General features: G+C 59.3%; 54 protein-coding genes (1 of these 54 running past the window's edge). 7 read left to right on the forward strand and 47 right to left on the reverse strand.

All coding sequences use genetic code 11. The annotated features are described in order from the left end of the window. From GXB78_RS25110 to GXB78_RS25180, 15 genes are all read right to left on the reverse strand, one after another. A protein-coding gene (locus GXB78_RS25110) for a phage tail tape measure protein (RefSeq protein ID WP_329517442.1) crosses the window boundary here: on the reverse strand, positions 1–271 show its beginning. It extends 1,700 nt beyond the left edge of the window; only the first 271 of its 1,971 coding nucleotides appear in the window; it begins with the start codon at positions 269–271; its stop codon lies beyond the left edge, outside the window. A gap of 128 nt (positions 272–399) precedes the next feature. Further along, positions 400–981, reverse strand: a complete 582-nt coding sequence (locus tag GXB78_RS25115) for a phage tail assembly protein (RefSeq protein ID WP_329517443.1) — start codon at positions 979–981, stop codon at positions 400–402. A 152-nt stretch (positions 982–1,133) separates the two neighbouring features. Beyond that, the gene (locus GXB78_RS25120; protein WP_039762530.1) at positions 1,134–1,640 is read right to left on the reverse strand and encodes a phage major tail tube protein; all 507 of its coding nucleotides are present in this window, start codon (positions 1,638–1,640) and stop codon (positions 1,134–1,136) included. Then, positions 1,640–2,806, reverse strand: a complete 1,167-nt coding sequence (locus GXB78_RS25125; protein WP_329517444.1) for a phage tail sheath protein — start codon at positions 2,804–2,806, stop codon at positions 1,640–1,642. The genes GXB78_RS25120 and GXB78_RS25125 overlap by 1 nt, the downstream gene beginning before the upstream one ends. A 2-nt stretch (positions 2,807–2,808) precedes the next feature. Further along, positions 2,809–2,994 carry a hypothetical protein gene (locus tag GXB78_RS25130; protein ID WP_039762525.1) on the reverse strand — a complete coding sequence of 62 codons (186 nt, stop codon included), beginning with the start codon at positions 2,992–2,994 and terminating at the stop codon, positions 2,809–2,811. Between the two features lie 98 nt (positions 2,995–3,092). After that, positions 3,093–3,638, reverse strand: coding sequence for a DUF4376 domain-containing protein (locus tag GXB78_RS25135; RefSeq protein WP_329517445.1), 546 nt, complete (start codon positions 3,636–3,638; stop codon positions 3,093–3,095). 9 nt (positions 3,639–3,647) lie between these two features. Next, positions 3,648–6,074, reverse strand: a complete 2,427-nt coding sequence (locus GXB78_RS25140; RefSeq protein ID WP_329517446.1) for a phage tail-collar fiber domain-containing protein — start codon at positions 6,072–6,074, stop codon at positions 3,648–3,650. Then, a complete protein-coding gene (locus GXB78_RS25145) occupies positions 6,075–6,710 on the reverse strand; it encodes a phage tail protein I (RefSeq protein WP_329517447.1) in 636 nt (211 codons plus the stop codon). Further along, positions 6,707–7,702: a baseplate J/gp47 family protein gene (locus GXB78_RS25150; protein WP_329517448.1), complete on the reverse strand. Its 996-nt coding sequence runs from the start codon at positions 7,700–7,702 to the stop codon at positions 6,707–6,709. Before GXB78_RS25150 ends, GXB78_RS25145 begins: the two co-directional genes overlap by 4 nt. Next, complete coding sequence (locus tag GXB78_RS25155; RefSeq protein ID WP_329517449.1) at positions 7,699–8,031, reverse strand: phage baseplate protein; 333 nt, start codon at positions 8,029–8,031, stop codon at positions 7,699–7,701. The genes GXB78_RS25150 and GXB78_RS25155 overlap by 4 nt, the downstream gene beginning before the upstream one ends. Positions 8,032–8,046: 15 nt before the next feature. Beyond that, entirely contained in the window at positions 8,047–8,655 is a 609-nt protein-coding gene (locus GXB78_RS25160) for a phage baseplate assembly protein V (RefSeq protein WP_329517450.1), read from the reverse strand. 3 nt (positions 8,656–8,658) lie between these two features. Then, a complete protein-coding gene (locus tag GXB78_RS25165) occupies positions 8,659–9,180 on the reverse strand; it encodes a hypothetical protein (protein WP_329517451.1) in 522 nt (173 codons plus the stop codon). A 71-nt stretch (positions 9,181–9,251) separates the two neighbouring features. Further along, positions 9,252–9,590 (reverse strand): phage holin family protein, encoded by a 339-nt coding sequence (locus tag GXB78_RS25170; RefSeq protein WP_056783240.1) that lies wholly within the window; start codon positions 9,588–9,590, stop codon positions 9,252–9,254. A 138-nt stretch (positions 9,591–9,728) separates the two neighbouring features. Continuing rightward, on the reverse strand, positions 9,729–10,151 hold the full coding sequence (locus tag GXB78_RS25175; RefSeq protein ID WP_329517452.1) for a tail fiber assembly protein: 423 nt from the start codon (positions 10,149–10,151) through the stop codon (positions 9,729–9,731). Between the two features lie 608 nt (positions 10,152–10,759). After that, the gene (locus GXB78_RS25180) at positions 10,760–11,494 is read right to left on the reverse strand and encodes a LexA family transcriptional regulator (protein ID WP_329517504.1); all 735 of its coding nucleotides are present in this window, start codon (positions 11,492–11,494) and stop codon (positions 10,760–10,762) included. Between the two features lie 211 nt (positions 11,495–11,705). Between GXB78_RS25180 and mutS the strand changes: the two genes are divergently transcribed. Together mutS and fdxA are read left to right on the forward strand one after the other, a co-directional pair. After that, the gene (mutS, locus tag GXB78_RS25185; RefSeq protein ID WP_329517453.1) at positions 11,706–14,288 is read left to right on the forward strand and encodes a DNA mismatch repair protein MutS; all 2,583 of its coding nucleotides are present in this window, start codon (positions 11,706–11,708) and stop codon (positions 14,286–14,288) included. A gap of 163 nt (positions 14,289–14,451) precedes the next feature. After that, positions 14,452–14,775, forward strand: a complete 324-nt coding sequence (fdxA, locus tag GXB78_RS25190; RefSeq protein ID WP_329517454.1) for a ferredoxin FdxA — start codon at positions 14,452–14,454, stop codon at positions 14,773–14,775. Between the two features lie 527 nt (positions 14,776–15,302). Here the strand turns inward: fdxA and rpoS are convergent. The 8 genes from rpoS to GXB78_RS25230 all read right to left on the reverse strand — a co-directional run bounded on the left by rpoS (position 15,303) and on the right by GXB78_RS25230 (position 22,548). After that, a complete protein-coding gene (rpoS, locus tag GXB78_RS25195) occupies positions 15,303–16,313 on the reverse strand; it encodes an RNA polymerase sigma factor RpoS (protein WP_329517455.1) in 1,011 nt (336 codons plus the stop codon). A gap of 106 nt (positions 16,314–16,419) precedes the next feature. Further along, positions 16,420–17,289 (reverse strand): peptidoglycan DD-metalloendopeptidase family protein, encoded by an 870-nt coding sequence (locus tag GXB78_RS25200; RefSeq protein WP_329517456.1) that lies wholly within the window; start codon positions 17,287–17,289, stop codon positions 16,420–16,422. 211 nt (positions 17,290–17,500) lie between these two features. After that, positions 17,501–18,136, reverse strand: coding sequence for a protein-L-isoaspartate(D-aspartate) O-methyltransferase (locus GXB78_RS25205; protein ID WP_174823965.1), 636 nt, complete (start codon positions 18,134–18,136; stop codon positions 17,501–17,503). Positions 18,137–18,174: 38 nt separating this feature from the next. Then, on the reverse strand, positions 18,175–18,924 hold the full coding sequence (gene surE, locus GXB78_RS25210; protein WP_329517457.1) for a 5'/3'-nucleotidase SurE: 750 nt from the start codon (positions 18,922–18,924) through the stop codon (positions 18,175–18,177). After that, positions 18,912–19,970, reverse strand: a complete 1,059-nt coding sequence (truD, locus tag GXB78_RS25215) for a tRNA pseudouridine(13) synthase TruD (RefSeq protein WP_329517458.1) — start codon at positions 19,968–19,970, stop codon at positions 18,912–18,914. The genes surE and truD overlap by 13 nt, the downstream gene beginning before the upstream one ends. Further along, entirely contained in the window at positions 19,967–20,440 is a 474-nt protein-coding gene (ispF, locus tag GXB78_RS25220) for a 2-C-methyl-D-erythritol 2,4-cyclodiphosphate synthase (protein ID WP_253499599.1), read from the reverse strand. The genes truD and ispF overlap by 4 nt, the downstream gene beginning before the upstream one ends. A gap of 53 nt (positions 20,441–20,493) precedes the next feature. Next, positions 20,494–21,339: an S-formylglutathione hydrolase gene (fghA, locus tag GXB78_RS25225; protein ID WP_329517459.1), complete on the reverse strand. Its 846-nt coding sequence runs from the start codon at positions 21,337–21,339 to the stop codon at positions 20,494–20,496. A gap of 96 nt (positions 21,340–21,435) precedes the next feature. Then, positions 21,436–22,548, reverse strand: coding sequence for an S-(hydroxymethyl)glutathione dehydrogenase/class III alcohol dehydrogenase (locus GXB78_RS25230; RefSeq protein ID WP_329517460.1), 1,113 nt, complete (start codon positions 22,546–22,548; stop codon positions 21,436–21,438). Between the two features lie 116 nt (positions 22,549–22,664). On the opposite strand from GXB78_RS25230, the gene GXB78_RS25235 reads away from it, so the two are divergent. Beyond that, positions 22,665–23,561, forward strand: a complete 897-nt coding sequence (locus GXB78_RS25235) for a LysR substrate-binding domain-containing protein (RefSeq protein WP_056783227.1) — start codon at positions 22,665–22,667, stop codon at positions 23,559–23,561. 132 nt (positions 23,562–23,693) lie between these two features. Here GXB78_RS25235 and ispD read toward each other — a convergent pair whose 3' ends face one another. From ispD to rpsB, 23 genes are all read right to left on the reverse strand, one after another. Next, positions 23,694–24,401: a 2-C-methyl-D-erythritol 4-phosphate cytidylyltransferase gene (gene ispD, locus GXB78_RS25240; protein ID WP_329517461.1), complete on the reverse strand. Its 708-nt coding sequence runs from the start codon at positions 24,399–24,401 to the stop codon at positions 23,694–23,696. Beyond that, entirely contained in the window at positions 24,398–24,676 is a 279-nt protein-coding gene (gene ftsB / locus GXB78_RS25245; protein WP_007964293.1) for a cell division protein FtsB, read from the reverse strand. Before ftsB ends, ispD begins: the two co-directional genes overlap by 4 nt. Positions 24,677–24,845: 169 nt before the next feature. Beyond that, positions 24,846–26,135, reverse strand: coding sequence for a phosphopyruvate hydratase (eno, locus tag GXB78_RS25250; RefSeq protein ID WP_041478121.1), 1,290 nt, complete (start codon positions 26,133–26,135; stop codon positions 24,846–24,848). A 155-nt stretch (positions 26,136–26,290) separates the two neighbouring features. Then, positions 26,291–27,136 (reverse strand): 3-deoxy-8-phosphooctulonate synthase, encoded by an 846-nt coding sequence (kdsA, locus tag GXB78_RS25255; protein WP_016985082.1) that lies wholly within the window; start codon positions 27,134–27,136, stop codon positions 26,291–26,293. A gap of 4 nt (positions 27,137–27,140) precedes the next feature. Then, positions 27,141–28,772 carry a CTP synthase gene (locus GXB78_RS25260; protein ID WP_016771462.1) on the reverse strand — a complete coding sequence of 544 codons (1,632 nt, stop codon included), beginning with the start codon at positions 28,770–28,772 and terminating at the stop codon, positions 27,141–27,143. A gap of 274 nt (positions 28,773–29,046) precedes the next feature. Continuing rightward, positions 29,047–30,375: a tRNA lysidine(34) synthetase TilS gene (gene tilS, locus GXB78_RS25265; protein WP_329517462.1), complete on the reverse strand. Its 1,329-nt coding sequence runs from the start codon at positions 30,373–30,375 to the stop codon at positions 29,047–29,049. Positions 30,376–30,507: 132 nt separating this feature from the next. After that, positions 30,508–31,455: an acetyl-CoA carboxylase carboxyltransferase subunit alpha gene (locus tag GXB78_RS25270; protein ID WP_016771465.1), complete on the reverse strand. Its 948-nt coding sequence runs from the start codon at positions 31,453–31,455 to the stop codon at positions 30,508–30,510. A 139-nt stretch (positions 31,456–31,594) separates the two neighbouring features. Continuing rightward, entirely contained in the window at positions 31,595–35,116 is a 3,522-nt protein-coding gene (gene dnaE / locus GXB78_RS25275; protein ID WP_329517463.1) for a DNA polymerase III subunit alpha, read from the reverse strand. 76 nt (positions 35,117–35,192) lie between these two features. Then, on the reverse strand, positions 35,193–35,819 hold the full coding sequence (gene rnhB / locus GXB78_RS25280) for a ribonuclease HII (protein WP_329517505.1): 627 nt from the start codon (positions 35,817–35,819) through the stop codon (positions 35,193–35,195). A gap of 11 nt (positions 35,820–35,830) precedes the next feature. After that, on the reverse strand, positions 35,831–36,961 hold the full coding sequence (gene lpxB, locus GXB78_RS25285) for a lipid-A-disaccharide synthase (protein ID WP_408005156.1): 1,131 nt from the start codon (positions 36,959–36,961) through the stop codon (positions 35,831–35,833). Positions 36,962–36,963: 2 nt separating this feature from the next. Beyond that, on the reverse strand, positions 36,964–37,740 hold the full coding sequence (lpxA, locus tag GXB78_RS25290; RefSeq protein WP_016771468.1) for an acyl-ACP--UDP-N-acetylglucosamine O-acyltransferase: 777 nt from the start codon (positions 37,738–37,740) through the stop codon (positions 36,964–36,966). Next, the gene (fabZ, locus tag GXB78_RS25295) at positions 37,737–38,177 is read right to left on the reverse strand and encodes a 3-hydroxyacyl-ACP dehydratase FabZ (RefSeq protein WP_016771469.1); all 441 of its coding nucleotides are present in this window, start codon (positions 38,175–38,177) and stop codon (positions 37,737–37,739) included. The genes lpxA and fabZ overlap by 4 nt, the downstream gene beginning before the upstream one ends. 106 nt (positions 38,178–38,283) lie before the next feature. Beyond that, on the reverse strand, positions 38,284–39,339 hold the full coding sequence (gene lpxD / locus GXB78_RS25300; protein ID WP_329517464.1) for a UDP-3-O-(3-hydroxymyristoyl)glucosamine N-acyltransferase: 1,056 nt from the start codon (positions 39,337–39,339) through the stop codon (positions 38,284–38,286). Between the two features lie 3 nt (positions 39,340–39,342). Then, a complete protein-coding gene (locus GXB78_RS25305; protein WP_003222140.1) occupies positions 39,343–39,846 on the reverse strand; it encodes an OmpH family outer membrane protein in 504 nt (167 codons plus the stop codon). A gap of 45 nt (positions 39,847–39,891) precedes the next feature. Beyond that, a complete protein-coding gene (gene bamA, locus GXB78_RS25310) occupies positions 39,892–42,267 on the reverse strand; it encodes an outer membrane protein assembly factor BamA (protein WP_329517465.1) in 2,376 nt (791 codons plus the stop codon). A gap of 74 nt (positions 42,268–42,341) precedes the next feature. Continuing rightward, positions 42,342–43,694, reverse strand: coding sequence for a sigma E protease regulator RseP (rseP, locus tag GXB78_RS25315; RefSeq protein WP_329517466.1), 1,353 nt, complete (start codon positions 43,692–43,694; stop codon positions 42,342–42,344). Positions 43,695–43,748: 54 nt separating this feature from the next. Further along, positions 43,749–44,939, reverse strand: coding sequence for a 1-deoxy-D-xylulose-5-phosphate reductoisomerase (ispC, locus tag GXB78_RS25320; RefSeq protein WP_329517467.1), 1,191 nt, complete (start codon positions 44,937–44,939; stop codon positions 43,749–43,751). Beyond that, positions 44,936–45,742 carry a phosphatidate cytidylyltransferase gene (locus GXB78_RS25325; protein ID WP_329517468.1) on the reverse strand — a complete coding sequence of 269 codons (807 nt, stop codon included), beginning with the start codon at positions 45,740–45,742 and terminating at the stop codon, positions 44,936–44,938. The genes ispC and GXB78_RS25325 overlap by 4 nt, the downstream gene beginning before the upstream one ends. Continuing rightward, a complete protein-coding gene (gene uppS, locus GXB78_RS25330; protein ID WP_016771475.1) occupies positions 45,742–46,497 on the reverse strand; it encodes a polyprenyl diphosphate synthase in 756 nt (251 codons plus the stop codon). Before uppS ends, GXB78_RS25325 begins: the two co-directional genes overlap by 1 nt. Positions 46,498–46,511: 14 nt before the next feature. Beyond that, entirely contained in the window at positions 46,512–47,069 is a 558-nt protein-coding gene (gene frr, locus GXB78_RS25335) for a ribosome recycling factor (RefSeq protein WP_007954771.1), read from the reverse strand. After that, positions 47,066–47,809 carry a UMP kinase gene (gene pyrH, locus GXB78_RS25340; protein WP_003222124.1) on the reverse strand — a complete coding sequence of 248 codons (744 nt, stop codon included), beginning with the start codon at positions 47,807–47,809 and terminating at the stop codon, positions 47,066–47,068. Before pyrH ends, frr begins: the two co-directional genes overlap by 4 nt. Before the next feature lie 208 nt (positions 47,810–48,017). After that, positions 48,018–48,881: a translation elongation factor Ts gene (gene tsf / locus GXB78_RS25345; RefSeq protein WP_041478130.1), complete on the reverse strand. Its 864-nt coding sequence runs from the start codon at positions 48,879–48,881 to the stop codon at positions 48,018–48,020. A 191-nt stretch (positions 48,882–49,072) separates the two neighbouring features. Further along, positions 49,073–49,810, reverse strand: a complete 738-nt coding sequence (gene rpsB, locus GXB78_RS25350) for a 30S ribosomal protein S2 (protein ID WP_003222119.1) — start codon at positions 49,808–49,810, stop codon at positions 49,073–49,075. 372 nt (positions 49,811–50,182) lie between these two features. Between rpsB and map the strand changes: the two genes are divergently transcribed. The 4 genes from map (at position 50,183) to GXB78_RS25370 (ending at position 56,004) form a co-directional block, all read left to right on the forward strand. Beyond that, complete coding sequence (map, locus tag GXB78_RS25355; RefSeq protein ID WP_329517469.1) at positions 50,183–50,965, forward strand: type I methionyl aminopeptidase; 783 nt, start codon at positions 50,183–50,185, stop codon at positions 50,963–50,965. Between the two features lie 40 nt (positions 50,966–51,005). Next, positions 51,006–53,708 (forward strand): [protein-PII] uridylyltransferase, encoded by a 2,703-nt coding sequence (locus GXB78_RS25360; protein ID WP_329517470.1) that lies wholly within the window; start codon positions 51,006–51,008, stop codon positions 53,706–53,708. Between the two features lie 199 nt (positions 53,709–53,907). After that, the gene (gene dapC, locus GXB78_RS25365) at positions 53,908–55,107 is read left to right on the forward strand and encodes a succinyldiaminopimelate transaminase (RefSeq protein WP_329517471.1); all 1,200 of its coding nucleotides are present in this window, start codon (positions 53,908–53,910) and stop codon (positions 55,105–55,107) included. Between the two features lie 204 nt (positions 55,108–55,311). Next, a complete protein-coding gene (locus tag GXB78_RS25370) occupies positions 55,312–56,004 on the forward strand; it encodes a M12 family metallopeptidase (protein ID WP_329517472.1) in 693 nt (230 codons plus the stop codon). Here the strand turns inward: GXB78_RS25370 and GXB78_RS25375 are convergent. Continuing rightward, the gene (locus GXB78_RS25375; RefSeq protein ID WP_329517473.1) at positions 55,997–57,628 is read right to left on the reverse strand and encodes a Na+/H+ antiporter; all 1,632 of its coding nucleotides are present in this window, start codon (positions 57,626–57,628) and stop codon (positions 55,997–55,999) included. The genes GXB78_RS25370 and GXB78_RS25375 overlap by 8 nt on opposite strands. Positions 57,629–57,671: the final 43 nt, after the last annotated feature.

Here is a 57,671-nt window from a genome sequence, read left to right on the forward strand (position 1 = left end):
CCGGCGCTGCCGGCGCGCTGGTGGCTTCACCCTTCGCAGTGGAACTCAACGAGAGCACCCGCAAGTTGGACAATGCCAACCGCAATGAATCGATCGCTGTCGTCAACGCATCGATCCTGATACTTGCGGTAACGAGTGCCTGACTCAGGCGAGAATATTGATCGCCGATGATGGGGCCGGGGTTGGCCGCAGCCATGTTCAAGCGGATATCACCGGTTGCTGCGCCCCCCCTCTCACCGGCATTCATCGGCGCAAATTTGCTTTCTGCCATGCCGCTCTACTCCTGTTTCACGCCAAGGCGAGTGATCGCTATGTCGTAGCGGCGCAACGCCTTTTCGGCGTCCCATTCCAGAATCTCCGCCTCACTTACCGGGTAAATGAGCGGGACGATATCGAGGATTACTTCGATGTCGCGTTCCGAAAGTAGGCCGCCGGCTGGTTTAAAAAATCGTCGATGCGCACCTGCAATTGCGTCCAGTCCGGGACGGTCAGATGGGCCAGATCGGGAATCATCAGGCCGGTGCAGTGGGCGGTGATGAATTCGGCGCGTTCCTTGGCCGTTTTCAGTTTCTTCATCACTTTGGTGGCACGCAGCACGGGCATTTCCAGACTCAGCGAAGTCACGGTGCGACCGGTGACTGCGAGTGGCTGCAGCAATTGCACTTGATCGGGATCGTCGGATTTCTCCGCATCCTCGATCTGGTCGAGAAAGTACGCACTCGGTCGAGTCGACATCTCATGGACGTATTGGGCGATGCTCACGTAATCCGGGCGTTTGAGTTGATCGAGTTCCTTGATCGACAGGCCGGTGGCGAGCAGCGCCAGTTCGAAAAACTGATCGTCTTCGTCATCGCCGGCGCGCTCCAGCACTTCTTTCTGTGCGGCGTAGAACAGCGGTTTGAGCTGGATCTTTTCGATTTGCGAACCGTCATCGCCGGTGATCGGCGACAGCAGTTCGTGTTGGGGTGGCATCCACGGCATGTATGAATTCCTTGGTGATTCGTTTAGATCCACTGTGGGAGCGAGCCTGCTCGCGAAGGCTTTGGCACATTCGACATTGATGTAACTGAACGACCGCTTTCGCGAGCAGGCTCGCTCCCACAGGGTTTTGTGATTTGCCGGTAAACCGAGGCTTACGGCATCAACACCGCACGTCGTGCATCACCGAGGATGTCGACGCCGTTGAGCACGAATTTCTGCGTGCGCACGTCGATGTCGATCACCGGCACGCCGTTTTCCAGGCGGTTGTAGGTGCGGCAGGACAGTTCCAGATTGGTCTTGGGTTTCTCGCCCATTTTCACCGCGGTTTCCTCTAGGGATTTAAGCTGGCCGCCGACGGTGTGGTAGGTGAACCAGGTGTTGCCGTCCTGATCCTGACCGGCCTCACGCACGTTCAGCAGGATGTCATCGCCGAGCTTCACGCCCAGCGCCAGCAGCACCTCGGCGCCGAGACCTTGCAGGGTCAGCTTGGCGCCGAGCGCTTTGCCGCCCTTGGCCATTTCCTCGACGATGAAGCGCCCGCCGCGCATCTCTTCCATGTCGAATTCGATTTTCGGCGGGGTGAATTCCTCAACGGTCGCCGACAACGGCAAGCCTTGCAGGGTGGCCGCGATGGCCTGTCTTACGCGGTTGGTAAACATTAGAGAACGTCCTCCAGGAACTGCTCGATGATTTCATCGCGGGCGTTGAGTTGATAAACCATGTGTTCGTTCGGCGCGTAGCGGCCGTAATCGATAACCACGTACCAGGTGCCGTTCTTGTACTTCTCGACGCTGTTGAGTTCCGGGTGCAGGTACACGCTGCCGCCGGGAATGGTTTCGTCGGCGACCAGGGTCTGCAGCCAGTCGTTGATGCGCTTGACCTCCTGATCCATGAAGGATTTGGTGAGGTTCTTGGCCATGGCTTTCTGGCCGGCCTTGACCAGCTTGCGGCTGATCGCATCTTCGAGGCCGACGTAGCTGATGAACTTGCCGGTGATCGAGCGGTTGCCCAGCAGCGAGAAGCCGCCAAGCACGGTACGGGCGTAGTAGCTGATGCCGTAACGGTTGAGCAGATCGCCTTCGGTGGAGGTGTCGAGAATGTTGTACTCGACGACCCGCGAAACGTCTTCGGCGAAAGTCACCTGGTTGCCCGGGCTCTCCCACTGCTTGACCTTGGCCAGCGCGGCAATCGCCAGACTGGACGGCGACAGGAAGACATTTTTCTTCGCTGCTTTCGAATACACGGCGGGCATGTTGTGCACCACCAGGCAACGGTCGAAACCGAGTTCGGCGCCGCCGAGTTCCTGGCTGTACAGCACCTGATCGGCCACCGACACATCCTTGCCGTCCAGCACCACACGGGCCTTGATGCGCTTGCCGAACGCGGCGAACTCACCGGCGACCGCTTTGCTGCCGGTGAAGCCCGGCGCGCCGATGATGGTCAGGTCTTCCGGAACACTGCCCAGCGCCGCCAGACCCAGCTTGCGACCGGTCGCCGGCTCGACACCGCCAATCACATTGTTGACCGTGTCGGCCGGAGTCGCGCCGGCCTCGACGATGACCACGTACACCGGCACCTTGACCACTTTGAGGATCTGGTAGACCGCGTGATACAGCGTGCCCTCTTCCGACCCGGTCGGGTCGAGCAACGCATGGGTGGTGAAGCTGTTGATGCGAAACGGTGCGTTACGCGGAATCAGCGGATCGGCTTTCGGCGCGGTGCCGACCAGACCAATGACGTTGTCGCCCAGGCCACCCATGGCCTCGGGGGATTCGCTGGCATTGACGGTAATGCCGTTGTGCTCGAAGTTCAGAACCTCAGCCATATTCAGTCAGCCTTCTTGGCAGCGGCCTTTTTGGCCTGGGTGATAGGGGTTTTCGGTTCAAGTCGACCGGCAAAGTGCAAGGCACTGGCCTCGACGTCGAGCAGATCGAGTTCTTGACCAACGCTCGACCAGTGCCCACCGCCGGTGGGGAATGGGACGAGCACGGTGTAGGTTTGGCGAGTTGCCATTTTTCGTTTCTCCATAAACGGGAAAGCCCCTCGGAGGGAGGGGCTTTGGCGGGTGTTGAGTGTTTTGACGGGGGTAAAAAAAACCAGGGACGGGTCGGCTAGTAAGTAACAGGACTTTGTGTCTCCGGCCTGAAATGCGGCCAACTTTCCTTGAGCATATCTTCCGAGTAAGTCCCAGCTTCAATGAATTGAAGCAGTTTGAGTTCTCGATCGAAACAAGCTTGGACGTGAGCCCTGACGGCTTTGGCAATCGCTAGAATCTTCAGGGCATCAATTTCCACGAATCCATCGAGCGTTTTGAAGTTGCAACGATACTCAGGATCAAGGATCGCCGAGAGAGCAGCGCCATAGATCAGAGCCGCGCTTTCGCGGGAGGTCGAGACGCCAAGACCCTCCACTGACACGACGGAGTTTTCTCGCTTGTAGCGCTCGGCGGCGACCGACTTGGCATAGTCCGCAGCCGCTTCCGGGAACGCCTCTTTCACTATCTCTTCGCCCACTCGACGCCAGATACCATCGGTTTCTTGCGTCAACCTGATAAACAGCTCCTGGTCAATTTTTACTGCTGACGTGGGGATCTTATGAACTCCCTCGATCAGACAGGTTTGCAAGTTCGCATTTTCGTCAAACAGTGCGTATTTCATGATCTCTCCTTAACTACCCAGCGCGATCCAATGGAATACAGTGACCCCGGGAAACGTATGTTTTCCATAAAATGCATTCAGATTTGAAACACCCACGTCCACATACCCATTCACCGCAGAACCCGGCGTGTAGTTCAACGTAGCGTTCAGGCTGTACATGGCATTTGGGAAAGCGATAGGGAAGGCCGTTGCGATATCCGTACCGCCATTTCCTGAAACTCTTCCCCACTGGATGATCAAACCTCCCAGCCATGAGGGGAAGATGATGTAGCCATTAATGGCTTTGAGGATTTGAAAGCCCCAGCGAAGTTTTTTGGGCGTGACGGTTGTTGTGTCGTTGGCTCCGGTATCCGTCAGTTCTTGGGTGGCAATTTGAGCGGTGCCACGCTTGATTTCAGTCGCTTGTTGAGCCAAAGCGGCTAAATCGGCGATATCAATACTTCCCTGATTGATCGGCGCGTTCCAGGCTTTGATGCACCACATAACGGCAAGGTTGCGGGGACGGGTTTCCGTTCCACCTGCGTTCACTGTCGTGACAACAGTCACCGTCTGCATGGTAGTTCCGGCATCTACAGCGGAAAGAAAAGCACCTGTAGATATCGCTGCAACAGCACCATTGACCTTACCGCCCTGCCATTCGCCTGCCGGATCCAATGTAGCGCCGGTTTCGTCAAAATAACGGTGATTGTGCGCCTTAAAGGATTCTGCCTGGATACTTCCCAAAGCTCGACCAGCATCCACTCCGCGGCCATGATCCCAGCCACGCAGGAACTCCCCACGTGACTCTGGCAAGCGGAAGTTCCCCGCACCCTCGTTACCCTTGTTGTAGGTGGTACCGAGAAGAGCCGCTAGATCAGGATAAGCCGCAATACTCTGCACACTGCCATCCAGCTCCAGATAACCGGGAGCGACGATGCCGGTCGGGAACGCCAGAACAGCCCCCACCGGAACGGCGGATTTCAGCCGTTCGACCTCCTTCGCCAGCGCGGAGACATCAATCGTTCCCTGATTGACCGGGGCGTTCCAAGCTTTGATGCACCACATGACGGCGATGTTGCGGGGGCGTGCCTCTGCGCCACCAGAACTATTGAAGCCTGCCGCGAAATTGGTCATTACGGCCGTATTGCCGTTGTCTACCACTACGGCACTTGGATTGCTGCCGGAAGCATTAGCGAACGCCTGCATGCGGGTGACCGTATGAGCGTGCGATTTGTTGTCGTCGGCCTGCCAGCTGCCAAGGCCACGTCCGGCATCTACCCCCCGCCCATGATCCCAACCCCGCAAAAACTCCCCACGCGCTTCAGGCAGTCGGAAATTACCAACCCCCTCATCCCCCTTGTTGAACTTGCCACCCAAATAAGCGCTCAAGTCCGGGTAGGTCGCGCTGCTCTTGACGCTGTTATCCAGCTCCAGAAAACCCGGCGGTGGCGCATCAACCGGAAACGCCACAATCGATCCCACCGGCAACGCGGAGGCCTTGGCGATCAGTGCTTCAACTTCAGCCTTGGTGTACGAATCCTTGATACCAAAACCGGCCAACGTTTCAGGGTTGGACCCAGCGGTAGCGCGGCCATATTCATCAACCGTCACGCTCTTGTAAGTCCCCGCAGCAATCCCGGTTCGCCCGGCCAGCATCTTGAATGTCAGCGCGGTCGTGCCGAGGGCGATCGGCGCATTTGTGGTCAGGTGCCAGAGCGAATCTCCATTCGCTACGCCCTCCTCCACCATCACAGTCAGGCCTGGGGTGACCTTGGCGCTGCTGTTGGCATCGGTCGCCCGCACCCAGTCACCATTGGCAACAACCCACAAGCCGTTGTCCTTGGCCAGCGTCTGATTCGCAACAAGCACGCGGTCGCCAGCAATCACTGCGACACCGTCAATTTGCTGCGCACCGTTCAACACGATGTTGCTGGATGCAGCAACACGCACCGACTGCTTGCCATCGAGCTTGCCGAGTTCTTCGGCGAGGTAACTCATGACCCAGGCACGCGTGGCCTTAACAACGGTGTCATCAATCAACAACGTCACCAAGGACGCATTACTCGTCTCGAAAATCGAACGAATGTAGAACTCTTTTCCCGAACCCGACGTCGCCAGCACCGGTTTGAACGACTCCGGATATTTAGCGATGGCGTAGAGAATGCCTGTGTCAGTCCACAGTCCCGCTTCACGCACATACCAACCACCAACATCCGGCGGAATGGTCACTTCAGCAAGCAGCCAACTTGGATTTTTCTCGTCCTGGAACAGCGCGTTGAGCGGCCCGCGCCAGACTTCGCGTTTGAGCGCGGTGGCGGTTGCGGCCGGGTTGTAGACCCCGCCCTCACCGCCGTCACCGACGGAAATCTGCGTCAACTTGATCGGCACGCCCGCAGCCTTGCACGCCGTTTCGTAGGCAATCCCTGCGTTGGTGAGCAGGGTGTAATAGTCAGCCATTCAGGCCCCCTGAGGATAAATAGTGGATGTTTCGACGGTGTACAACGCAGCGGCCAGGAACGCCTCGCCAGAGGTTTCAAGGCCTTCGATGAACACCGGATAAACCGTGGTCAGCTCGCCGCAAAATGTCGCGGCGCCGATGACGTGACTGCCGAAGGCGCTCAAGCCAACGGAGACCGTCAGCACATCGCGTTCGCTCTTGGCATCCGCCAGGCGCCGGTCGAGACGGGCGTCGATTTCTTCGCTGTAGGGCTGTTCGCTGAAAGCGCGTACGGAAAAACTGTACGGCGCGCCGGGCGGTGTCTGTTCGTACCAAGCACGGATTTCCGGGCGCAGTTGCAATCCTTTCGCAGCGTTTTCCAGCGCCTTGCGAGTGCCGGCCTGGCGCGCGGTGGGCCAGGCCAGTTCGACGGTCAGGCGCTTCTCCGATTCCGGGGCTTCGGTGCTCCATTCGGCGACGCCGCGATCGGCTGCCAGATACGGCAGGAAAGCCACCGGCGTTTCGCTGGGGTTCATCAGTTCGGGAAACGGTGGTGCGATGCGATCGAGCAAGGCGCCGAAGCCCAGATCCAGTCCGCGTTCGAGGGCCGAGCTGTTGGCGGGGAGCAAGGTCGGCCGCTGAGTTGCTTCACTCATAGCGTCAGCACCTCGACTTCGACCGCGGTGCAATAAGGTGCCTGAAACGCAGTCGTGACGATCGGCGCCAGCGGTTCGAGAATCTGCAGTTGTACTGCCCCGGCGCTGTGCAGCGTGTAGTCGATCCAGCTCGGATCGACCCGACCTTCCAGGCGATGACAACTGTCGGCGTAAGCCTGCAATTGCGCTTGCGCGGCGACCTTGGTCAGGCCCGAATCGGGACCGGAATTGATCTTCGCGACAACGCGGATCTTGTAGCGCTGGATCTCGGCAGCCTTGACGGTGACGAGGTCGGTTTCCGGGCGCACATCCGGTCGGGCAAAATGCTGACGGACGCCTGCGAGCAATGCTTCGGAAGGTGTGCCATCGCCCTCTCGAGAGAGTACGGTGACCTGCACTTGCCCAGGCGCGGTGCGTCGCCCGTTGCCATCCTTGACCTGGGCGGCGAGACCGTCCGGGTTGAAGGTGTAGGTGACGTTTACCACGCCGGAATCAGTAGATTCGACCTGCACCGTTGGCCGCTCGCCGAGGGTGAACACTTCGCGGCGATACTGCATCCGCGATCCCGCCGCCGGCGCATGCGGCGCGAGGTAATAGCGCAGGCGCGCATCGTCATCGCTCTCGTAAATCGCCGGCACCGGTGGGAATGCCGCCGGATCACCGGGATCGAGCAACTGCCGCTCCAGCCCCATGTCCGCCAGCCGCGCATCCAGATTGCTGCCGGTCGCCCACCACGCCAGCATCTGCTTGATGCGTGCGTTGTATTTGCGCTCGTGGGTTTGCAGGCGCACACAGAACGCTTCCAGCGCCAGGGTCAGCAACTCGCTTTGGTTTTCCAGACTGGCCTTGAGTTTCGCGGCACTGGCCGGTGAGCGTGCACCGACGTATTCGATGACGAAAGCCTTGAACTCGGCGAGTAATTCTTCGAACGCTTCGACCGTGATCAGCGCGGGTTCGGCCAATTGGTTCTGGCCGGGGATCAACATGCTCATGTCAGCACCTCGAAGGTTTGTCGACGGTTTTTCCAGGTGCCGGCAAAGCGCAGCAGCAGGCCATCGCCGTGACGGCTGGCGACAATCACTTGCGGCTGAAAATCGTCGATGCCGTTGTGCTGGTTGTAGAACGCCTGCGCAGCGTGGCTCTGTGCCAGAAGCAGAACGTCGTCACCAAGGTTCTGGCCCAGCAGCGTGGGAATCAGCGATCCATATAAGGGTCGCTTTTGCCGGGTGCCGAGCGGCGTGGTCAGGGCTCGGGTCGCGCGCTGCACAAATTGCAGCCAGTCGTCGACCGTGGCCCCGCTGTCTCTATCGATTCCGATCATGGGAGGCTTCTTGAATCAGGGGCTGATGATGCGGCCCTGGTGGTCAACCAAGGGGCCGCTGAAGTGCACGCCCGAGGCGTCGATGCTCAGGCCGACGGCGCCCAGTTGCAGGGTGATCAGTTGTGCAGTCATGGCCAGTCGCGCCGGGCCGATGCTCAGTTCCAGTGCGTCACGAGATCCGTTGAATTGCACCGGGCCGTTTAGCCAATGCAAGCTGTGGCTGGCGTCGTCGTAACCGCTCTCGCTGCCATCCTGATGCACTCGACGGGTCAGCGTCGGCACAGTCGAGGCCGGAGCAAAACGGTCACTGTTCAGGCCGAACAACGCCACACTCTGCGCGCCGCTTTCACCGCTGCCGTAGTTGAATAGCAGGCACTGTTCGCCCACTGTCGGGATGCGCGTTTCACTTTGCGCACCAGCGCTAGGGTTGAAGAACTTGATCGCCGGGGTGAGCAATCCGCCGTGGCTGACCTGGCAAGTGTTGCTCGCGGCGTCAACTGACTGGCAGATACCGATGCGACAGAAACTCTCGGCACGGCGATGCAAGTCTTCGATTTCCGCTTCCATTTCCGCCAGGCGCTCAATGATCGGGCCCAATTGCATGCGCAGTAATGCGTCGAACATCGGTCAGCCCTCCAGCGCGGTGTACTGCTCGGGATCGTCGATATTGCTGACTTCCCAGGTGCGGGCAAATTTGGGCATGCCCAGCGGATCGTCGAGCAGGGTCGGACCGAGGTAGAGGGTCTGCTCGAAGGTCAGGGTCCAGGTTTTGTATTGCTGGTCACCGCGAATGAGTAACGAGGGCAAGCCATCGATATTCGTGGGCAGATCGCATTGGTCGCCGGGCAATCCCCAGCGGTTGTCGGTGATCAGGTTTTTCAGCACAGCGATCAGGTCGCACGCTGCAAAAGCGCTGGCAGAAAGCGCCGGGACGACGTGCAGTGACAACGTCATTACATGAGCGATACGCCCATCAGCGGCGCGCACGCCGGACGCATTTCGGGCAAAGTCAATCAGTACCCATGCCTGAGCGCCGGCCGCTGTGAAATCAGCGTGACTACCGACATTGAGGTTGAGACCGGCGGTGTTGCGCAGTGTCGTCGCGATGGCTGTAAACAGTTGCGACGGCTGCTGGATCGGTGTGGGCATACATGACCTCCTTTTCAATCGTCCACGCGCAGCCCTGCCGACAACATGGCGGCACGGAGAAATATTCAGGGTTAAGGGTGGTCGCGCGGCGGCACTTCGCAGACGCCGATGCGCTTGGCCGCCCAGCGTTCGTAAAGGCCGATGGCGACGTCAGCGCCGGCCATGGCGGTCAGGCAGCCAAACGCCCCAGCGGCCCATATCGACATGCCGGCGGCGTACAGCAGCATGATCGCCGACACGCCGCAGATCATGCAGGCGCCGGAGCGCAGGGCCAGGCGTCGTACCAGCGACCAGCCGCGGGCGCCCTCCTTGTCGGCGCGCCACATCTCGCCGGATACCCCGCCAACGACGGCCAGGAGGATGACCAGCCAGATCGGCATGTCCGCCAACGCTTGTTGCTCGTTTGTCATGTCACGCCTCCGTGGGTGATTGATGAGTGATGGGTTGGGTTCAAACGGTTTCTCTTGAGGCAGGCATTCCAAAAAGCCCGGCGCGGGGGCCGGGCTTTTCAGTAATGCGCTCCAGACTCGGTTACGGCGGGTGCCGAATCAGAACGGCGCGACTGGCCAATTGATCGTGGGGAATGTGTTTTGCTCGGTGACTTGGCTGACCGCAACGAAGTACTGCTTATAGGCGATCAACGCCGACTCGTCCGCTGGAGTGGCGATGCCGAGGTCCGACTTGTATTGCAAAGGGTTAAACATCAACCAGCGCTCGGCTGCATCAAAACGCTGTTGCATGCGACCGGTGGTGATCAGTTGTTGCTCCAGGGGAGTAGCAGCAACATATTCATCTCCAGCGGGGCCCCAGGTGATTTTCATTCCCGACTGAGCAATGTCGTTACCGGTGATGTCCCGCCATGCGGCATAGGGTTCATTTGCCGGCACAGCCGGAGCGGCTCCCTCAGTGTCGACGATTTGAAGAATCACGGTGTAACCCATTACGGTGGTTGTAAGTGCGTAACGATTCATTCCAATTCCCTTTTTTGATGAGTTCTGAGCGAACGCTGTGGTGTATGTCTGTCAGTACGGAGCGACAGGCCAGACCAGTTGATAAAGATTCATTTCGTCTTGCCGGGTTTGTTGTTAGCGATAAACATCGCGATGAAACAGGCAGGCATTCCAAAAAGCCCGGCGCTTGCACGCCGGGCTTTTCAGTAATGCGCTCCTTCGCCTTCCTTCAAATCCTGTTGTCATGAAGGAAGCTGACTTTTCGGCGCTACTGGCGCGGTACGAGTCCATTCAGATTGTTTTTCCGACCGCGGTCCCTGCCCGCCGGATAACTGTTTCTGGTGCTTTACGCTGCACACCCGGGTCAGTTGCCAACCCTCTGAACCGTTGAGGCCGGTTCATCGCTGCCTGTTCTTGTGGAACTAAAGAGCTTGTCTTGCCAGCCGCTTTGTCGAGCGGCTTGGTGGCAAGAATATGCATGGATGCATATACAGTCAATGCGTAAATGCATTTATTTATGCATTAAATTTGCGCATGTGCATGAAAGCCATGCAGGACAAGGGATGGAGGATTTTGTGCGGGCGAAAAAAAACCTGCCGAGCGGCAGGTTTCAGTTGGATCGAAAGGAGTTAGCGGGCGTACATGCCCCACCAGAAGACGTGACCGAGGATGACGATCTGCTCTTCCTGGATTTCCTGGAAGCTGTAGTCCTCATCCGGATGCTCATCGCGATTGAAGCTGCGCAGACGGATGCCGGTGGGCAGGCGATAGAGTTGCTTCACGCGCAACTGGCCGTTGTGATTGATCGCATACAGGTCGCCATCAATGATGTCGCCGATGCCGCACTTGCCAGCGTTGACGCCGACGGTGGCGCCATCACGCAGGACCGGCAACATGCTGTTGCCGCGTACTGTCACGCACTTGGCCTGATCGAACTGCACGCCGTTATGGCGCAGGCTGCGCTTGCCGAAGCGCAGGCTGGAGCGTTCGCTCTCTTCGATGACGAATCTTCCTGATCCAGCAGCCAATTCAACCTCGCGTAGAAAGGGCACGGACACTTCGTCATCCTCGACGGGAGTGTCATCGTCCCACAGCATGATGTCCTTGAGTTCCGCGTGCACATCTTCACGGGCGCCGCTCGCCGTCGATGCGACGTCCGCACGCCCGCGCAACTGATCGGTACTCACATTGAAGTAATCGGCGATCTTCGAGATGTGTTTATCCGAAGGATCGACAATTTTCCCGCTGAGAATCCGCGAGAGCGTTGATTGAGGCACGCCGGTGCGACGGTGGAGCTCCGTGGGGGAGATCCCGTGCTGGTCGAGCAGTGCTCTTAAGACGGAGGAAACGTTGCGTTTTTGCATAACGCGCATAGTGCTTGAAGTTTTTCCCGAAGACAAATGCTGATTTGCATAAATCGTGCATAGATGCACTTTTCTCTGCAAGTAAACGCTCACCCGACCACAGTGCCTGCGTCGGGCAGACCGCCCATGGTAACCTTGCGCCCATCGCGGAAAAGCCCGGCCACTGCCCGCGCTTTGCCCTACATCTTTTAACGAGTTGCCCGACAATCCGATGAATAAAGCCGTCTCCGACCTGTCCTCCCACACTCCAATGATGCAGCAATACTGGCGCCTGAAGAATCAGCATCCGGACCAGCTGATGTTCTATCGCATGGGCGATTTCTACGAGATCTTCTATGAAGATGCGAAGAAAGCCGCCAAGTTGCTGGACATCACCCTGACCGCGCGCGGGCAGTCGGCGGGGCAGGCGATTCCGATGTGTGGGATTCCTTACCACGCGGCGGAAGGTTATCTGGCGAAACTGGTCAAGCTTGGCGAATCGGTAGTGATCTGCGAGCAGGTCGGTGATCCGGCCACCAGCAAAGGCCCGGTCGAACGCCAGGTCGTGCGGATCATTACGCCGGGGACGGTCAGTGACGAGGCGCTGCTGGATGAACGCCGCGATAACCTGATTGCCGCGGTATTGGGCGATGAGCGCCTGTTCGGTCTGGCAGTGCTGGACATCACCAGCGGCAACTTCACTGTGCTTGAGATCAAAGGCTGGGAAAACCTGCTCGCGGAACTGGAGCGGGTCAATCCGGTTGAACTGCTGATCCCGGATGACTGGCCGAAAGACCTGCCGGCGGAAAAACGCCGTGGCGTGCGCCGTCGTGCACCTTGGGATTTCGAGCGGGACTCGGCGCTGAAAAGCCTCTGCCAGCAGTTTTCCACTCAGGATCTGAAAGGCTTCGGCTGCGAGAACCTGACCCTGGCCATTGGCGCTGCCGGTTGCCTGTTGGCCTACGCCAAGGAAACCCAGCGCACTGCCCTGCCCCATTTGCGTAGCCTGCGTCACGAGCGTCTCGACGACACCGTGGTGCTCGACGGCGCCAGCCGGCGCAATCTGGAGCTGGACACTAACCTGGCCGGCGGCCGCGATAACACCCTGCAATCGGTGGTCGATCGCTGCCAGACCGCCATGGGCAGCCGCTTGCTCACTCGCTGGCTGAACCGGCCGTTGCGCGACCTAACCGTCCTGCTGGCCCGCCAGACTTCTATCCGTTGCCTGCTCGACGGCTACCGCTTCGAAAAGCTGCAACCGCAGCTCAAGGAAATCGGCGACATCGAGCGCATTCTGGCGCGGATCGGTTTGCGCAATGCGCGGCCGCGTGACCTTGCGCGCCTGCGTGATGCCCTCGGCGCGCTGCCCGAACTGCAAGTGGCGATGACCGATCTGGAGGCGCCGCACTTGCAGCATCTGGCAGCCACCACCAGCACCTATCCGGAACTGGCGGCGCTGCTGGCCAAAGCCATTATCGACAACCCGCCAGCGGTGATCCGCGACGGCGGCGTGCTGAAAACCGGTTACGACAGCGAACTCGACGAGCTGCAATCGCTGAGCGAAAACGCCGGACAGTTCCTCATCGATCTTGAAGCCCGGGAGAAAGCCCGCACCGGTCTGGCCAATCTGAAAGTCGGCTACAACCGTATCCACGGCTACTTCATCGAACTGCCGAGCAAGCAGGCCGAATCGGCGCCGGCTGACTATATCCGCCGCCAGACGCTCAAAGGTGCCGAACGCTTCATCACCCCGGAGCTGAAAGAGTTCGAAGACAAGGCGCTGTCGGCCAAGAGTCGTGCGCTGGCCCGGGAGAAGATGCTTTACGAAGCGCTGCTCGAAGACTTGATCAGCCAGTTGCCACCGTTGCAGGATACCGCAGGGGCTTTGGCCGAACTGGACGTGCTGAGCAACCTCGCCGAACGTGCGCTGAACCTCGATCTGAACTGCCCGCAGTTCGTCAGCGAGCCGTGCATGCGCATCACCCAGGGTCGTCATCCGGTGGTCGAGCAAGTGCTGACCACGCCGTTCGTGGCCAACGATCTGAGCCTCGACGACAACACGCGCATGCTGGTCATCACCGGCCCGAACATGGGCGGTAAATCCACTTATATGCGGCAGACCGCTTTAATCGTGCTGCTTGCGCATATAGGCAGCTTTGTTCCGGCCGCCAGTTGCGAGTTGTCGCTGGTGGACCGGATCTTCACCCGAATTGGCTCCAGCGATGACCTGGCCGGTGGCCGTTCGACTTTCATGGTGGAAATGAGCGAAACCGCCAACATCCTGCATAACGCCACCGAGCGCAGCCTCGTCCTGATGGACGAAGTCGGCCGCGGCACCAGCACCTTCGACGGTCTGTCGCTGGCGTGGGCAGCCGCCGAACGCTTGGCCCATCTACGCGCCTATACCCTGTTCGCCACGCACTATTTTGAACTGACCGTGCTGCCGGAAGCCGAACCTCTTGTAGCCAATGTGCATCTCAATGCCACTGAGCACAACGAGCGCATCGTGTTCCTGCACCATGTGCTGCCTGGGCCTGCCAGCCAGAGCTATGGCCTGGCGGTGGCGCAATTGGCGGGTGTGCCGAGCGAAGTGATCCTGCGTGCGCGTGAGCATCTGAGTCGTCTGGAAGACACCGCCCTGCCCCACGAGGCGCCGAAACCGGCAGCCAAGGGCAAGCCTTCGACGCCGCAGCAAAGCGACATGTTCGCCTCGCTGCCGCATCCGGTGCTGGACGAATTATCCAAAGTCGACCTCGACGACATGACGCCACGGCGTGCGCTCGAAATGCTCTATGCACTGAAGAACCGGATATAAGCACTGAAGAAGCGGATATAACGCAAATCGCTTCAAGCTGTTAGAATCTCGCGCGGTTCGGGATGCTGCTGGCTCATAGCCTGGTCAGCAGGTATCGCTCCCGAACCTGGCGACCCCAACCGTGAAGGGGCAACGCTGCCGCCGCCTGAGGAGAAAATTAGAAATGACCTTCGTCGTCACCGACAACTGCATCAAGTGCAAGTACACCGACTGCGTAGAAGTCTGTCCGGTGGACTGCTTTTACGAAGGCCCGAACTTCCTGGTGATTCACCCGGACGAGTGCATCGATTGCGCGCTGTGTGAACCAGAATGCCCGGCTGTGGCGATCTTCTCTGAGGATGAAATCCCGGCCGGCATGGAGAACTTCATCGAACTCAATGCCGAGCTGGCGGATGTCTGGCCGAACATCACCGAGAAGAAAGAGTCGCTGCCGGATGCCGAAGAGTGGGATGGCGTGAAAGGCAAGATCAAAGACCTCGAACGCTGATCTACCCTCGCTCGACTTAAAGGCCCCTTGCGGGCCTTTTTGCTTTTTGCAGATTTTACTTTTCTACAGGCGAAAAAAGGGGCGGTATGACCCGCCCACATTTTTTCCCTATTCCCTGTATTCCTTTTCATCTTCCTGATGAATCGCCTCCTGCGATGTCCGTTCCCCTCTTCCGTGAAGGGCGTGTCTGTCCGTCGACACAGTTGAGATATTAGAGAGTTTCCCGAGACGAGCAATTGGCCTCAGGCACGCGCCCGCGTTGTCATAAGCGCATAACATTTACATGAAACCCAATAAAAACAGACGGTTGCGTAATGGAAGCGAACGCAATCGCCTTCCACCGAAGTGTAAAAATAACGAACACTTACGGCACAGTAAGCAAAGGCTTACAGCGCGAGACTACAAATTCAGAAATTGCCAGCCGCTTGTCTGGTGGCTGCCGAAAGCCCGATTAGCCTTGCTCAAAAAACAAAAAGCCCCGGCTGATCAAATCAGCCGGGGCTTTTTGCGGGCGGTCAGGCAAGCGCTTATTGAAACAGCGACTCGCTCGACAGGCCATTTTTCTCAAGGATCTCGCGAAGGCGCTTGAGGCCCTCCACCTGGATCTGCCGTACCCGTTCGCGGGTCAGACCGATCTCCAGACCAACGTCCTCCAGCGTGCTGCTTTCGTGACCGCGCAGGCCGAAGCGGCGAATCACCACCTCGCGCTGCTTGTCGGTCAGTTCCGACAGCCATTGATCGATGCTTTGCGACAGGTCGTCATCCTGCAGCAGTTCGCACGGATCGGTTGGACGATCGTCAGTGAGGGTGTCCAGCAGGGTTTTATCCGAATCCGGACCCAGCGAGACGTCGACCGAAGAAACCCGTTCATTCAGGCCAAGCATGCGCTTGACCTCGCCCACCGGTTTTTCCAGCAGGTTGGCGATTTCTTCGGGTGAAGGTTCGTGATCGAGTTTTTGCGTCAGCTCCCGTGCAGCCCGCAGGTACACGTTGAGCTCCTTGACCACATGAATCGGCAACCGGATGGTCCGGGTCTGATTCATGATCGCGCGTTCGATGGTCTGACGGATCCACCACGTGGCGTAGGTCGAGAAGCGGAAGCCGCGCTCGGGATCGAATTTCTCAACCGCGCGGATCAATCCGAGGTTGCCCTCTTCGATCAGATCCAGCAGCGACAGCCCCCGATTGACGTAACGCCGGGCGATCTTGACGACCAGCCGCAGGTTACTTTCGATCATGCGCTTGCGTCCGGCCGGGTCTCCACTTTGCGACAAGCGCGCAAAATGAACTTCTTCTTCCGGGGAGAGCAGAGGGGAAAAGCCGATTTCGTTGAGATACAGCTGCGTGGCATCAAGTGCCCGAGTGTAGTCGATGTACTTGTGTTGTTTAAGTGAAGCGGAGTGTCTGGATTTGGAACGAACGGAAGGTGGAGCAGCCCCTTCATCATTCGACATCGAAGATTCCGAATCGATGCCGGTCTCCATAAGGAGAACCTCATCGTCGATGTCAAACTCCGGCACTTCTTTACTGAGAGCCATTGTTATAGTCCTTTGGTGAGTTCGACCCCAAGCTCAAGCGACGCCTTTATCCTTGGCAACGCTGGAGCCTGTCCCCTCTACGCGACGGAACAGGCTGGCCTTCAAATCAACGTCTTGGCAGGAACTGCAGCGGATCCACAGGTTTACCTTGGCGGCGAATCTCAAAATGCAGTTTCACCCGGTCTGTACCCGTTGACCCCATTTCGGCAATTGTCTGTCCGACCTTGACCTGCTGCCCCTCCCGAACCAACAGCCTGCGGTTGTGACCGTAGGCACTGACGTAGGTTTCGCTGTGTTTGATGATGACCAATTCGCCGTAGCCCCTTAAGCCACTCCCGGCGTATACGACAGTCCCATCAGACGCAGCTAAAACAGGCTGTCCCAAATCTCCGGCGATATCAATTCCTTTATTCAAACTACCGTTTGAAGAGAATTTTCCAATCAGAACGCCATTAGATGGCCATCCCCAGCCGGTCGGGGCCGGGCCTGCCGGAGGCAGTGGAGCCGGTGCAGGTTTGCTCGCGACGGACGGTACAACCCCTTTGGAACCGGTGGTTGTAGTGGTCGTGGTGCCATTCGCCTGGCGCCGGATTACCGTGGTTTTACTCGACGAGGAAGGCGAAGAACTGGAGTTGCTCACCACCGCCGTTGGTGTTGAACCGCTACGGCCGTCAAAGCGAATTGTCTGACCTGGATGGATCGTATACGGCGTAGGAATATTGTTCCGAGCGGCGAGAGCTTTGTAGTCCCAGCCGTAACGAAAGGCGATCGAAAACAACGTATCGCCGGGACGGACTACGTACTGTCCGGTGGTGACGGTAGGACGTTGCGCCACATTATTGTTGCGGTCAACAACCCGCACGTTGCTCGATTTGGTGCTGGAGCAACCGACCAGCAAGGTGCTCAAGACAAGGCCAGTCACCAGGCGCTGAAAGCTCGTGTTACCCATACGCTGCGCAATGACTGTGAGACTCACCCGCCGCTCCCTTTGTGGTGGCTGAAAATTCTGAATGCCGCACCGCGGCATGAGATGTCGCAAGTATAACGGGCCGAAACGGCTTTACCTTTAATGAAGCGAAATCACCGTGCGCACACGTTTGCCAGTGGCAAGTACGCTGCGTTTAAACTCTGGCTGCCGGTGTAAGACCGGCGCCGTTGAAAGGAATTCAGCGCCTGTTTGCAAATGCTCAGGCCAGTGGCCCGTTAAGCAAAGGCACGAAACGCACAGCGCCCAAAACGTGTCGGGAGAAGCCATGTTCCTCGCGTACGATCAGCATCAGTTGTTGCACTTCACCGGCGCCGACCGGAATCACCATGCGTCCGCCGGGTGCCAGTTGATCGAGCAAGGCCTGCGGGACATCGGTGGCCACGGCGGTGACGATGATGCCGTTGTACGGCGCCAGCGCCGGCCAACCCTCCCAGCCATCGCCCCAGCGAAACACCACGTTACGCAGGTTCAACTCGACCAGACGCTCCTTGGCGCGATCCTGCAGCACCTTGATGCGCTCGACCGAAAACACCCGTTCAACCAGTTGCGACAACACCGCCGTCTGGTAGCCGGAGCCGGTGCCGATCTCCAGCACTTTATCCAGCGGGCCGGCCTCCAGCAGCAGCTCGCTCATGCGCGCCACCATGTAAGGCTGGGAGATGGTCTGGTTGTTGCCGATCGGCAGCGCGGTATCTTCATAAGCGCGATGCGCCAGCGCTTCGTCGACAAACAGGTGACGCGGCGTGCGCCGGATCACTTCCAGCACCTTGGCGTTCGACACGCCTTCTTCGTATAGACGCTGGATCAGTCGCTCACGTGTGCGCTGGGAGGTCATGCCTATGCCGCTGCGCAGGCGGTCGTCATGTTCACGCATCAGCTCAGCCCTCCCAGCCAGCCATCGAGATTTCTGAACGCATCATTGAAGGTGCGATCGAGCTGCAACGGCGTGATGGACACATAGCCCTGCATCACGGCATGAAAATCGGTGCCCGGGCCGCCGTCTTCAGCGTCGCCAGCGGCGGCAATCCAGTAACCGGCCTTGCCCCGCGGATCGACCACTTTCATCGGCGCCGCCGCCCGGGCGCGGTGACCTAGCCGGGTCAACTGGATGCCACGGATATGATCGATGGGCAGGTTGGGAATGTTCACATTGAGTACTGTGCGCGGTGGCAGATCCAGCCCGGCATGGGCCTCGACCAGTTTGCGCGCGAAGTACGCCGCCGTCGGCAGGTTATCCACCTGACGCGAGACCAGTGAAAACGCAAAGGATGGACGCTCAAGGAAACGTCCTTCGAGCGCCGCTGCCACAGTTCCGGAATACAGCACGTCGTCACCGAGGTTGGCGCCCAGGTTGATACCGGAAACCACCATATCGGCCTCGCGTTCCAACAAGCCATTGAGCCCCAGGTGAATGCAATCGGTCGGTGTGCCGTTGAGGCTGATAAAGCCGTTGGCCAGGTATTGCGGGTGCAGCGGACGGTCGAGCGTCAGCGAACTGCTGGCGCCGCTTTTGTCCTGTTCCGGGGCGATAACCACGCATTCGGTGTAATCCGCCAGCGCAGCATAAAGCGCGGCGAGACCGGGCGCGGTTACCCCATCGTCGTTAGAAATCAGAATACGCATGGGCTGTCCGTCTGCCCCACCGGCACCAGATCAACGAGCTCGCGCACCAATACGGTGGCAAAGCATCCGGCCGGGAGGACGAATTCCAGTTGCAGAATGTCAGGTTGGGGATAATGCCACGTCAACCCGCCAATGGGCAGACGCAGGATGCGACGTTCATGGCTCATGCCGGCGTGAATCAACCAGTCGCGCAGATCCGCTTCACGGACGGCGATCCCCTGCTCCAGAGCATGGACAGCACCAGCGGCCGGCGAGTCACCTTCGCCCCACTGCGGACCGGTCGGGTGCAGGTCGAGAATCGCCAGACGCGGGTCGCTGCATTCGGCTTCACCGGCGGGGAAAAAACTGCGGCTGTCGGTGAATGCCAGCAGATCGCCGACCAATGCGGTGTTCCAGCTGCCATCGGCGACGCGCGCCGCCAGCACCTGATTGAAGAGATAACTGCGGGCCGTCGACAGCAAGCGCGAACGCACATTGCGCTGCTCCGGCAAAGCCTTGCGCGCCGCCCACGCCCGCGCATCGACAACGTTGCCGCCGTCATGGCCAAAGCGCTGGGCGCCGAAATAATTGGGGATGCCTTGTTTGGCGATCAGTTGCAGCCGCTGCTCAATGGCGTCTTTGTCGCCATTGAATTGAGTCAGGCGCAAGGTGAAGCCATTGGCCGAATGCGCACCGCGTTGCAGCTTGCGTTTATGGCGCGTGGTCCTGAGGATCTTCAGCGTGTCGTTTTCCGCTGCCGACAGATCCGGATCAGCCTTGCCCGGCAATTGCACGCTGAACCACTGTCGGGTCAGGGCCTGACGATCCTTGAGACCGGCATAGCTGACGGTGCGCAACGGCACGCCCGCGGCCTTGGCAATCCGCCGCGCCGCTTCTTCGGTATTCAAGCCGCGCTTTTCCACCCAGATCCACAGATGTTCGCCGTCACCGCTGAACGGGATATCCAGCACTTCATCGACCTGAAAATCTTCGGCGATGGCTTTCAGTACCGCTGTGCCGAGCGGTGCGCCATAGGCCCGCGGGCCGAGCAATTGCAGGTCATTCATGCGCGCAGCAACAAGGCAACGGAGTGCACGGCGATGCCTTCTTCGCGACCGACAAAGCCAAGCTTTTCGGTGGTGGTAGCTTTGACGTTCACTTGATCCAACTCAACTTGAAGATCCGCCGCGATCAGCGCGCGCATCGATTCTATATGCGGCGCCATTTTCGGCGCCTGGGCAACGATGGTGTTGTCGACGTTGCCGATTTTCCAGCCCTTGGCGTGGATCAGACTGACCACGTGACGCAACAGCACGCGGCTGTCGGCGCCCTTGAATTGCGGGTCGGTGTCCGGGAAGTGTTTGCCGATATCACCCAGCGCCGCCGCGCCGAGCAAGGCGTCGCTCAAGGCGTGCAGCAGGACGTCACCGTCGGAATGAGCGAGCAGCCCGAAGCCGTGTGCAATCTGCACGCCGCCCAGAGTAATGAAATCGCCTTCAGCGAAACGGTGCACATCGTAGCCGTGGCCAATACGCATAAAAAAACGCCCCGATTTTTGTCAGGGCGTGATTCTACCTGCTTTGTCAGACATTAGGCGCCTAGAGCGCGCGCGTGATGCTGCAAGTGGTCGTCAATGAAGCTTGAGATGAAGAAATAGCTGTGGTCGTAGCCCGGTTGCAGGCGCAACTCCAATGGATGCCCCGCTTGTTTTGCGGCGTGTTGCAGGGCTTCGGGTTTGAGCTGGGTGGCGAGGAAATCATCGCGATCGCCTTGGTCGACCAGCAATGGCAACTTCTCTGTAGCATCGGCGATCAGCACACAGGCGTCCCACTCCTTCCACTTCGAACGGTCTTCGCCCAAATAGTTGGAAAAGGCTTTCTGGCCCCACGGGCAATCGATCGGATGGGTGATCGGCGAAAAGGCCGACACCGATTTATAGCGCCCGGGGTTGCGCAGCGCGCAGACCAACGCGCCATGGCCGCCCATGGAGTGGCCGCTGATACTGCGTTTGTCGGAAGCAGGGAAATGCGCTTCAACCAATGCTGGCAATTCCTCCACGACGTAGTCATGCATCCGATAGTGCCGCGCCCACGGTTCTTGCGTGGCGTTCAGATAAAACCCCGCGCCGAGGCCAAAGTCCCAGGCCTTGTCGGCATCGTCCGGGACATCCGCGCCACGTGGGCTGGTGTCCGGGGCGACGATGATCAAACCGAGCTCCGCCGCCATACGCATCGCACCGGCCTTCTGCATGAAATTTTCATCGGTGCAGGTCAGGCCCGACAACCAGTACAACACCGGCAGCTTGCCGCCCTGCTCCGCCTGCGGTGGCAGGTACACGGCAAAGACCATGTCGCAATCAAGCACTTCGGAGCGATGGCGATAGCGCTTGTGCCAGCCACCGAAACTCTTCTGACAGGAAATATTTTCCAGATTCACGGGATTCTCCCTGGCTGTAAGCTGGAAGCCGCAAGCTTCAAGACAAAGCACGAACGCCTTTACTTGCAGCTTTAGACTTGCAGCTCGGAGCTGCTGTTAGAAATGTATGACGGTGCGGATGCTCTTGCCTTCATGCATCAGGTCGAATGCCTTGTTGATATCTTCCAGGCCCATGGTGTGGGTGATGAAGGTATCCAGCGGGATCTCGCCACTCTGGGCCATGTCGACGTAGCTTGGCAATTCGCTGCGGCCACGCACGCCGCCGAACGCCGAACCGCGCCAGACGCGGCCGGTGACCAGCTGGAACGGGCGGGTGGCGATTTCCTGGCCGGCACCGGCAACACCGATGATGACCGACTCGCCCCAGCCTTTGTGGCAGCACTCAAGCGCGGCGCGCATCAGTTGCACATTGCCGATGCACTCGAAGGAAAAGTCGACGCCGCCGTCGGTCATGTCGACGATCACTTCCTGGATCGGACGATCGTAGTCTTTCGGGTTCACGCAATCGGTGGCACCCAATTGCTTGGCGATTTCGAATTTGGCCGGATTGATATCGATGGCGATGATTCGCGCAGCCTTGGCTTTCACCGCGCCAATTACGGCCGACAAGCCGATGCCACCGAGACCGAAGATAGCCACGGTGTCACCCGGTTTGACCTTGGCGGTGTTGAGCACGGCGCCGATGCCGGTGGTGACGCCACAACCCAGCAGGCAGACCTTTTCCAGCGGCGCATCTTTGGAGATCTTGGCCACGGAGATTTCCGGAAGCACCGTGTACTCGGAGAAGGTCGAGGTGCCCATATAGTGGAAAATCGTTTCGCCCTTGTAGGAAAAACGCGAAGTGCCGTCGGGCATCAGGCCTTCGCCCTGAGTCGCACGAATCGCTTGGCAGAGGTTGGTCTTGCCCGATTTGCAGAATTTGCACTGGCCGCATTCCGGGGTGTACAGCGGGATGACGTGATCGCCGACGGCGACCGAGGTCACGCCCTCGCCAATCGCTTCAACAATAGCGCCGCCTTCGTGACCGAGGATCGACGGGAAGATGCCTTCCGGATCTGCGCCGGACAAAGTGTAGGCGTCCGTATGGCAGACGCCGGAAGCGACGACGCGCAGCAGCACTTCACCGGCCTTGGGCATGGCGACATCGACTTCTACGATTTCCAGCGGCTTCTTGGCCTCGAAGGCAACGGCGGCGCGCGACTTGATCATGCTGACTCTCCAGTAAATCCAGTAAATAAAAAAGCAGACAGACAGTGTAGTTCAGCGCGTCCTGAGGAATAATCCGGACGAAAGCAAAACATTATTGCCATGCAGGGATAATCGGAGTGTCGGAAAACCGCTGGGAAGGCATCGACGAGTTCGTCGCCGTCGCCGAATGCAACCAATTCACCGCCGCAGCCGAGCGTCTTGGAGTTTCTTCCTCACACATCAGTCGACAAATCGTCCGGCTCGAAGAGCGTTTGCAGACGCGTCTGCTCTACCGCAGTACCCGTCGGGTAACGCTGACCGAAGCCGGGCAGACTTTCCTGCAACATTGCCAGCGCCTGCAGGACGGCCGCGAGGAAGCCTTGCGCGCGGTGGGCGATCTGACCAGCGAACCGAAAGGCATGCTGCGCATGACTTGCGCGGTGGCCTATGGTGAACGCTTCATCGTGCCGCTGGTGACGCGCTTCATGGGGCTGTATCCGCAGCTGCGCATCGATATCGAATTGAGCAATCGGCAGCTGGATCTGGTGCACGAAGGGCTGGACCTGGCGATTCGTCTGGGTCGGCTACAGGATTCACGCTTGGTCGCGACACGTCTGGCGCCACGACGAATGTACCTGTGCGCGTCGCCGTCCTACCTTGAACGGTACGGGCGCCCACACAGTTTGTCGGAGTTGAGTCGGCACAATTGCCTGATTGGCAGTTCGGATATCTGGCAACTGGAACAGAACGGACGGGAATTTTCCCAGCGGGTGCAGGGCAACTGGCGCTGCAACAGTGGGCAGGCGGTGCTGGATGCGGCACTGCAGGGGGTCGGGTTGTGTCAGTTGCCGGATTATTACGTGCTCGAGCATTTGCACAGCGGCGCGCTGATTTCCTTGCTGGAGGCGCATCAGCCGCCGAATACCGCGGTGTGGGCGTTGTATCCACAGCAGCGGCATCTGTCGCCGAAGGTGCGCAAGTTGGTGGATTATTTGAAGGTGGGGCTGGCTGAAAGGCCGGAGTACAAGCTTTGAGTTATTGGTTGCCTGTGCCATTGCCTTCGCGAGCAGGCTCGCTCCCACAATTGACCGAGTTCGGCAGCTGAATGTATTCCCACTGTGGGAGCGAGCCTGCTCGCGAAGGCAATGGCACAGCGACCACAAACCTCAGCGGCGATTAGCCCAACGCTGGCGCAACCACTCCAGATCTTCCGGCCGGGTCACCTTGAGATTATCCGCCCGCCCTTCGACCAGACGCGGCGCCAGACCGGCCCACTCCATCGCCGAAGCCTCGTCGGTAATCACCGCATCAGCGACCAGACTGTCCGCCAATGCTCGATGCAACGCGCCGAGGCGAAACATCTGCGGCGTATACGCCTGCCAGATCACGCTGCGATCCACGGTTTCGACCACACGCCCGTTTTTATCAACGCGTTTGAGCGTGTCGCGAGCCGGCACCGCCAGCAAACCACCCACCGGGTCATCCGCCAGTTCAGCCAGCAACTTGTCGAGATCGTCGCGACTCAGATTCGGACGCGCAGCATCGTGCACCAACACCCAATCGTCATCGTCGGCACCTAGAGCATGCACATGCAGCAAAGCGTTGAGCACCGAAGCGGAACGCTCCGCCCCACCATCGACCCGCTGAATGCGCGGATCATTGACGCACGCCAGGTTCGGCCAGTAAGGATCATCGACAGCAAGACTGACCACCAGGCCTCTGAGGCTCGGGTGATCGAGGAAACAGCCGAGGCTGTGTTCGAGAATTGTGCGCCCGCCCAGTTGCAGATATTGCTTGGGACGGTCCGCGGCCATTCGGGCACCGACGCCCGCGGCAGGAATCACGGCCCAGAAGGCCGGCAGGGAATCGATCATTGGGCCAACTGGTAAAGGGTTTCGCCGTCCTTGACCATGCCCAGTTCGTGACGAGCCCGCTCTTCAACGGTCTCCATGCCTTTCTTCAACTCGCTGACTTCAGCGTCCATCACCCGGTTGCGCTCCAGCAGGCCTTCGTTCTCGGCATGTTGATCGGCGATCTGCTGTTTCAGCTCGGCGACCTGCGCCAGACTGCCATTGCCCACCCACAGGCGGTACTGCAGACCGGCCAGCAGCAAGAGCAAAACAAGAAACAACCAGTAAGGACTGCGCATCGAATATCAGGTATCCAGTGAAAAAAGACAGCCACGCATCATGTTGCTGCATCTGATAGCACGAAGCCTGGAAAGATCCAGGCTTGTGCTTGAGACATCAGATTAGTGGCAAATCCATCGCTGTCACGACTTTTCCGACACAATCCGGTGTCCTTTGATCAGGTTGCGCTTAACCGCGGAACTCGGCGCGGCCGTTGTACTTGGCCTTGCCGTTCAACTGCTCTTCGATACGCAGCAGTTGGTTGTACTTGGAAACGCGGTCGGAGCGGCACAGCGAACCGGTCTTGATCTGGCCAGCCGAGGTGCCCACGGCCAGGTCGGCAATGGTCGAATCTTCGGTTTCACCGGAGCGGTGCGAGATCACTGCGGTATAACCGGCAGCCTTGGCCATCTGGATGGCTTCCAGGGTTTCGGTCAGGGTGCCGATCTGGTTGAACTTGATCAGGATCGAGTTGGCGATCTTTTTATCGATGCCTTCTTTGAGGATCTTGGTGTTGGTCACGAACAGGTCGTCGCCCACCAGCTGGGTTTTCTCGCCGATCTTGTCGGTGAGGATTTTCCAGCCAGCCCAGTCGGACTCGTCCAGACCGTCTTCGATGGAGATGATCGGATAACGCTCGGTCAGGCCTTTGAGGTAGTCGGCGAAACCTTCAGCAGTGAACACCTGGCCTTCGCCGGACAGGTTGTACTTGCCGTCTTCGTAGAACTCGCTCGCGGCGCAGTCCAGCGCCAGGGTCACGTCGGTGCCCAGCTTGTAACCGGCGTTGGCCACGGCTTCGGAGATCACTTTCAAAGCGTCTTCGTTGGACGCCAGGTTCGGTGCGAAACCGCCTTCGTCGCCAACGGCAGTGCTCAGGCCACGGGCCTTCAGCACAGCTTTCAAGTGATGGAAAATCTCGGTCCCCATGCGCAGACCTTCCGAGAACGACTTGGCGCCTACTGGCTGCACCATGAATTCCTGGATGTCGACGTTGTTATCGGCGTGCTCGCCACCGTTGATGATGTTCATCATCGGGACCGGCATCGAGTACACACCCGGGGTGCCGTTGAGGTTGGCGATGTGCGCGTACAGCGGCAGGTCCTGGTCCTGCGCAGCCGCCTTGGCCGCAGCCAGGGACACGGCGAGGATGGCGTTGGCGCCCAGGGTCGCTTTGTTTTCGGTACCGTCGAGCTTGATCATCGCCTGGTCGAGGGCTTTCTGGTCGCTCGGGTCGGTGCCCAGCAGCAGATCGCGGATCGGACCGTTGATGTTGGCTACCGCCTTGAGCACGCCCTTGCCCAGGTAACGGCTCTTGTCGCCATCACGCAGCTCGAGTGCTTCACGCGAGCCAGTGGATGCACCGGACGGCGCGCAGGCGCTGCCGATGATGCCGTTGTCGAGAAGCACGTCCGCTTCCACGGTGGGATTGCCACGGGAGTCGAGAACTTCACGACCTTTGATGTCGACGATTTTTGCCATTGTTGTAAACACTCCAAAGTTGACGAAAACGACGCAGCTAGAGGAAATCTTGATCGTCGGCAAGCGAAGTACAGCGGGCAGACTTGCAGACGACAACGCTCACGCCCGAGGGCATGAGCGACAAATCGTGCGGTACTTTACCGGAGAATCGAGCGTTACGCGGTTTCTACCGTCGGAAAACTCTTCACCAGTTCGTCCAGAGCTTTGAGCTGGGCCAGGAAAGGCTCCAGTTTGTCCAGACGCAAGGCGCAAGGGCCGTCGCATTTGGCGTTGTCCGGATCCGGGTGCGCTTCAAGGAACAGACCCGCCAGCGACTGGCTCATGCCGGCCTTGGCCAGATCCAGAACCTGGGCACGACGACCACCGGCGGAGTCCGCACGACCACCAGGCATTTGCAGCGCGTGGGTCACGTCGAAGAACACCGGGTATTCGAACTGCTTCATGATGCCGAAGCCGAGCATGTCGACCACGAGGTTGTTGTAGCCGAAGCTCGAACCGCGCTCGCAGAGGATCAACTGATCGTTACCGGCTTCCACGCACTTGTTCAGGATGTGCTTCATTTCCTGAGGCGCGAGGAACTGGGCTTTCTTGATGTTGATCACAGCATTGGTTTTGGCCATCGCGACGACCAGATCGGTCTGGCGCGACAGGAAGGCCGGCAGCTGGATGATGTCGCAGACTTCAGCGACGACCGCGGCCTGATCCGGCTCGTGGACGTCGGTGATGATCGGCACGCCGAAGGCCTGTTTGATGTCCTGGAAGATGCGCATGCCCTCTTCCAGGCCAGGACCGCGATACGAGGTCACAGAAGACCGGTTGGCCTTGTCGAAGCTGGCCTTGAACACGTACGGGATGCCGAGTTTTTCGGTGACCTTTACGTACTCTTCACAGACCTGCATGGCCATGTCACGGCTTTCCAGCACGTTCATGCCACCGAACAGCACCATGGGTTTGTCGTTGGCAATCTCGATGTCGCCGACGCGGATGATCTTCTGTGCCATCGGGTTACGCCTTCTTCTGGTGTTGAGCCAACGCGGCTTTGACGAAACCGCTGAACAGCGGGTGGCCGTCGCGTGGGGTCGAGGTGAACTCAGGGTGGAACTGGCAGGCGACGAACCATGGATGATCCGGCGCTTCAACCACTTCGACCAGCGCAGCATCGGCGGAGCGACCGGAGATTTTCAGGCCGGCTTCGATGATCTGCGGCAGCAGGTTGTTGTTCACTTCGTAACGGTGACGGTGACGCTCAACGATCACGTCCTTGCCGTAGCAGTCGTGCACTTTGGAGCCCGGCTCGAGCAGGCAATCCTGTGCGCCGAGGCGCATGGTGCCGCCCAGATCGGACGCTTCGGTACGCACTTCGACAGCGCCGGTGGCGTCTTCCCACTCAGTGATCAGGCCGACAACCGGGTGGCCGCTGGCACGATCGAACTCAGTGGAGTTGGCATCTTTCCAGCCCAGCACGTTACGAGCGAATTCAATGACCGCCACTTGCATGCCGAGGCAGATACCCAGGTACGGAACCTTGTTTTCGCGAGCGTACTGAACGGCAGTGATCTTGCCTTCCACGCCACGCAGACCGAAGCCGCCCGGTACCAGAATCGCATCGACACCTTCGAGCAGCGCAGTGCCCTGGTTCTCGATGTCTTCGGAATCGATGTAGCGCAGGTTGACCTTGGTGCGGTTGCTGATACCGGCGTGACTCATCGCTTCGATCAGCGACTTGTAGGCATCGAGCAATTCCATGTACTTGCCGACCATGGCGATGGTCACTTCGTGTTCCGGGTTCAGCTTGGCGTCGACTACTGCGTCCCATTCGGACAGGTCAGCGCTGCCGCATTGCAGACCGAAACGCTCGACGACGAAATCGTCCAGACCCTGCGAGTGCAGGATGCCCGGGATCTTGTAGATGGTGTCGGCGTCTTCCAGGGCGATCACCGCACGTTCTTCAACGTTGGTGAACTGCGCGATCTTGCGACGCGAGGAGACGTCGATCGGGTGATCGGAACGGCATACCAGCACGTCTGGCTGCAGGCCGATCGAACGCAGTTCCTTGACGGAGTGCTGGGTCGGTTTGGTCTTGGTTTCGCCGGCGGTGGCAATGTACGGCACCAGCGTCAGGTGCATCAGCATCGCGCGCTTGGCGCCGACTTCGAAACGCAGCTGGCGGATGGCTTCGAGGAACGGTTGCGACTCGATGTCACCGACGGTGCCACCGATTTCGACCATCGCCACGTCAGCGTCACCGGCACCCTTGATGATGCGGCGCTTGATTTCGTCGGTGATGTGCGGGATCACCTGGATGGTTGCACCCAGGTAGTCGCCACGGCGCTCTTTGCGCAGCACGTGCTCGTAGACGCGGCCGGTGGTGAAGTTGTTGTTCTGGGTCATGGTTGTGCGGATGAACCGCTCGTAGTGCCCCAGATCCAGGTCGGTCTCGGCGCCGTCGTGGGTGACGAACACTTCACCGTGCTGGAACGGACTCATGGTGCCTGGATCGACGTTGATGTACGGATCCAGCTTCAGCATGGTGACCTTAAGCCCCCGCGCCTCCAGGATAGCCGCCAATGAAGCCGAGGCAATGCCTTTCCCCAATGAAGAAACAACACCGCCCGTGACGAATATGTAGCGCGTCATGAAAAACCCTAGAAGTCTGCGTTAAAGCGGAACGAGCCGCCGGGGAAAGCGAAGGAAGGCCGAAGCCCCCGATCACCTGCATTAATCACAGTGCACCTTTCGAAAAAACCGCCGCGTTGTGACAGACCGGCAGATGAAACACCGGTACGTTGCTCGCTACACATTTTTTGGAATCGCCCAGCAAAGACTGCTTGGTAATCGGCAACTCCTGCAATTCAGGCGAATCCACAGAAGTTGTATCAAGAAGGGAGCGTAGTCTACCGGAATGCTCCTTTCAGCTCAAACCTTGATCTTCGTCTCTTGGCTGCCAGTGCAATGTCCAGCCTTCGTGCACCTGACCATCAAGACCCGACAGGTTCGCCACCGCGAGCAATTCTTCACCGCGAAACAGCAGCGGCAATCTGCCACGTGCGAATGCGGGCACCGCCCGCTCGTTGAGCAGACGCTTGAGATCACGGTTGCCGCGCTCGGCCAGTTGCATGATTTCACCGCCATGCCGATAGGCAATGCGCAAAGGCCCGAATGGAGCGTGACCGTTGAACATGACGCGTCCGTTATCGGCCAAGCGTAGCGCTGACGTCGGGGTCTGCCAGTCGGCGCCGATCACCGGCGTCTGCAGCCACTTACCGCTGAGCCACCAGACGCGACCGGCGCTGCGATGTAGTTCGCCGTCGGCCAGGCGCCATTTCGGTGAGGCGTCGGCGATCGCATCGCGCAGGTCGATCCAACCCGACCAATGGTCAGTGTCTGGCAGCCCGGTCAACGGTCCCAGCCAGTGGCTGAGGGCATTACGCTGACGTGCTTCAGATAAAGCCGCCAAAGGCGCCAGCGCCAGCGAAGGCACGCCGAGCCAAGCGTATTCATGGGGCGTTTCGGCTTGTGCCAGATCGATCTGCGCCAGTTCATCGAGCAAGCCTTGCGCCTCACGCAGATGCGCAGCCGTGCGCGCCATGCTCGCCTGCGCTTGCGGCCAGCGCTCGGTCAGCACCGGCATGACTTGATGGCGCAGGTAGTTGCGCGAAAACTGCCGATCCTGGTTTGACGGATCTTCGATCCAGCGCAACTGATGTGCCTGTGCATAACTTTCCAGCTCAGCGCGGCTGACATCCAGCAACGGGCGAACCAGTGTGCCCTGCCCCACCGGGCGCTGCTGCGGCATTGCGCAAAGCCCACGCACTCCAGCTCCGCGCAACAGCCGAAACAGCAGCGTTTCCGCTTGGTCGTCTCGGTGCTGGCCGGTCAGCAGTACGTCATTGGGCTGTGTCAGCGAACTGAAAACGGCATAACGCGCATCCCGTGCCGCCCGCTCCAGGCTCGCCCCGGCCTTCACGTTTACCCGCTCCACTCGCAACGGCACGCCCAGCGCATCGCAAACGGCCTGGCAGTGTTGCGGCCACGCATCGGCCGCAGCCTGAAGGCCGTGGTGGATATGGACAGCGCTGAGCGCAGGGAGGGACTGGGTTTTCGCCAGAGTGGCGAGAAGGTGCAGGAGGACCGTGGAATCGAGGCCGCCGGAGAAGGCGATACGCCAGTGAGCGGCATTGCGCCAGGGCTCAAGGTTTAACAGAAGCCGCGACGGCAAATCAATCATGGACTGACTCATAGCTTTCTCTTTGCCCCAAACAAATGTGGGAGCGAGCCTGCTCGCGAAGACGGTTTAACATTCAACACATTCGTCGAGTGTTATACCGCTTTCGCGAGCAGGCTCGCTCCCACATGGGTATCGCGCTTCGCTTTAGAGACCGTAGCTCATCAGGCGATCGTAACGGCGCTTGAGCAGCGCTTCGTTATCGAACTGCTTGAGCATCGCCAGTTGCGAGCTCAGTTCGGCGCGGATCGAAGCGGCGGCAGCAGCCGGATCACGGTGCGCGCCGCCCAGTGGTTCGCTGATTACCTTGTCGACGATGCCCAGGCCTTTCAGACGCTCGGCAGTGATACCCATCGCTTCAGCGGCATCCGGTGCTTTCTCGGCGGTTTTCCACAGGATCGATGCGCAACCTTCCGGCGAGATCACCGCGTAGGTCGAATATTGCAGCATGTTCAGCTGATCGCAGACGCCGATGGCCAATGCGCCGCCGGAACCACCTTCACCGATTACAGTGGCGATGATCGGGGTCTTCAGGCGCGCCATCACGCGCAGGTTCCAGGCAATCGCTTCGCTCTGGTTGCGCTCTTCAGCGTCGATGCCAGGGTAAGCACCCGGGGTGTCGATGAAGGTCAGGATCGGCATCTTGAAGCGTTCGGCCATTTCCATCAGACGGCAGGCCTTGCGGTAGCCTTCCGGACGCGGCATGCCGAAGTTGCGGCGAACTTTCTCGCGCACTTCACGGCCCTTCTGGTGGCCGATGATCATCACCGGCTGGTCTTCCAGACGGGCGATACCGCCAACGATGGCAGCGTCGTCGGAGAAGTGACGGTCGCCGTGCAGTTCGTCGAACTCGGTGAAGATGTGCTCGATGTAGTCGAGGGTGTAAGGGCGTTTCGGGTGACGCGCCAAGCGTGCGATCTGCCAGCTGGTCAGCTTGCCGAAGATGTCTTCGGTCAGCGTCTTGCTCTTGTCCTGCAGGCGGGAGATCTCATCGCCGATATTCAGCGAATTGTCATTACCGACCAAGCGCAACTCTTCGATCTTGGCTTGCAGGTCGGCGATCGGCTGTTCGAAATCTAGAAAATTCGGGTTCATAGGCGTCCGTCTTGGGTCGTGTCCCAAGTGAGCTTGGGCCGGCCGGTTGTCTATTCGCGCCCTACCTTAAGGGAGAGGCGCGCTGAGGTCGAGATTAAAAATTCAGGTTGCGGGCAAGCGCAATGATGGCACCTGCCGGTCAACGGTATTGGAGGAAGACGTTGTCTCGCCCGAACTGGTCACGCAGGGCTTGAATCAAGGCATCCGCCGGGTCGATCCGCCAGCTCTCGCCGAACTGCAGCAAGGTCTTCGCATCCGGGCTGGTGTACTCCATGGTCACCGGGCACGCGCCGCGATGACGCTTGAGCAGTTCGCCCAACCAGCGTAGCTGATCGCCTTTGAGATCCTGGGTGTGCAGCTTCAGGCGCAGGCTTTCGGCCAGGTTGGTCCGCGCATCCTCCATGCTCATCACGCGCTTGACCCGCAGGCGCAGGCCGCCGGAGAAGTCGTCGTTGCTCACTTCGCCCTCGACGACCACCATCGCGTCGGTCTGCAGCAGCGACTGCGCGGAATGGAACGCATCGGCAAACAGCGACGCCTCGATCCGCCCGGAGCGGTCATCAAGGGTGATGAAGCCCATTTTGTCGCCCTTCTTGTTCTTCATCACCCGCAGGGCAATGATCATCCCCGCCACGGTCTGCGTGTCGCGCGCCGGTTTCAGGTCGATGATGCGCTGACGGGCAAAGCGGCGGATCTCGCCTTCGTATTCGTCGATCGGGTGACCGGTCAGGTACAGGCCCAAGGTGTCTTTTTCACCCTTGAGGCGTTCCTTGAGGGTCAGCTCCTTGGCCTTGCGATGGGATGCATACACGTCGGCATCCTCTTCGACGAACAAACCGCCAAACAGATCGGCGTGACCACTGTCGTGAGTACGCGCGGTCTGCTCGGCCGCCTTGATCGCCTCTTCCATCGCTGCCAGCAGCACGGCGCGGTTACGGTCGATGTTGGCTTGATAGGCTTTCTGCTCGTCGTGGAAATAAGGACCCAGGCGATCCAGCGCGCCGCTGCGGATCAGGCCGTCGAGGGTGCGCTTGTTGATGCGCTTGAGGTCGACCCGCGCGCAGAAATCGAACAGATCCTTGAACGGACCGGCCTGTCGCGCTTCGGTGATCGCTTCCACCGGGCCTTCACCGACGCCCTTGATCGCGCCGAGGCCATAGACGATGCGGCCGTCGTCGTTCACCGTGAACTTGAACTCCGAAGTGTTCACGTCCGGCGCGTCGAGGCGCAGCTTCATCGTCCGCACTTCCTCGATCAAGGTCACGACCTTGTCGGTGTTGTGCATATCCGCCGAGAGTACCGCGGCCATGAACGGCGCCGGGTAGTGGGCTTTCAGCCAGGCGGTCTGGTACGACACCAGTCCGTAAGCAGCGGAGTGGGATTTGTTGAAGCCGTAACCGGCGAATTTTTCCACCAGGTCGAAAATGTTACCGGCAAGGTCGGCGTCGATGCCGTTGGTCGCGCAACCTTCAATGAAACCGCCGCGCTGCTTGGCCATTTCCTCGGGCTTTTTCTTACCCATCGCCCGACGCAGCATGTCCGCACCACCGAGGGTGTAGCCGGCCATGACCTGGGCAATCTGCATCACCTGTTCCTGATACAGGATGATGCCGTAAGTCGGCGCCAGTACCGGCTTGAGGCCGTCGTACTGGTAGTCCGAATGCGGATAGGCCAGCTCGGCGCGCCCGTGCTTACGGTTGATGAAGTCGTCCACCATGCCCGATTGCAGCGGGCCCGGACGGAACAGTGCTACCAGTGCGATCAGGTCTTCCAGGCAGTCGGGCTTGAGCTTTTTGATCAGCTCTTTCATGCCGCGGGATTCAAGCTGGAACACCGCCGTGGTTTCGGCTTTTTGCAGCAACTGGTAGGTCGGTTTGTCGTCCAGCGGGATAAAGGCGATATCCAGCGGTGGCTCGTTGACCTTGGCGCGGTCGCGGTTGATGGTTTTCAGCGCCCAGTCGATGATCGTCAGCGTACGCAGGCCGAGGAAGTCGAACTTCACCAGACCGGCAGCCTCAACGTCGTCCTTGTCGAACTGGGTCACCAGACCATCGCCGGCCTCGTCGCAATAGATCGGCGAGAAGTCGGTCAGTTTGGTCGGCGCGATCACCACACCACCGGCGTGTTTGCCGACGTTACGCACCACGCCCTCGAGCTTGCGCGCCATCTCCCAGATTTCCGCGGCTTCTTCATCGACCTTGATGAAGTCACGCAGGATCTCTTCCTGCTCGTAGGCTTTTTCCAGAGTCATGCCGACTTCGAACGGAATCATCTTCGACAGACGATCCGCCAGGCCGTAGGACTTGCCCTGCACCCGCGCCACGTCACGCACCACAGCCTTGGCGGCCATGGAACCGAAGGTGATGATCTGGCTCACCGCGTTGCGACCGTATTTCTCGGCCACGTAATCGATCACGCGGTCGCGACCGTCCATGCAGAAGTCGACGTCGAAGTCGGGCATGGAAACCCGTTCCGGGTTGAGGAAACGTTCGAACAGCAGGTCATATTCCAGCGGGTCGAGGTCGGTGATCTTCTGTACGTAAGCCACCAGCGAACCGGCACCCGACCCACGGCCCGGACCAACCGGTACGCCGTTATTCTTGGCCCACTGGATAAAGTCCATCACGATCAGGAAGTAACCGGGGAAGCCCATCTGAATGATGATATCCAGCTCGAAATTCAAGCGGTCGACATAGACCTGGCGCTTGGCTTCGTAGTCTTCGGTGGTGTCCTTGGGCAGCAGCACCGCCAGGCGTTCTTCGAGACCTTCGAAGGAAACCTTGCGGAAATATTCGTCGATGGTCATGCCATCGGGGATCGGGAAGTTGGGCAGGAAGTGCGTGCCCAGCTTCACTTCGATGTTGCAGCGTTTGGCGATCTCGACGGTGTTTGCGATGGCGTCGGGAATATCGCTGAACAGCTCGAGCATTTCCTCGGCGCTTTTCAGGTATTGCTGATCGCTGTAATTCTTCGAACGGCGCGGGTCGTCGAGGGCGCGGCCTTCACCGATGCACACGCGGGTTTCGTGGGCGGCGAAGTCTTCCTGCTTGATAAAGCGCACATCGTTGGTCGCCACCAGCGGCGCGCCAAGTTTGTCGGCCAGTGCGACGGCACCATGCAGTTGTTCTTCGTCGTTGGGGCGATTGGTGCGCTGGATTTCCAGATAGAAGCGATCCGGGAACACTGCCATCCACTCGCGCGTCAGCGTTTCGGCTTCCGCCGGGTTGCCGCCGATCATGGCCATGCCGATCTCGCCTTCTTTGGCAGCGGACAGCATGATCAGGCCTTCGTTGGCCTCGGCCACCCATTCGCGCTCGACAATCACCATGCCGTTGCGCTGGCCTTCGATGAAGCCGCGGGAGATCAATTCGGTGAGATTGCGGTAACCCTGAGCGTTCATCACCAGCAGGCTGATGCGGCTCAGCGGTGCGTCCGGGTCCTTGTTGGCCAGCCACAGGTCGGCACCGCAGATCGGCTTGATGCCGGCGCCCATGGCGTTTTTATAGAACTTGACCAGAGAACACATGTTGTTCTGATCGGTGACCGCAACCGCCGGCATGTTCATGGCGGTCAGCGCTTTGACCAGCGGCTTGATCCGTACCAGCCCGTCGACCAGGGAGTATTCAGTGTGCAGGCGTAGATGAACGAATGAAGCCGGCATAGTGATCCTGTCCAGTTACATAGAGACAACGAGGCCCGGATTGTACCGGGCCTCGAATAAAACATCAGCCTTGCGCCTAAACCTGCGTCAGGCTTTCCCGCGCCTCGTAAGCCAGACGAACCGGGGCGAACGAGCGGCGGTGAATGGGCGTCGGGCCGAGCCGCGCCAGCGCTTCCAGATGAACGGGCGTCGGGTAGCCTTTGTGGCCGCCGATGCCGTAGCCCGGGTAGATCAATTCGAACGCCGCCATTTCGCGATCGCGGCTGACCTTGGCCAGAATCGACGCCGCGGCGATGGCCGGCACCTTGCCGTCGCCCTGAATCACCGCCTCGGCGCGCATCGGCAAATGCGGGCAGCGGTTGCCGTCGATCATCGCCAGTTTCGGCTGAATGTGCAGACCGGTGACCGCGCGCTGCATGGCCAGCATGGTTGCGTGGAGAATGTTCAGGTCATCGATTTCTTCGACTTCGGCGCGGGCGATGCACCAGCTCAGGGCTTTCTCGCAAATCTCGTCGTAGAGCTTTTCGCGCTTGGCTTCGGTGAGCTTTTTCGAATCGTCGAGGCCGAGAATCGGCCGGTTCGGATCGAGGATCACCGCCGCTGTCACCACCGCACCGCACAACGGGCCACGACCGACTTCATCGACACCGGCGACCAGTTCTTCCACTTCGGCGACCAGGGTGAAATCCAGGCCCATCTGCATGCTTGTCTTGCTCATTGTGGTTTGCCGATCAGGTTAAGGACGGCGTCCGCCGCCTGATTGGAAGCGTCGCGCCGCAGCGTGCGATGGATCTCGTCGAAACCGCGGGTCTGTTCTTCTCCGCCTTCGATCAATGGCGACAGAGTCTGCGCCAATGCCTCGACAGTCGCATCATCCTGCAACAACTCCGGCACCAGCAAGCGCTGGGCGAGCAAGTTGGGCAGCGACACGTACGGGCTCTTGACCATGCGCTTGAGAATCCAGAACGTCAGCGGCGCCAACCGATACGCCACCACCATCGGTCGCTTGTACAGCAGCGCTTCAAGGGTAGCAGTGCCAGAGGCGATCAACACCGCGTTGCACGCAGCGAGAGCCAGATGCGATTTACCATCGAGCAATGTCACCGGCAAATCCCGGCCCGCCAGCAGCGCTTCGAGTTGCACGCGGCGTTCCGGATTGGCACAGGGAATGACAAAACGCACGCCCGGACGCATGCCGCGCAGACGTTCGGCAGTGTCGAGAAACAGCGCGCCGAGGCGACTGACCTCACCGCCACGGCTGCCCGGCATCAGTGCCACCAGCGGGCCGTCGGGCAAACCCAACTCGGCACGTGCAGCGGCGCGGTCAGCCTCGAGCGGAATGGTATCGGCCAAGGTGTGGCCGACGAAACGCACCGGCACGCCCTTCTCTTCGTAGAACTTCGCTTCGAACGGCAACAGGGTCAGCATCAGATCGCAGCCTTCGCGGATCTTCAGTACCCGTTTCTGCCGCCATGCCCACACCGACGGGCTGACGTAATGCACGGTCTTGATCCCGGCCTGACGCAGCTTGAGTTCGATGTTGAGGTTGAAATCCGGCGCGTCGATGCCGATGAACACGTCCGGCCTGGCGGCGATCAGCGTGGCAATCAAGTCCTTGCGGCGCTTGAGCAACTCACTCAGACGACCGAGGACTTCGACCAGGCCCATGACCGACAGGCGCTCCATGGGGAAGTACGAGGTCAGGCCTTCGGCCTGCATCAGCGGCCCGCCGACACCGATAAACTCGATCGCCGGATGTTGTGCCTTGAGCGCACGCATGAGGCCGGCGCCGAGAATGTCACCGGAAGCCTCGCCCGCCACCAGCGCAATACGCAGACTGGCCATGATCAGCGGGTGATGCCGCGAGTCGATGCCTGGATCGAATCGCGGAACACAGCGACTTCAGGGAACTGCGCAGACGGCTCCGCCAGCTCGGCCAGCGCCTGCTCGACCGTCAGGCCCTGGCGGTAGACGGTCTTGTAGGCACGGCGCAAGGCGTGGATCGCATCTTCGCTGAAACCGCGCCGGCGCATGCCTTCGAAGTTCATGCTGCGCGCCTCGGCCGGGTTGCCGAATACAGTAACGAACGCCGGAACGTCCTTGCCGATCGCCGTACCCATGCCGGAAAAGCTGTGCGCGCCGATATGGCAGTACTGATGCACGAGAGTGAAACCGGAGAGGATCGCCCAGTCGTCAACGTGCACATGCCCCGCCAACGCGGTGTTGTTAACCAGAATGCAGTGGTTGCCGATGACGCTGTCGTGACCGATGTGGGCATAGGCCATAATCAGGTTGTGATCGCCCAGGGTGGTTTCCGAACGGTCTTGAACAGTGCCACGGTGAATGGTCACGCCTTCGCGGATGACGTTGTGGTCACCGATCACCAGGCGGGTTTCCTCGCCTTTGTATTTCAGATCCGGGGTGTCTTCACCTACCGAGGAAAACTGGTAGATGCGATTGTGTTTGCCAATGCGGGTCGGCCCCTTGAGGATCACATGCGGCCCGATCACGGTACCCTCGCCGATTTCCACACCTGCGCCGATGATCGACCACGGGCCGACCTCGACGCCGTCAGCCAGAACGGCGGACGGATCGATGATTGCGCGAGGGTCAATCAAACTCATACTTTCTGTTCCGCGCAGATGATTTCTGCCGAGCAGACCGGTTTGCCATCCACCGAAGCCTGGCATTCGAACTTCCAGATCTTGCGCTTGCAACTGATGAAGGTCGCTTCAAGAATCAACTGGTCGCCCGGCTTGACTGGCTGGCGGAAGCGCAGCTTGTCGGAGCCGACGAAGTAATACAGGGTGCCGTCGGCCGGTTTGACGTCGAGCATCTTGAAACCGAGGATCCCGGCAGCCTGAGCCATCGCTTCGATGATCAGCACGCCCGGCATGATCGGATGCGCTGGGAAGTGACCATTGAAGAACGGTTCATTGATGCTGACATTCTTGTAGGCGCGAATTCGCTTGCCTTCAGTGTCCAGTTCCACCACCCGGTCCACCAGCAGGAACGGGTAACGGTGAGGCAGGTATTCGCGAATCTCGTTGATGTCCATCATTTCAGGGGAAAGCCTATGTAAAGATTGGGAGCGCGACTGACGCGCACTCCTCTAGCAAATCAAGGAGGCAGTCTAGAGGCTGTGCACACTTGATATGGAAATGGTATCAGCCATCAGATGAAGCATTGCCGTCAGGGGTCACTTCCCCTGCACGCTTTTCCAGCTGTTTCAACCGTCGCGCGATGTCATCGAGCTGACGGATACGGGCCGCGCTTTTGCGCCATTCGGCCGCCGGTTGCATGGCTGTGCCGGAAGAATAGGCGCCCGGCTCGGTAATCGAGTGGGTCACCATGGTCATCCCGGTCAGGAAAACGTTGTCGCAAATATCAATGTGGCCGACCAGACCGACACCACCGGCGAGCATGCAGTGCTTGCCGATTTTGGTGCTGCCGGAGATGCCAACGCACGCGGCCATGGCGGTGTGATCACCGACCTGGACGTTGTGCGCGATCTGAATCTGGTTGTCGAGCTTCACGCCATTACCGATCACGGTATCGGCCAGAGCACCGCGGTCGATGGCGGTGTTCACGCCAATCTCGACATCGTCGCCGATGGTCACGCCACCAATCTGGGCGATCTTCTGCCAGACACCTTTTTCGTTGGCGAAGCCGAAGCCCTCACCGCCGATCACCGCGCCGGACTGAATCACCACACGTTTGCCGATGCGCACGTCGTGATACAGCGTCACGCGCGGAGCCAGCCAGCCGCCCTCACCGACTTCGCTGCGAGCGCCGATGACACAATGCGCGCCCAGCGTTACCTGTGCAGCGATTCGCGCTCCGGCTTCGATCACCACGAACGGGCCGATGCTGGCACTCGGGTCGACTACCGCGTCCGGCGCAATCACGGCTGTCGGGTGAACACCCGCAGCAGCTTTTGGCTTTGGATCGAACAGGTGCGAGATACGCGCGTAGGCCAGATAAGGATCCGGCACCACCAGGGCATTACCGGCAAAACCCTCAGCGTCTGCTTGCTTGAGCAGCAGTGCAGCGGCCTGCGAACCGGCCAGGTATTTGCGGTATTGGGGATTTGCCAGAAAGCTCAACTGAGCTGGGCCAGCCTCTTGCAAAGTGGCTAGCCCAGTAATTTGCGTCTCGGGGTCGCCACGCAGGGTGGCGCCGAGGTGCTCGGCCAACTGGCCGAGCCTGATAGTCACGGTCATGGGTTACTTCAGCTGATTCATGCGCTCGATAACCTGGCGCGTGATGTCGTACTGAGGTTTGACATCGATGACTGCGCCACGCTCGAACACCAGGTCAAAACCACCCTTCTTGATGACTTCTTCCACAGCGCTGTCCAGCTTCGGCTTCAGCTGCTTGAGCATTTCGCGGTCGGCAACGGCTTTGGCTTCGTTCAGCTCCTTGGACTGGAACTGGAAGTCGCGGGCCTTTTGCTTGAATTCCAGCTCCAGACGCTCACGCTCGCCCTGCTGCATTTTGTCGCCACCGGCCATCAGACGGTCCTGAATGCCTTTGGCGCTGCTTTCCAGGGTTTTCAGCTTGGTCAGTTGCGGGCCGAACTTCTTTTCGGCATCCACGGCGTACTTCTTCGCCGCGTCGGATTCCAGCAGTGCCATCTGATAGTTCAGCACGGCAATTTTCATGTCGGCGAACGCCGGGCCTGCCACCAGTACGGAGGCCAGGAGAACCAATTGAGTCAACTTACGCACGATGCACTCCTACAAAATCCATTGTCGTTATCTTGGGTCAGACGCTTAGAACGTCTGGCCGAGGGAGAATTGGAACACTTGAGTTTCAGCGTCATCCGGTTTCTTGACCGGCATCGCCAGCGCAAAGCTCAAAGGACCCAGCGCGGTGACCCAGGTCACACCCACACCCACGGAACTGGCCATGTTGCTCAGGCTGATGTCGTTGCACTTGGTGTTGGACGAGGAACCGTTAGCGTTCGTAGTGTCCTTGCACTGCGAGTCAAACACGTTACCGACATCCCAGAAGACCGAAGTACGCAGGGAACGCTGATCCTTGACGAATGGCAGCGGGAACAGAACTTCCACACCGCCCTGGATCAGGACGTTACCACCGAACGGCAGTGGATCCTGGTCCGGGTCCGCGATAGTGCCCGGGTTGGTACCACGACTCGGCGTACTGCGCGGGCCAAGGGTGCTGTCCTTGAAGCCACGTACCGAGTTGAAACCACCTGCATAGTAGTTTTCATAGAACGGCAAGCCGTCGGTCGAACCGTAACCGTCGCCATAACCGAGCTCGGTGTGCAGGCGCATGGTGTAGTTCTCAGTAATCGGCTGGAACAACTGACCACGGTAATCGAGTTTGAAGAACGACAGGTCGCTGCCTGGAATGGTGGTTTCCAGGGTCAGGCTCTGGGAACGACCACGGGTCGGCAATACGCCCTTGTTCAGAGTCGACTCGGACCAACCGGCCGAAGCCTTGAAGTTCAGGTAGTTATCGCCTTCCTTGTTAACGAAGTCGAAAATCTCGTCAACGGTATAGCGACCAGTGTTGATCTTGTCCTGCTGAACGGAAGCACCGAAGGTCAGACGCGAAGTCTCGCTGATCGGGTAACCGACGTTCACGCCGGCACCGAGACTGTCTACCGCATAGCTGGAAATATCGGCATCGAGTTCATCGTAGTCGGTGGTGCGATAGAACGCGTTGTAACCCAGGCTCACGCCATCGGCGGTCCAGTACGGGTCAACGTAGCCGAAGTTGTAGCGGCTCTGGTATTCGCTGCGGGTCAGACCGATGCTGACGCGGTTACCGGTACCGAGGAAGTTGTTCTGGGTGATCGAGCCACCAAGGATCAGACCGGCGCTCTGGGCGAAACCGACGCTGGCGGTGATCGAACCGGAAGCCTGTTCTTCAACGGCGTAGTTGACGTCAACCTGGTCGTCGACACCTGGCACTGCCGGGGTCTCAACGTTGACTTCCTTGAAGAAGCCCAGACGCTCCAGACGCGTCTTGGACTGGTCAATCAGGTAGGTCGAAGCCCAGCCCCCTTCCATCTGACGCATTTCACGACGCAGCACTTCGTCCTCGGACTTGGTGTTGCCACGGAAATTGATGCGGTTGACGTAGGCGCGCTTGCCCGGATCGACAGCGAACAGGACGTCCACAGTGTGGTCGTCATCGTGTGGCTGCGGCACGCCGTTGACGTTGGCGAAGGTGTAGCCCTCGTTACCGAGACGACGAGTGATCAGCTCGGAAGTGGTGGTCATCAGCTTGCGCGAGAACACCTGGCCCTTCTGCACCAGCAACAGCGACTTGATCTGGTCTTCAGGGACTTTCAGGTCACCGCTGAGCTTGACGTCACGAACGGTGTACTTCTCGCCTTCGGTAACGTTGACGGTGATGTAGACGTGCTTCTTGTCCGGGGTAATCGATACCTGGGTCGAAGCGATGTCCATGTTGATGTAGCCACGGTCCAGGTAGTAGGAACGCAGACGCTCCAGGTCACCGGAGAGTTTTTCGCGGGCATATTTGTCATCGTTCTTGAAGAACGACAGCCAGTTGGTGGTTTTCAGTTCGAACAGGTCGGTCAGGTCTTCTTCAGGGAAGACTGTGTTACCCACCACGTTGATGTGCTGAATGGCGGCAACGGTACCCTCGTTGATCTTCACCTTCAGACCCACGCGGTTACGCGGCTGCGAGACCACTTCGGTATCGACGGTGGCCGAGTAGCGACCCTGGGCGACGTACTGGCGTTGCAGTTCATTCCGCACACCCTCGAGGGTGGCGCGCTGGAAGATCTCGCCTTCGGCCAGACCGGATTGCTTGAGGCCTTTCATCAGGTCTTCAGTGGAAATCGCCTTGTTGCCTTCGATTTCGATACTGGCGACCGAAGGACGCTCGACCACGGTGATGACCAGAACGTTGCCTTCGCGGCCCAGCTGGATATCTTGAAAGAAACCGGTTTTGAACAACGCACGAGTGGATTCCACCAGGCGACGATCATCCGCCTGCTCGCCGACGTTCAACGGCAAGGCACCAAAGACGCTACCCGCGGAGACCCGCTGGAGGCCATTGACGCGAATATCAGAGATAGTGAAGGACTCGGCGTGAACTTCGGCGATCATCAATACGGTGAGAACCGCAGTTAGCAGCAGACGTTTCATGAAGTCCTTTCTTATTCCAACTGGCAATAAACAAACTGCCGCAAAATGCGGCAGATTCGCAATTCAGCGAAGCGTTACAGTCGACCCAGATCGTTGACCAGAGCAAGCAACATCACCCCGACCACCAAACTGATACCGATCTGTATCCCCCAACCTTGCACCCGATCCGACAAGGGGCGACCACGCACCCACTCGATCAGATAAAACAACAAATGCCCCCCATCCAGTACAGGAATGGGCAGCAAATTCAGAACGCCCAGGCTAATACTCAGATAAGCAAGGAAATTCAGGAAATCAGCGACGCCCGACTGGGCAGAAGCGCCCGCCACTTTAGCAATGGTTATCGGTCCACTCAAGTTTTTTACCGAGAGCTCGCCGAACAGCATTTTCTTCAGTGAATCCAGCGTCAGAATGCTCATGGTCCAAGTGCGACGGGCACCCTCACCAATCGCGGCCAGTGGACCATAACTGACCTCGCGGATCATTTCCGGCGGCCAGTCGATGGCTTTGACGCCAGCGCCCAGATAACCGCTTGGCGATTTGCTTTCACCGCGCGCCGCCAGCGTTACAGGGACGTCGATTTGAGCATTGTCGCGCTCGATGCGCAGCATGATTTTGGTATCAGGACGCGTGCGGACGGTATCGACCACCTGCTGCCAGTCATCGAGTGGCTTGCCATCAAGGGCCAGCAAGCGATCGCCGGTTTTCAGCCCGGCTGCCTGCGCCGGACCTTTCGGATCGAGTTCGGCAAGCACCGGCGGCAAGGCCGGACGCCATGGACGAATACCCAGCGAGCGAATCGGATCCGGCTCGTCGGCACCTTTGAGCCAGTTATCCAGAGCCAGCGTGCGCGGCGACTCAGCGGTCGAGCCCTGCTCGCGCACCAGCAATTGAATGGCGCCGCTCTCACCAAGACGACGAACCAGTTGCAGATTGACCGCTGCCCAACCCGACGTCGGCTCGCCATCGATCGAGACAATCTCCTGGCCGGCGCTCAGACCTGCCTTGGCGGCAATGCTGCCAGACTCGACCGCACCGATGACCGGACGCACCTGCTCGCTGCCGAGCATCGCCAAGACCCAGAAGAACACCAGTGCCAGGAGGAAGTTGGCAATCGGGCCGGCTGCGACAATGGCGATACGCTGACGCACCGATTTGCGATTGAATGACTGATCAAGCTGATCGACCGGCACTTCGCCTTCGCGCTCGTCGAGCATCTTGACGTAGCCGCCCAGCGGAATCGCGGCGACCACAAATTCGGTGCCTTGCTTGTCGTGCCAGCGCAGCAACGGCATGCCAAAGCCCACGGAAAAACGCAGAACCTTGACGCCACAGCGACGCGCGACCCAGAAGTGGCCGAATTCGTGGAAGGTGACCAGCACACCCAGGGCGATCAGGGTGCCGGCAATCATATAGAGCGCGCTCATCTACTTTCTCCGCAGTCCCGTTCAGTGTCGCGTGTCGCCATTGTGTTGCAAAAATTATCGGCCGTACCGACTCAACCATTGCTCGGCCAGCATTCGCGCTTTCGCGTCCGCCGTAAACACGGAGTCAAGGTCGTTCAGAGCCACCACCGGCTCCAGATTCATGACTTCCTCGATGATACTCGCGATTTCCAGGTAGCGAACCCGTCCGTCGAGAAACGCTGCCACGGCTACTTCGTTGGCCGCGTTGAGCATCGCCGGCGCGCTGTCGCCGGCTTCGGCCGCCTGCCGGGCCAGACGCAGGCAGGGGAAACGGCTTTCATCGGGTGCTTCGAAATCCAGTCGCGCAATGGCAAACAGATCCAGTGGTGGAACGCCGGAATCGATACGTTCCGGCCAGGCCAGGGCATTGGCGATCGGCGTGCGCATATCCGGGTTACCCAATTGCGCCAGCACCGAGCCATCGACGTAATCGACCAGGGAGTGGATCACGCTCTGCGGATGAATGACCACTTCAACCTGAGCCGGTTTGGCATCGAACAACCAGCAAGCTTCGATCAGCTCCAGGCCCTTGTTCATCATGCTCGCCGAATCCACGGAGATCTTGCGCCCCATGGACCAGTTCGGATGCGCGCAAGCCTGTTCAGGCGACACATGCGCCAGCTCGGCCATCGGCGTCTGCCGGAACGGGCCGCCAGAGGCCGTCAGCAAAATCCGCCGCACCCCCACCGAGCTCAAGCCGCGCGCGAAATCTGCGGGCATGCATTGAAAAATCGCGTTGTGTTCGCTATCGATCGGCAGCAGTACCGAGCCGCTTTTGCGCACGGCCTGCATGAACAGAGCGCCGGACATCACCAGCGCTTCCTTGTTGGCCAGCAAAATCTTCTTGCCCGCCTCGACCGCCGCCAGTGTCGGACGCAACCCGGCCGCACCGACAATGGCCGCCATTACCGCATCGACTTCAGGCGCCGAGGCAACCTGACTCAGGCCCTCCTCGCCGACCAGCACGCGAGTCGCCAAGCCCGCTGCACGCAAGTCATCCTGTAAACCGCGCGCCGCAGCACCTTCGGGCACCACAGCAAATTGCGGCACATGACGCACGCACAACGCGAGCAATTCGCTCAGACGCGAAAAGCCACTCAAGGCGAAAACCTGATAACGCTCAGGATGACGGGCAATCACATCCAGGGTGCTCAGACCGATCGAACCGGTCGCACCCAATACAGTAATCTGCTGCGGGCGACTCACGGTGCGGCCATCCAGAGCAATACGGCAAACACCGGAATGGCTGCGGTCAGACTGTCGATGCGATCCAGCACGCCACCATGGCCGGGCAGCAGATTACTGCTGTCCTTGATGCCGGACTGGCGCTTGAACATGCTCTCGGTGAGGTCACCGACCACGGAAATGAAGACGATCACCGCAGCGCCGATCAAGCCCTTGAGCAGCTCGGCCACGGTCCAGTCGCGCACCAGCCCGACAATCGCGGTAATCACCAGGCTCAGAGCCAGACCACCATAGACGCCTTCCCAGCTTTTGCCCGGGCTGACTTGGGGTGCGAGCTTGCGCTTGCCGAACTTGCGCCCGGAAAAGTAAGCGCCGATGTCCGCGCCCCAGACCAACACCATCACCGCCATGATCAACCAGTTACCCAACGGATACTGCTTGATCTGCACCAGGCCCTGCCATGCAGGCAGCAGGATCAGCAGGCCAATGACCAACTTGGTCGCCGCTGTGGACCAGCGTGCGCTGGAGCCCGGGTAAGTCAGCACCAGATAGGTGGCGATGGCCCACCAGATCACCGATGCACCGAGCACCCAGGGGGCAAGCCCGGGCAGCACATACATGACGAACAGCATCAAGGCGACAACGGCGGCAAAGCCGACGCGGAACGATTGTGCGGTGAAGCCGGCCAGACGCGCCCATTCCCAGGCACCGAGGCTGACTACCAGGCCAATGAACAGCGCGAAGCCGGCACCTTTGAGCAGGAAAAACCCGCACAAGGCAATCGGCAGCAGGATCAGTGCAGTGATGATTCGTTGTTTAAGCATTAAACCCGGGCTCCAGCTTCGACCTGTTCGCTCGTTTTACCGAAGCGACGCTGGCGCGAAGCGAAATCGGCCAGCGCGGTGCGCATGGCGTCGTGTTTGAAGTCCGGCCAGAACAGGTCGGAGAAGTACAGCTCGGCGTAGGCCAGCTGCCACAGCAGGAAATTACTGATGCGATGCTCGCCACCGGTGCGGATGCACAGGTCAGGCAACGGCAGATCGCCGGTGGCCAGACAGGTCTGCAGCAGATCCGGGGTGATGTCCTCCGGGCGCAAGTGCCCGGCCTGGACTTCACGCGCCAGACGTTGCGCAGCCTGGGCAATATCCCACTGACCACCATAGTTGGCGGCGATCTGCAGGACAAAGCGGTTGGCACCGACGGTCATGGCCTCGGCCTCGCGCATCGCCGCCTGAAGCTCAGGGTGGAAACGCGAGCGATCGCCTATGATGCGCAGGCTGATGTTGTTGTCGTTGAGGCGCTTGGCCTCACGACGCAGCGCCTTGAAAAACAGATCCATCAAGGCACTGACCTCATCGGCCGGGCGCTGCCAGTTTTCACTGGAGAAGGCGAACAGGGTCAGGACTTCGACCTTGGCCTCAGCGCACACCTCGATCACCGCCCGCACAGCATCCACGCCCGCTTTATGCCCGGCGACACCCGGCATGAAGCGTTTTTTCGCCCAGCGATTATTGCCATCCATGATGATCGCGACATGGCGCGGCACCGCGGACGGCGCAGTCTGCTTGGTCTTGTCCATTTAAAGCTCGACCCTTATACGGCCATCAGGTCTTTTTCTTTCTCGTCCGTGGCCTTGGTGATCTGGGCCTCGGATTCTTTGGTCAGCTTATCGATATCAGCGATGGCACGACGTTCTTCGTCTTCGCTGATTTCCTTGTCCTTGACCAGTTTTTTCAGCTCGCCCAATGCGTCACGACGAATGTTGCGCACGGCAACGCGTGCGTCTTCGGCGGCGCTACGGGCCTGTTTGGTGAAGCCTTTACGCGTTTCCTCGGTCAGGGCCGGCATCGGGATCAGCAGCAACTCACCCAGGTTGGTCGGGTTGAGGTTCAGACCGGCGCTCTGGATCGCCTTGTCGACGGCTGCGAGCATGTTGCGCTCGAACGCCACGACCTGCAGGGTACGCGAGTCCTTCACGGTGACGTTGGCAACGCCGCTCAGCGGGGTGTCAGTGCCGTAGTAAGGCACCATGACGCTGCCGAGGATGCTCGGGTGAGCCTTGCCGGTACGAATCTGGCCGAACGCGTGGTTCAGAGATTCCAGGGATTTCTGCATACGCGCTTGGGCGTCTTTCTTGATTTCGTTGATCATTGTTGGCCTTCCTCGATCAAAGTCCCTTCAGCGCCGCCGTGCACAATGTTCAGCAGGGCGCCGGGCTTGTTCATGTTGAATACGCGCAGCGGCATCTTGTGATCGCGGCACAGGCAGATAGCAGTCAGATCCATTACGCCCAGCTTGCGATCCAGTACTTCATCATAGGTCAGATGATCGAACTTCTCGGCATGCGGGTCTTTGAACGGGTCTGCGGTGTAGACGCCATCAACCTTGGTGGCCTTGAGCACAACGTCGGCGTCGATTTCGATTGCACGCAGGCAGGCTGCCGAATCCGTGGTGAAGAACGGATTGCCGGTACCGGCCGCGAAGATCACGACGTCCTTGGAGTTCAGGTGGCGCATGGCTTTGCGGCGATCGTAGTGATCGGTTACGCCAACCATGGAAATGGCCGACATGACGATGGCCGAGATATTGGCACGTTCCAGCGCATCGCGCATGGCCAGGGCGTTCATCACAGTGGCCAGCATGCCCATGTGGTCGCCCGTGACCCGATCCATACCGGCTTTGCTCAGGGCTTCGCCACGGAACAGGTTGCCACCGCCGATCACCAGACCGACCTGGACGCCGATGCCGACCAGTTGGCCGACTTCCAGCGCCATGCGATCCAGAACCTTGGGATCGATCCCGAACTCTTCCGAGCCCATCAGGGCCTCGCCGCTAAGCTTGAGTAGAATGCGTTTATAGCGAGCCTGATAACCACTGCCCTGCTGAGCCATTGCGAATCTCTCCTGCGGCGTATTTAAAATTCTTTGCGAGCTGTTTACAGCTGGCGTTCACTCTAGCTTGGCGCTGCTGCAGCGCCATCGGAACATGGCTTTGTAAGTCAGTTCCGGGTGGAAACCAAATAAAAATTGGTAACCCATCTGAAAAGAGGCTGCGCGCGTAAGCGGGCAGCCTCTCTCGGGCGACAGTTGAAAAACCGTCTTATTGCTTGGCGGCAGCCAGCTGGGCAGCAACTTCTTCAGCGAAGTTGTCGACCGGCTTCTCGATGCCTTCGCCTACTTTGAAGTAAGTGAAGGAAACGATTTCAGCACCGGCTTTCTTGGCCAGTTCGCCAACCTTGACTTCAGGGTTCTTGACGAACGCCTGCTCGACCAGGCTTGCTTCTGCCAGGAACTTGCTGATACGGCCCTTGACCATGTTCTCAACAATGTTTTCCGGCTTGCCTTTGATCTTTTCTTCGTTCAGCTGCAGGAACACAGCCTTCTCACGCTCGATCGCTTCGTCGGAGACTTGCGAAGGCAGCAGGAACTCAGGGTTGCTTGCAGCAACGTGCATTGCGATGTCCTTGGCCAGCTCGACGTCACCGCCTTTCAGGACAACAGCAACACCGATCTTGTTACCGTGCAGGTAAGTGCCGACAACGTCACCTTCTACGCGTACCAGACGACGGATGTTGACGTTCTCGCCGACTTTGGCAACCAGCGCTTCACGAGCCGCTTCCTGAGCGGCGATCAGCGGAGCTGCGTCGGTCAGTTTTTCGTCGAAGGCTTTTTCTACGCTGGCAGCAACGAAGTTCTTGAAGTCGTCTTGCAGGGCCAGGAAGTCGGTCTGCGAGTTGACTTCCAGCAGCACGGCTGCCTTGTCATTCGATTTGATGGCGATTGCGCCTTCAGCGGCAACGTTGCCGGCTTTTTTCGCAGCCTTGATGGCGCCCGAAGCACGCATGTCATCAATGGCTTTTTCGATGTCGCCGTCAGCCTTTTCCAGGGCCTTCTTGCAATCCATCATGCCTTCGCCGGTACGCTCGCGCAGTTCTTTGACCAACGCTGCAGTAATTGCTGCCATTTTCAAATTCCTCTTGGATAGGTTTTCAACCATTCCACCCGATCGAACGGGCGTTCAATTCTTCCCGAACCACCCATGTTGGCTGCCGCACATTACAAATACAGACGTGGGCGCCGACAAATGGTTTTCGAGGTGGCAAAAAGGGGGCCAAGCCCCCTTTTTGCTTACTGAGTCAACGCCAGGGGCGTCGATTACTCAGCTGCAGCCTGAGTTTCTTCAGCTGCGAATTCAACAGTACCGCCAGCAACATTGTTGCGACCACGGATCACTGCGTCAGCCATCGAACCCATGTACAGCTGGATAGCGCGGATGGCGTCATCGTTGCCTGGGATGATGTAGTCAACGCCTTCCGGGCTGCTGTTGGTATCGACAACGCCGATGACCGGGATGCCCAGCTTGTTGGCTTCGGTGATCGCGATGCGCTCGTGGTCAACGTCGATCACGAACAGCGCGTCTGGCAGACCGCCCATGTCCTTGATGCCGCCCAGCGAACGATCCAGCTTCTCAAGGTCACGGGAGCGCATCAGCGCTTCTTTCTTGGTCAGCTTGGCGAAAGTACCGTCTTCGGCTTGAACTTCAAGGTCACGCAGACGCTTGATGGAAGCACGAATGGTCTTGAAGTTGGTCAGCATGCCGCCCAACCAGCGGTGATCGACGTACGGCGAACCGCAACGTGCTGCTTCTTCAGCAACGATCTTGCCAGCGGAACGCTTGGTGCCGACGAACAGAATCTTGTTTTTGCCCTGGGCCAGACGCTCTACGAAAGTCAAAGCTTCGTTGAACATTGGCAGGGTTTTTTCAAGGTTGATGATGTGAATCTTGTTACGCGCGCCGAAAATGTACTTGCCCATTTTCGGATTCCAGTAACGGGTTTGGTGACCGAAGTGCACACCGGCCTTCAGCATATCGCGCATGTTGACTTGGGACATGATAGTTCCTTGATAAGTCGGGTTTGGCCTCCACGTATCCCAATGACCAACCAGAGGCATAAAGCCCAAGGCACCCAGGTCATCGTGTCGACACGTGTGTGGATTTAAGCTTTTCGGGGCATCCCCGGAAAGCGGCGCATTTTATACCACAGGGTGCGCAGAAACGGAACCCGGAATCTGTATTCGCACCCGCGACATGGGCGCGGCCCCCTTGGAATCGGCCTGACGGACTCCATTGTATAGAGAGAAGCCAGACATGCAGGCGCGGATTTGCGCCTGCCGTCTGTTAGAATCGCGTTTTTCAGGGTCGCAAATCCACACCTGCCACCCAATTCGTATCCGTAAGCGCCGCCGAGCGCAGAGAGAGCCTGTATGACCGTCAACCTCAAAACTCCCGAGGACATCGCTGGCATGCGTGTCGCCGGCAAACTGGCCGCCGATGTGCTGGAAATGATTGCCGAACATGTCAAACCGGGCGTGACCACCGATCAGCTCAACCAGATCTGCCACGACTACATCGTCAATGTGCAGGAAGCCATCCCTGCCCCGCTCAATTACAAGGGCTACCCGAAGTCGATCTGCACCTCGATCAACCATGTGGTCTGCCACGGCATCCCGAATGACAAGCCGCTGAAAAACGGCGATACCTTGAACATCGACGTTACCGTGATCAAGGATGGCTACCACGGCGACACCAGCCGCATGTTCCACGTCGGCGAAGTGCCGGTGTGGGCTGAGCGCCTGTCGCAAATCACTCAGGAATGCATGTACAAGGCAATCGAGATCGTCAAACCTGGCTGCCGCCTTGGCGACATTGGCGAAGTGATCCAGAAGCATGCGGAAAAGAACGGTTTCTCGGTGGTGCGCGAGTTCTGCGGCCACGGTATCGGCAAGGTTTTCCACGAAGAACCGCAGATCCTGCACTACGGTCGCGCCGGCACCGGCATGGAACTGAAGGCCGGCATGACCTTTACCATCGAGCCGATGATCAACCAGGGCAAGGCCGACACCAAGGTACTGGGCGACGGCTGGACTGCAATCACCAAGGACCGCAAGCTCTCGGCCCAGTGGGAACACACCCTGCTGGTCACCGACACCGGCTACGAGATCTTCACGTTGCGCAGCGATGACACCATCCCGCGCGTCTCGGCCTGATTCACAAAACGCTCCCAGCCTATAGAAGGAAAGCCAATCGATGCCGCAGGTGGATCCCGAACTCTTCGACCGCGGCCAGTTCCAGGCTGAACTGGCCCTCAAAGCGAGTCCCATCGCGGCGTTCAAGAAGGCGATCCGCCAGGCCCGCGAGGTCCTCGATACGCGTTTTCGCAATGGCCGCGACATCCGCCGCCTGATCGAAGACCGCGCCTGGTTTGTCGACAACATCCTGCAAAAGGCCTGGGAGCAGTTCAACTGGAGCGAAGACGCCGATATTGCTCTGGTGGCAGTAGGCGGCTACGGTCGCGGCGAACTGCACCCTTATTCCGACATTGATCTGCTGATCCTGCTGGACAGTGCCGATCACGAAGTTTTCCGCGATTCCATCGAGCGCTTTCTGACGCTGCTGTGGGACATCGGTCTGGAAGTAGGCCAGAGCGTGCGTTCGGTCGACGAATGCGCCGAAGAGGCCCGCGCCGATCTGACCGTGGTCACCAACCTGATGGAAAGTCGCACCATCTGTGGCCCCGAGCGTCTGCGCCAGCGCATGATCGAGGTGACCAGTACCGCGCACATGTGGCCGGCCAAGGAGTTCTTCCTGGCCAAACGTGCCGAGCAGAAAGCCCGTCACCACAAATACAACGACACCGAATACAACCTCGAACCGAACGTCAAAGGCTCGCCCGGCGGCCTGCGTGATATTCAGACGATCCTCTGGGTTGCCCGCCGCCAGTACGGCACCCTGAACCTGCGCGCCCTCGCTGGCGAAGGCTTTCTGGTCGAGAGCGAAAACGCCCTGCTCGCCTCCTCCCAGGAATTCCTCTGGAAGGTGCGTTATGCCTTGCACATGCTCGCCGGCCGCTCGGAAGACCGCTTGCTGTTCGATCATCAGCGCACCATTGCCGGCCTGCTCGGTTTCGAGGGTGACGACGCCAAGCAGGCGGTCGAAAACTTCATGCAGCAGTACTTCCGCACGGTGATGAGCATCGCCCAACTCAGCGACCTGATCATTCAGCATTTCGAGGAGGTCATCCTCGCCCCGGAAGACGAAGCGCCGCCGCAACCGATCAACGCACGCTTCCAGCTACATGACGGCTACATCGAAGCGCGCAACGACAATGTGTTCCGCCGCACGCCGTTCGCCATGCTGGAAATTTTCGTGCTGATGGCCCAGCAGCCGGAAATCAAAGGCGTGCGCGCCGACACCATTCGTCTGCTGCGCGAACATCGTCATCTGATCGACGACAACTTCCGCAACGACATTCGCAACACCAGCCTGTTCATCGAGCTGTTCAAGTGCAAGATCGGCATCCACCGAAATCTCCGGCGGATGAACCGTTACGGCATTCTCGGCCGTTATCTGCCGGAATTCGGCTTTATCGTCGGGCAGATGCAGCATGACCTGTTCCACATCTATACGGTCGATGCGCACACGCTGAATCTGATCAAGCACCTGCGCAAACTTCAGTACACCCAGGTCTCGGAGAAATTTCCGCTGGCCGCCAAACTCATGGCCAAGTTGCCCAAGCCCGAACTGATCTACATGGCCGGCCTGTACCACGACATCGGCAAGGGCCGGCATGGCGATCACTCGGAGATCGGCGCGGTCGATGCCGAAGCGTTCTGCCAGCGCCACCAGTTGCCGGTGTGGGACAGCCGCCTGATCGTCTGGCTGGTGCAAAACCACCTGGTGATGTCGACCACCGCGCAGCGCAAGGATCTGTCCGACCCGCAGGTGATCCACGATTTTGCCCAGGCGGTCGGCGACGAAACCCGCCTCGACTACCTCTATGTGCTGACCGTGGCCGACATCAACGCGACCAATCCGACGCTGTGGAATTCATGGCGCGCCAGCCTGTTGCGCCAGCTCTATACCGAGACCAAGCGCGCTCTGCGCCGCGGTCTGGAAAATCCGGTGGATCGCGAAGAGCAGATCCGTCAGACGCAAAGCGCCGCGCTGGACATTCTGGTGCGTGGCGGCACCGACCCGGACGATGTCGAGCAACTGTGGGCGCAACTGGGCGATGACTATTTCCTGCGCCACACTGCCGGCGACGTCGCCTGGCACAGCGATGCGATCCTGCAGCAACCGGTCGATGGCGGGCCGCTGGTGCTGATCAAGGAAACCACCCAGCGCGAGTTCGAGGGCGGCACGCAAATCTTCATTTATGCCCCGGACCAACATGACTTCTTCGCCGTGACCGTGGCGGCGATGGACCAGCTCAACCTGAACATTCACGACGCCCGGGTGATCACCTCGAGCAGCCAGTTCACCCTCGACACCTACATCGTGCTCGACAACGAAGGTGAATCGATCGGCGACAACCCGGCGCGGATCAAGCAGATCCGTGAAGGCCTGACCGAAGCCCTGCGCAACCCGGACGACTACCCGACGATCATCCAGCGCCGCGTACCGCGCCAGCTCAAGCATTTCGCATTTGCGCCGCAAGTGACGATTCACAACGACGCCCAGCGGCCGGTGACCGTGCTGGAACTGACCGCGCCCGACCGGCCAGGCCTGCTGGCGCGGGTCGGGGGGATTTTCCTCGAGTTCGACCTGTCGCTGCAGAACGCCAAGATTGCGACCCTGGGCGAGCGCGTGGAAGACGTGTTCTTCATCACCGACGCGCACAACCAGCCGCTGTCCGATCCGCTGCTGTGCAGCCGTTTGCAGGATGCGATCGTCGAACAGCTGAGCGTCAATCAGGAACCGGATATCAAACTTTCGCGGATCAGTATTTGAATCAATGAATTTTCCCTGTCGGACCGACCAGCGCCAATGACAGCCTGACAATGAAACCCTGTGGGAGCGAGCCTGCTCGCGAAGCGGTCATTCAGCATCAATGTTGGATGGGCCACCCTCTTCGCGAGCAGGCTCGCTCCCACAGGCCTCGTTCCAGCCTGATATTGCGCCTGGCCCTCCGACATCGACCGAGGCCTCCATGAACAACGCTCTGAACCAGCTCCAGCCGTACCCGTTCGAAAAGCTCCGCACCCTGCTCGGCAGCGTCACGCCGAACCCGGACAAGCGCCCGATCGCCCTGTCGATCGGCGAGCCGAAACACCGTTCGCCGAGCTTCGTCGCCGAAGCGCTGGCGAACAATCTGGATCAGATGGCGGTGTATCCGACCACCCTCGGCATCCCGGCCCTGCGCGAAGCCATCGCCGGCTGGTGCGAGCGACGTTTCGGCGTGCCGAGCGGCTGGATCGATCCTGCGCGCAATGTGCTGCCGGTCAACGGTACCCGCGAAGCGCTGTTCGCCTTCACCCAGACCGTGGTCAACCGTGGCGACGATGCACTGGTGGTGAGCCCCAACCCGTTCTATCAGATCTACGAAGGCGCGGCGTTTCTCGCCGGGGCCAAGCCGCATTACCTTCCATGCCTGGATGAAAACGGCTTCAACCCGGACTTCGATGCCGTTTCGCCAGACATCTGGCAGCGTTGCCAGATTCTGTTCCTGTGCTCGCCGGGCAACCCGACCGGCGCACTGATTCCGGTCGAGACCCTGAAGAAGCTGATCGCGCTGGCTGATCAATATGACTTCGTGATCGCCGCCGACGAGTGCTACAGCGAACTGTACTTCGACGAACAGACTCCGCCGCCGGGCCTGCTCAGCGCCTGCGTTGAACTGGGCCGCAAGGACTTCAAGCGCTGCGTGGTCTTCCACAGCCTGTCCAAGCGCTCCAACCTGCCGGGCCTGCGTTCAGGTTTCGTTGCCGGCGATGCCGACATTCTCAAAGGCTTCCTGCTCTATCGCACCTACCATGGTTGCGCGATGCCGGTACAAACCCAACTGGCCAGCGTCGCTGCGTGGAATGACGAAGTGCACGTGCGCGCCAACCGCGCGCTGTATCGCGAGAAATTTGACGCGGTGTTGAACATCCTCAGGCCGGTAATGGATGTGCAGCGTCCGGATGGCAGCTTCTATCTTTGGCCGAATGTACAGGGCGATGATGCGGCGTTCTGCCGTGATCTGTTCGAGCAGGAGCATGTGACCGTGGTGCCGGGCTCGTATCTGTCTCGCGATGTCGATGGCGTCAATCCGGGTGCAGGCCGCGTGCGCATGGCGTTGGTTGCGCCATTGGCGGAATGTGTCGAAGCGGCTGAACGCATTCGCGACTTCATCACTCGGCAACAATAAGTAATATCCGCCCGCGCCAGGCAATCTGGCGCGCGGCTTGATCACTGCGATACATATCAAAGCAATTAACGACTTCCACGCCGACTCTTCCAAAGATACTCTTCAGCGGCTCAATTACTGTAACTTTCCGTCGCTTCTTATCGATTCAGAAACAACTTGCTAACAGCACCATAACCAACCAATAAATCAATATGGACATTGATCATGCACACTTACCCCTTCGTCAAAATGCGCAGTCACAACTTCCGCCCAGGAGAACGCCAAAAGCGTTCCATTGCCTGTTCCAACCGGTTATGGGACAACGCCAGCGAGGTAACTTTTTCGTTCATGGAGAATTTACCCGATGAATCCGCCTACCGGATTGAACGGATAATTCGCCAATGGGAACCTTTTGTCAGCCTGACATTTGCACAGGTCGAAAAAGGCCAAGGGCAGATCCGTATCGCCCTGGACGGCGACGAGAACTGGTCAGCCATCGGCACCGAAGCATTGGAGTTCGATCGCGAAGAACCTACGCTGGTCATTCAGGCCGCCCTGCAAGACCCGTCGTTTGAAGCCACGCTGCTGCATGAGTTTGGACATGCACTGGGATTTCATCATGCCCATCTACATCCCGATGCCAATATTCCATGGAATATAGAAGCTGTGCACCTGCACTTCAAGGAAACTCAGGGCTGGAACGACGAGGAAATTGAACTGAATATATTCCGCCTCGATAGTTGCAACAATACTTTCGACGAGGAGTACGACAGCCTTTCCATCATGCATTATCCGGTACCAAATTTCATGACCCACGGCAACTTCGAGATTGCCTTCAACATGAAACTCAGTGAACGGGACAAACGCCTGGCCAGGCAAAGTTATCCCGCCATTGATTATCGGACTCAGATTATTTGACCTGGCCCAGGTTAGCCTCACTCAAATCCAGATCGGCCAGCACTTCTCTGAGCACATCATCACCAATCTGGTGCTGACGACTGAGGCTGTAGAGCTCCAGGCGTTGTGCGCGCAGCGCTTTCAAACGCAAACGCCGCTCGAGCAGATCCATCTGGAATGCCAGCGCCTGGGCTTCGGCGGAATCGTTGAAAACGTCGAGTTGATGGCGATATTCGGACATGATCCGCGCCTTGAGCTCCGCCGCCAGCGCCGCTTGAGCGGCATCCTGCGGTACGACTTCTTCGCCTTCCAAGGCGTGAATCGCCGCCTCGGCAGTCTTGCGCCAGGCATCACGGACTTCCTGACGACGCTTGTCGTCGGGACTTTTTTCAATGCCGCGCAGCAGTAATGGCAGGGCAATACAGGCCGAGACCAGCGACAGCAGAATCACTCCGGCGGCAATGAAAATCAGCAAATCACGCTCGGGAAACGCATCGGCGCCGATCAGCATCGGCACCGACATCACGCCCGCCAGCGTCACCGCCCCGCGTACGCCGCCCACCGTGAGCAACCAGCAAGAGCGCGCCGTCGGCACCTGCGTCAGCTCACCCTTGCCGCGTAACCGGCGTAGCAACATCGACAAACGCCAGATGCTTTGCACCCAGATGAACCGCAGCAGCACCAACGCGACGAAAATCGCCAGCACATCGAGACAGCGATAGAACAGCGTCGGCCACAGCGTCGGTTCGTGGTTGACCACGGCCTTGATGATGTCTGGCAATTGCAGGCCGAGCAGCAAGAAGATCAAGCCATTGAAAGCGAATTCGAGCAGTGACCAGACGCTGCGATTGAGCAATCGCGTGCTGGTCTGCCGTGGCAGCAGATCGAGCCAGCTCTGCATCATCCCCGCCGCCACCGCGGAAAGAATGCCCGATGCGCCCAAACGCTCGGCCAATACATAAGCGGCGAATGGCAGCAGCAACATGAACACCACGTGTGTGGCCGGATCATCCCAGCCACGGGCGATCATCCACGCCCGCAGGCGCCCGACCAGCCAGCTCAGCGCCACGCCGACTGCCAGGCCGCCCAGCGCCACCGCGACGAACGTCAGGCTGGCATTGGTCAACGAGAACACCCCCGTAACCGCTGCAGCGAGGGCGAACTTGAACGTCACCAGACCCGAAGCGTCGTTCATCAGCGCCTCGCCTTGCAGCATGTGCATCAGCGGCGTCGGCAAACGGTTCTGCGAAATCGCTGAAACGGCTACAGCGTCCGTCGGCGACAACACCGCCGCCAGAGCAAAGGCCACCGGCAACGGAATCGTCGGCAACAGCCAATGAATGAAATAGCCGGCCCCGACCACGGTGAACAGAACCAGGCCGACCGCCAGGGTCAGGATCGGTCCGCGCAACTGCCAGAGCGCGCGTTTGGGCATGCGCCAGCCATCGGAAAACAGCAGCGGCGGCAAGAACAGAAACAGGAACAGCTCGGGATCGAGGGCGACGTGCAGGCCCAGGTTCGGCCAGGCAAGCAAGGCACCGGCGGCGATTTGCACCAGCGGCAACGGCAGCGGGATGATCCGCCCCACCAGGCGCGAGACGCTGACCAGCATCAGCAGGATCAGGACGGTGTAAGCAGTTTGCATAAAACCAGAATCTCAGGCGATCGACAGCGTTGAACTGCCATAT

The organism is Pseudomonas moraviensis subsp. stanleyae, assembly GCF_036283065.1.
Classification (GTDB): Bacteria; Pseudomonadota; Gammaproteobacteria; order Pseudomonadales; family Pseudomonadaceae; genus Aquipseudomonas; species Aquipseudomonas stanleyae.

What these genes read in the sequence shown, in the direction of transcription:
- GXB78_RS25260 (WP_016771462.1), bottom strand. Translation starts at nt 28,772, where the DNA reads ATGACGCGCTACATATTCGTCACGGGCGGTGTTGTTTCTTCATTGGGG.
- GXB78_RS25160 (WP_329517450.1), bottom strand. Translation starts at nt 8,655, where the DNA reads ATGTTCGACGCATTACTGCGCATGCAATTGGGCCCGATCATTGAGCGC.
- rpsB (WP_003222119.1), bottom strand. Translation starts at nt 49,810, where the DNA reads ATGTCCCAAGTCAACATGCGCGATATGCTGAAGGCCGGTGTGCACTTC.
- truD (WP_329517458.1), bottom strand. Translation starts at nt 19,970, where the DNA reads ATGAATGACCTGCAATTGCTCGGCCCGCGGGCCTATGGCGCACCGCTC.
- ftsB (WP_007964293.1), bottom strand. Translation starts at nt 24,676, where the DNA reads ATGCGCAGTCCTTACTGGTTGTTTCTTGTTTTGCTCTTGCTGCTGGCC.
- GXB78_RS25370 (WP_329517472.1), top strand. Translation starts at nt 55,312, where the DNA reads ATGCACACTTACCCCTTCGTCAAAATGCGCAGTCACAACTTCCGCCCA.
- tsf (WP_041478130.1), bottom strand. Translation starts at nt 48,881, where the DNA reads ATGGCAGCAATTACTGCAGCGTTGGTCAAAGAACTGCGCGAGCGTACC.
- GXB78_RS25155 (WP_329517449.1), bottom strand. Translation starts at nt 8,031, where the DNA reads ATGATCGGAATCGATAGAGACAGCGGGGCCACGGTCGACGACTGGCTG.
- GXB78_RS25175 (WP_329517452.1), bottom strand. Translation starts at nt 10,151, where the DNA reads ATGAATCGTTACGCACTTACAACCACCGTAATGGGTTACACCGTGATT.
- lpxB (WP_408005156.1), bottom strand. Translation starts at nt 36,961, where the DNA reads ATGGCCAGTCTGCGTATTGCGCTGGTGGCGGGCGAGGCTTCCGGTGAC.
- dnaE (WP_329517463.1), bottom strand. Translation starts at nt 35,116, where the DNA reads ATGCCGGCTTCATTCGTTCATCTACGCCTGCACACTGAATACTCCCTG.
- frr (WP_007954771.1), bottom strand. Translation starts at nt 47,069, where the DNA reads ATGATCAACGAAATCAAGAAAGACGCCCAAGCGCGTATGCAGAAATCC.
- tilS (WP_329517462.1), bottom strand. Translation starts at nt 30,375, where the DNA reads ATGAGTCAGTCCATGATTGATTTGCCGTCGCGGCTTCTGTTAAACCTT.
- pyrH (WP_003222124.1), bottom strand. Translation starts at nt 47,809, where the DNA reads ATGGCTCAGCAGGGCAGTGGTTATCAGGCTCGCTATAAACGCATTCTA.
- GXB78_RS25135 (WP_329517445.1), bottom strand. Translation starts at nt 3,638, where the DNA reads ATGAAATACGCACTGTTTGACGAAAATGCGAACTTGCAAACCTGTCTG.
- GXB78_RS25205 (WP_174823965.1), bottom strand. Translation starts at nt 18,136, where the DNA reads ATGACCTCCCAGCGCACACGTGAGCGACTGATCCAGCGTCTATACGAA.
- GXB78_RS25375 (WP_329517473.1), bottom strand. Translation starts at nt 57,628, where the DNA reads ATGCAAACTGCTTACACCGTCCTGATCCTGCTGATGCTGGTCAGCGTC.
- uppS (WP_016771475.1), bottom strand. Translation starts at nt 46,497, where the DNA reads ATGGACAAGACCAAGCAGACTGCGCCGTCCGCGGTGCCGCGCCATGTC.
- GXB78_RS25140 (WP_329517446.1), bottom strand. Translation starts at nt 6,074, where the DNA reads ATGGCTGACTATTACACCCTGCTCACCAACGCAGGGATTGCCTACGAA.
- mutS (WP_329517453.1), top strand. Translation starts at nt 11,706, where the DNA reads ATGAATAAAGCCGTCTCCGACCTGTCCTCCCACACTCCAATGATGCAG.
- lpxD (WP_329517464.1), bottom strand. Translation starts at nt 39,339, where the DNA reads ATGACCGTGACTATCAGGCTCGGCCAGTTGGCCGAGCACCTCGGCGCC.
- GXB78_RS25165 (WP_329517451.1), bottom strand. Translation starts at nt 9,180, where the DNA reads ATGCCCACACCGATCCAGCAGCCGTCGCAACTGTTTACAGCCATCGCG.
- GXB78_RS25130 (WP_039762525.1), bottom strand. Translation starts at nt 2,994, where the DNA reads ATGGCAACTCGCCAAACCTACACCGTGCTCGTCCCATTCCCCACCGGC.
- rseP (WP_329517466.1), bottom strand. Translation starts at nt 43,694, where the DNA reads ATGAGCGCGCTCTATATGATTGCCGGCACCCTGATCGCCCTGGGTGTG.
- surE (WP_329517457.1), bottom strand. Translation starts at nt 18,924, where the DNA reads ATGCGTATTCTGATTTCTAACGACGATGGGGTAACCGCGCCCGGTCTC.
- GXB78_RS25170 (WP_056783240.1), bottom strand. Translation starts at nt 9,590, where the DNA reads ATGACAAACGAGCAACAAGCGTTGGCGGACATGCCGATCTGGCTGGTC.
- GXB78_RS25180 (WP_329517504.1), bottom strand. Translation starts at nt 11,494, where the DNA reads ATGCAAAAACGCAACGTTTCCTCCGTCTTAAGAGCACTGCTCGACCAG.
- GXB78_RS25230 (WP_329517460.1), bottom strand. Translation starts at nt 22,548, where the DNA reads ATGATCAAGTCGCGCGCCGCCGTTGCCTTCGAGGCCAAGAAGCCGCTG.
- fdxA (WP_329517454.1), top strand. Translation starts at nt 14,452, where the DNA reads ATGACCTTCGTCGTCACCGACAACTGCATCAAGTGCAAGTACACCGAC.
- fabZ (WP_016771469.1), bottom strand. Translation starts at nt 38,177, where the DNA reads ATGATGGACATCAACGAGATTCGCGAATACCTGCCTCACCGTTACCCG.
- lpxA (WP_016771468.1), bottom strand. Translation starts at nt 37,740, where the DNA reads ATGAGTTTGATTGACCCTCGCGCAATCATCGATCCGTCCGCCGTTCTG.
- GXB78_RS25145 (WP_329517447.1), bottom strand. Translation starts at nt 6,710, where the DNA reads ATGAGTGAAGCAACTCAGCGGCCGACCTTGCTCCCCGCCAACAGCTCG.
- rpoS (WP_329517455.1), bottom strand. Translation starts at nt 16,313, where the DNA reads ATGGCTCTCAGTAAAGAAGTGCCGGAGTTTGACATCGACGATGAGGTT.
- GXB78_RS25360 (WP_329517470.1), top strand. Translation starts at nt 51,006, where the DNA reads ATGCCGCAGGTGGATCCCGAACTCTTCGACCGCGGCCAGTTCCAGGCT.
- dapC (WP_329517471.1), top strand. Translation starts at nt 53,908, where the DNA reads ATGAACAACGCTCTGAACCAGCTCCAGCCGTACCCGTTCGAAAAGCTC.
- GXB78_RS25325 (WP_329517468.1), bottom strand. Translation starts at nt 45,742, where the DNA reads ATGCTTAAACAACGAATCATCACTGCACTGATCCTGCTGCCGATTGCC.
- rnhB (WP_329517505.1), bottom strand. Translation starts at nt 35,819, where the DNA reads ATGCAGATGGGCCTGGATTTCACCCTGGTCGCCGAAGTGGAAGAACTG.
- ispD (WP_329517461.1), bottom strand. Translation starts at nt 24,401, where the DNA reads ATGATCGATTCCCTGCCGGCCTTCTGGGCCGTGATTCCTGCCGCGGGC.
- GXB78_RS25120 (WP_039762530.1), bottom strand. Translation starts at nt 1,640, where the DNA reads ATGTTTACCAACCGCGTAAGACAGGCCATCGCGGCCACCCTGCAAGGC.
- GXB78_RS25115 (WP_329517443.1), bottom strand. Translation starts at nt 981, where the DNA reads ATGCCGTGGATGCCACCCCAACACGAACTGCTGTCGCCGATCACCGGC.
- eno (WP_041478121.1), bottom strand. Translation starts at nt 26,135, where the DNA reads ATGGCAAAAATCGTCGACATCAAAGGTCGTGAAGTTCTCGACTCCCGT.
- bamA (WP_329517465.1), bottom strand. Translation starts at nt 42,267, where the DNA reads ATGAAACGTCTGCTGCTAACTGCGGTTCTCACCGTATTGATGATCGCC.
- GXB78_RS25270 (WP_016771465.1), bottom strand. Translation starts at nt 31,455, where the DNA reads ATGAACCCGAATTTTCTAGATTTCGAACAGCCGATCGCCGACCTGCAA.
- map (WP_329517469.1), top strand. Translation starts at nt 50,183, where the DNA reads ATGACCGTCAACCTCAAAACTCCCGAGGACATCGCTGGCATGCGTGTC.
- kdsA (WP_016985082.1), bottom strand. Translation starts at nt 27,136, where the DNA reads ATGGCACAGAAGATCATCCGCGTCGGCGACATCGAGATTGCCAACGAC.
- GXB78_RS25150 (WP_329517448.1), bottom strand. Translation starts at nt 7,702, where the DNA reads ATGAGCATGTTGATCCCCGGCCAGAACCAATTGGCCGAACCCGCGCTG.
- ispF (WP_253499599.1), bottom strand. Translation starts at nt 20,440, where the DNA reads ATGCGTATTGGCCACGGCTACGATGTGCACCGTTTCGCTGAAGGCGAT.
- GXB78_RS25125 (WP_329517444.1), bottom strand. Translation starts at nt 2,806, where the DNA reads ATGGCTGAGGTTCTGAACTTCGAGCACAACGGCATTACCGTCAATGCC.